50 protein-coding genes (1 of these 50 running past the window's edge) are annotated in these 57,671 nt (G+C 38.7%); 26 read left to right on the forward strand and 24 right to left on the reverse strand.

The genetic code is table 11. From position 1 onward, the window contains the following. Positions 1–244 (forward strand): zinc ribbon domain-containing protein (locus IJE64_RS09500; RefSeq protein WP_292785204.1); only part of this gene is annotated, 244 nt, incomplete at its 5' end. Between the two features lie 404 nt (positions 245–648). Then, entirely contained in the window at positions 649–3,834 is a 3,186-nt protein-coding gene (locus IJE64_RS09505) for a C1 family peptidase (RefSeq protein WP_292785206.1), read from the forward strand. Between the two features lie 211 nt (positions 3,835–4,045). On the opposite strand, the gene IJE64_RS09510 is transcribed toward IJE64_RS09505, so the two are convergent. Next, on the reverse strand, positions 4,046–4,330 hold the full coding sequence (locus tag IJE64_RS09510) for a 2TM domain-containing protein (protein ID WP_292785208.1): 285 nt from the start codon (positions 4,328–4,330) through the stop codon (positions 4,046–4,048). A 248-nt stretch (positions 4,331–4,578) separates the two neighbouring features. Between IJE64_RS09510 and IJE64_RS09515 the strand changes: the two genes are divergently transcribed. The 3 genes from IJE64_RS09515 (at position 4,579) to IJE64_RS09525 (ending at position 7,986) form a co-directional block, all read left to right on the forward strand. Further along, positions 4,579–6,462, forward strand: a complete 1,884-nt coding sequence (locus IJE64_RS09515) for a zinc ribbon domain-containing protein (RefSeq protein ID WP_292785210.1) — start codon at positions 4,579–4,581, stop codon at positions 6,460–6,462. A 218-nt stretch (positions 6,463–6,680) separates the two neighbouring features. Further along, the gene (locus IJE64_RS09520; protein WP_292785212.1) at positions 6,681–7,241 is read left to right on the forward strand and encodes a hypothetical protein; all 561 of its coding nucleotides are present in this window, start codon (positions 6,681–6,683) and stop codon (positions 7,239–7,241) included. A gap of 232 nt (positions 7,242–7,473) precedes the next feature. After that, a complete protein-coding gene (locus IJE64_RS09525) occupies positions 7,474–7,986 on the forward strand; it encodes a hypothetical protein (protein ID WP_292785214.1) in 513 nt (170 codons plus the stop codon). Positions 7,987–8,045: 59 nt separating this feature from the next. Here the strand turns inward: IJE64_RS09525 and IJE64_RS09530 are convergent, their stop codons facing one another. Both IJE64_RS09530 and IJE64_RS09535 read right to left on the reverse strand, forming a co-directional pair. After that, complete coding sequence (locus IJE64_RS09530) at positions 8,046–8,987, reverse strand: CPBP family intramembrane glutamic endopeptidase (RefSeq protein WP_292785216.1); 942 nt, start codon at positions 8,985–8,987, stop codon at positions 8,046–8,048. Positions 8,988–9,147: 160 nt separating this feature from the next. Beyond that, positions 9,148–10,044, reverse strand: a complete 897-nt coding sequence (locus tag IJE64_RS09535; protein WP_292785218.1) for a zinc-ribbon domain-containing protein — start codon at positions 10,042–10,044, stop codon at positions 9,148–9,150. Positions 10,045–10,287: 243 nt separating this feature from the next. Between IJE64_RS09535 and IJE64_RS09540 the strand changes: the two genes are divergently transcribed. The 7 genes from IJE64_RS09540 (at position 10,288) to IJE64_RS09570 (ending at position 21,113) form a co-directional block, all read left to right on the forward strand. Continuing rightward, the gene (locus tag IJE64_RS09540; RefSeq protein WP_292785221.1) at positions 10,288–10,851 is read left to right on the forward strand and encodes a hypothetical protein; all 564 of its coding nucleotides are present in this window, start codon (positions 10,288–10,290) and stop codon (positions 10,849–10,851) included. 263 nt (positions 10,852–11,114) lie between these two features. Further along, the gene (locus IJE64_RS09545; RefSeq protein WP_292785223.1) at positions 11,115–12,914 is read left to right on the forward strand and encodes an McrB family protein; all 1,800 of its coding nucleotides are present in this window, start codon (positions 11,115–11,117) and stop codon (positions 12,912–12,914) included. An 8-nt stretch (positions 12,915–12,922) separates the two neighbouring features. After that, positions 12,923–14,800 carry a DUF2357 domain-containing protein gene (locus IJE64_RS09550; protein ID WP_292785225.1) on the forward strand — a complete coding sequence of 626 codons (1,878 nt, stop codon included), beginning with the start codon at positions 12,923–12,925 and terminating at the stop codon, positions 14,798–14,800. A 46-nt stretch (positions 14,801–14,846) separates the two neighbouring features. Continuing rightward, the gene (locus IJE64_RS09555) at positions 14,847–15,239 is read left to right on the forward strand and encodes a (deoxy)nucleoside triphosphate pyrophosphohydrolase (protein ID WP_292785227.1); all 393 of its coding nucleotides are present in this window, start codon (positions 14,847–14,849) and stop codon (positions 15,237–15,239) included. Between the two features lie 2 nt (positions 15,240–15,241). Next, on the forward strand, positions 15,242–15,391 hold the full coding sequence (locus IJE64_RS09560) for a hypothetical protein (RefSeq protein ID WP_292785229.1): 150 nt from the start codon (positions 15,242–15,244) through the stop codon (positions 15,389–15,391). Positions 15,392–15,396: 5 nt separating this feature from the next. Further along, the gene (locus IJE64_RS09565) at positions 15,397–18,351 is read left to right on the forward strand and encodes a DEAD/DEAH box helicase (RefSeq protein WP_292785231.1); all 2,955 of its coding nucleotides are present in this window, start codon (positions 15,397–15,399) and stop codon (positions 18,349–18,351) included. A gap of 158 nt (positions 18,352–18,509) precedes the next feature. After that, entirely contained in the window at positions 18,510–21,113 is a 2,604-nt protein-coding gene (locus IJE64_RS09570; protein WP_292785233.1) for a hypothetical protein, read from the forward strand. 169 nt (positions 21,114–21,282) lie between these two features. On the opposite strand, the gene IJE64_RS09575 is transcribed toward IJE64_RS09570, so the two are convergent. The 3 genes from IJE64_RS09575 to IJE64_RS09585 are packed head-to-tail and all read right to left on the reverse strand — an operon-like array spanning position 21,283 to position 23,558. Next, positions 21,283–21,714: a peptidylprolyl isomerase gene (locus tag IJE64_RS09575; protein WP_292785237.1), complete on the reverse strand. Its 432-nt coding sequence runs from the start codon at positions 21,712–21,714 to the stop codon at positions 21,283–21,285. Positions 21,715–21,770: 56 nt separating this feature from the next. Then, complete coding sequence (locus IJE64_RS09580; RefSeq protein WP_292785239.1) at positions 21,771–22,442, reverse strand: ABC transporter ATP-binding protein; 672 nt, start codon at positions 22,440–22,442, stop codon at positions 21,771–21,773. 9 nt (positions 22,443–22,451) lie between these two features. Continuing rightward, a complete protein-coding gene (locus IJE64_RS09585) occupies positions 22,452–23,558 on the reverse strand; it encodes an ABC transporter permease (RefSeq protein ID WP_292785241.1) in 1,107 nt (368 codons plus the stop codon). Between the two features lie 423 nt (positions 23,559–23,981). Between IJE64_RS09585 and IJE64_RS09590 the strand changes: the two genes are divergently transcribed. The 4 genes from IJE64_RS09590 to IJE64_RS09605 all read left to right on the forward strand — a co-directional run bounded on the left by IJE64_RS09590 (position 23,982) and on the right by IJE64_RS09605 (position 27,382). Next, positions 23,982–24,482: a hypothetical protein gene (locus IJE64_RS09590; protein ID WP_292785243.1), complete on the forward strand. Its 501-nt coding sequence runs from the start codon at positions 23,982–23,984 to the stop codon at positions 24,480–24,482. A 98-nt stretch (positions 24,483–24,580) separates the two neighbouring features. After that, the gene (locus IJE64_RS09595; protein ID WP_292785246.1) at positions 24,581–25,126 is read left to right on the forward strand and encodes a hypothetical protein; all 546 of its coding nucleotides are present in this window, start codon (positions 24,581–24,583) and stop codon (positions 25,124–25,126) included. Between the two features lie 383 nt (positions 25,127–25,509). After that, positions 25,510–26,670, forward strand: coding sequence for an acetylornithine transaminase (locus tag IJE64_RS09600; protein WP_292785248.1), 1,161 nt, complete (start codon positions 25,510–25,512; stop codon positions 26,668–26,670). Positions 26,671–26,680: 10 nt separating this feature from the next. After that, positions 26,681–27,382: a hypothetical protein gene (locus IJE64_RS09605; protein ID WP_292785251.1), complete on the forward strand. Its 702-nt coding sequence runs from the start codon at positions 26,681–26,683 to the stop codon at positions 27,380–27,382. Here IJE64_RS09605 and IJE64_RS09610 read toward each other — a convergent pair. Further along, positions 27,379–27,783 carry an NUDIX domain-containing protein gene (locus tag IJE64_RS09610; RefSeq protein ID WP_292785253.1) on the reverse strand — a complete coding sequence of 135 codons (405 nt, stop codon included), beginning with the start codon at positions 27,781–27,783 and terminating at the stop codon, positions 27,379–27,381. The two genes, IJE64_RS09605 and IJE64_RS09610, sit on opposite strands and share 4 nt — an antisense overlap. Before the next feature lie 132 nt (positions 27,784–27,915). Between IJE64_RS09610 and lysA the strand changes: the two genes are divergently transcribed. Both lysA and dapF read left to right on the forward strand, forming a co-directional pair. Continuing rightward, positions 27,916–29,199 (forward strand): diaminopimelate decarboxylase, encoded by a 1,284-nt coding sequence (gene lysA / locus IJE64_RS09615; protein ID WP_292785255.1) that lies wholly within the window; start codon positions 27,916–27,918, stop codon positions 29,197–29,199. Positions 29,200–29,210: 11 nt separating this feature from the next. Further along, a complete protein-coding gene (dapF, locus tag IJE64_RS09620) occupies positions 29,211–30,071 on the forward strand; it encodes a diaminopimelate epimerase (protein ID WP_292785410.1) in 861 nt (286 codons plus the stop codon). Positions 30,072–30,086: 15 nt separating this feature from the next. Here the strand turns inward: dapF and IJE64_RS09625 are convergent, their stop codons facing one another. The 7 genes from IJE64_RS09625 to IJE64_RS09655 form a co-directional block, all read right to left on the reverse strand. Continuing rightward, positions 30,087–30,245 (reverse strand): hypothetical protein, encoded by a 159-nt coding sequence (locus tag IJE64_RS09625; protein ID WP_292785257.1) that lies wholly within the window; start codon positions 30,243–30,245, stop codon positions 30,087–30,089. Positions 30,246–30,281: 36 nt separating this feature from the next. Further along, on the reverse strand, positions 30,282–30,866 hold the full coding sequence (locus tag IJE64_RS09630; RefSeq protein ID WP_292785259.1) for a HemK2/MTQ2 family protein methyltransferase: 585 nt from the start codon (positions 30,864–30,866) through the stop codon (positions 30,282–30,284). 4 nt (positions 30,867–30,870) lie between these two features. Continuing rightward, entirely contained in the window at positions 30,871–31,743 is an 873-nt protein-coding gene (rsmA, locus tag IJE64_RS09635) for a 16S rRNA (adenine(1518)-N(6)/adenine(1519)-N(6))-dimethyltransferase RsmA (RefSeq protein ID WP_292785261.1), read from the reverse strand. A 9-nt stretch (positions 31,744–31,752) separates the two neighbouring features. Continuing rightward, complete coding sequence (locus tag IJE64_RS09640; protein WP_292785263.1) at positions 31,753–32,373, reverse strand: DUF655 domain-containing protein; 621 nt, start codon at positions 32,371–32,373, stop codon at positions 31,753–31,755. 169 nt (positions 32,374–32,542) lie between these two features. Next, positions 32,543–32,887: an RNA polymerase Rpb4 family protein gene (locus IJE64_RS09645; protein ID WP_292785265.1), complete on the reverse strand. Its 345-nt coding sequence runs from the start codon at positions 32,885–32,887 to the stop codon at positions 32,543–32,545. A 5-nt stretch (positions 32,888–32,892) separates the two neighbouring features. Continuing rightward, positions 32,893–33,183: a 50S ribosomal protein L21e gene (locus IJE64_RS09650; RefSeq protein ID WP_292785267.1), complete on the reverse strand. Its 291-nt coding sequence runs from the start codon at positions 33,181–33,183 to the stop codon at positions 32,893–32,895. Positions 33,184–33,423: 240 nt separating this feature from the next. Continuing rightward, on the reverse strand, positions 33,424–34,644 hold the full coding sequence (locus IJE64_RS09655; RefSeq protein ID WP_292785269.1) for a hypothetical protein: 1,221 nt from the start codon (positions 34,642–34,644) through the stop codon (positions 33,424–33,426). A gap of 171 nt (positions 34,645–34,815) precedes the next feature. Here IJE64_RS09655 and IJE64_RS09660 point away from each other — a divergent pair, with 171 nt between their 5' ends. Further along, on the forward strand, positions 34,816–35,619 hold the full coding sequence (locus IJE64_RS09660; RefSeq protein WP_292785271.1) for a DUF4013 domain-containing protein: 804 nt from the start codon (positions 34,816–34,818) through the stop codon (positions 35,617–35,619). Positions 35,620–35,789: 170 nt separating this feature from the next. On the opposite strand, the gene nrdD is transcribed toward IJE64_RS09660, so the two are convergent. Next, positions 35,790–38,108, reverse strand: coding sequence for an anaerobic ribonucleoside-triphosphate reductase (gene nrdD / locus IJE64_RS09665; RefSeq protein WP_292785273.1), 2,319 nt, complete (start codon positions 38,106–38,108; stop codon positions 35,790–35,792). Between the two features lie 276 nt (positions 38,109–38,384). Then, positions 38,385–41,684: a DNA polymerase II large subunit gene (gene polC / locus IJE64_RS09670; RefSeq protein WP_394355596.1), complete on the reverse strand. Its 3,300-nt coding sequence runs from the start codon at positions 41,682–41,684 to the stop codon at positions 38,385–38,387. A gap of 182 nt (positions 41,685–41,866) precedes the next feature. On the opposite strand from polC, the gene IJE64_RS09675 reads away from it, so the two are divergent. The 3 genes from IJE64_RS09675 to IJE64_RS09685 are packed head-to-tail and all read left to right on the forward strand — an operon-like array spanning position 41,867 to position 43,771. Continuing rightward, complete coding sequence (locus IJE64_RS09675) at positions 41,867–42,886, forward strand: hypothetical protein (protein WP_292785277.1); 1,020 nt, start codon at positions 41,867–41,869, stop codon at positions 42,884–42,886. 38 nt (positions 42,887–42,924) lie between these two features. Beyond that, positions 42,925–43,413, forward strand: a complete 489-nt coding sequence (locus IJE64_RS09680; RefSeq protein WP_292785279.1) for a nucleoside deaminase — start codon at positions 42,925–42,927, stop codon at positions 43,411–43,413. After that, the gene (locus IJE64_RS09685; RefSeq protein WP_292785283.1) at positions 43,394–43,771 is read left to right on the forward strand and encodes a hypothetical protein; all 378 of its coding nucleotides are present in this window, start codon (positions 43,394–43,396) and stop codon (positions 43,769–43,771) included. The genes IJE64_RS09680 and IJE64_RS09685 overlap by 20 nt, the downstream gene beginning before the upstream one ends. A gap of 19 nt (positions 43,772–43,790) precedes the next feature. On the opposite strand, the gene lysS is transcribed toward IJE64_RS09685, so the two are convergent. The 7 genes from lysS to IJE64_RS09720 form a co-directional block, all read right to left on the reverse strand. Continuing rightward, positions 43,791–45,374 carry a lysine--tRNA ligase gene (lysS, locus tag IJE64_RS09690; RefSeq protein WP_292785285.1) on the reverse strand — a complete coding sequence of 528 codons (1,584 nt, stop codon included), beginning with the start codon at positions 45,372–45,374 and terminating at the stop codon, positions 43,791–43,793. A 98-nt stretch (positions 45,375–45,472) separates the two neighbouring features. Then, positions 45,473–46,645, reverse strand: coding sequence for a proteasome-activating nucleotidase (locus IJE64_RS09695; RefSeq protein ID WP_394355598.1), 1,173 nt, complete (start codon positions 46,643–46,645; stop codon positions 45,473–45,475). Positions 46,646–46,779: 134 nt separating this feature from the next. Next, on the reverse strand, positions 46,780–47,448 hold the full coding sequence (locus tag IJE64_RS09700) for a hypothetical protein (protein ID WP_292785289.1): 669 nt from the start codon (positions 47,446–47,448) through the stop codon (positions 46,780–46,782). Positions 47,449–47,452: 4 nt separating this feature from the next. Further along, on the reverse strand, positions 47,453–47,980 hold the full coding sequence (locus IJE64_RS09705; protein ID WP_292785291.1) for a hypothetical protein: 528 nt from the start codon (positions 47,978–47,980) through the stop codon (positions 47,453–47,455). Positions 47,981–48,340: 360 nt separating this feature from the next. Continuing rightward, positions 48,341–49,639 carry a phosphomethylpyrimidine synthase gene (gene thiC, locus IJE64_RS09710; protein ID WP_292785293.1) on the reverse strand — a complete coding sequence of 433 codons (1,299 nt, stop codon included), beginning with the start codon at positions 49,637–49,639 and terminating at the stop codon, positions 48,341–48,343. Between the two features lie 244 nt (positions 49,640–49,883). Beyond that, positions 49,884–50,798, reverse strand: a complete 915-nt coding sequence (locus tag IJE64_RS09715; protein ID WP_292785295.1) for a carbohydrate kinase family protein — start codon at positions 50,796–50,798, stop codon at positions 49,884–49,886. 161 nt (positions 50,799–50,959) lie between these two features. Beyond that, positions 50,960–51,826, reverse strand: coding sequence for a LysR family transcriptional regulator (locus IJE64_RS09720; protein ID WP_292785297.1), 867 nt, complete (start codon positions 51,824–51,826; stop codon positions 50,960–50,962). A 68-nt stretch (positions 51,827–51,894) separates the two neighbouring features. Between IJE64_RS09720 and hxlB the strand changes: the two genes are divergently transcribed. Further along, complete coding sequence (gene hxlB / locus IJE64_RS09725) at positions 51,895–52,485, forward strand: 6-phospho-3-hexuloisomerase (protein WP_292785299.1); 591 nt, start codon at positions 51,895–51,897, stop codon at positions 52,483–52,485. Between the two features lies 1 nt (position 52,486). Here the strand turns inward: hxlB and fdhD are convergent, their stop codons facing one another. Next, the gene (gene fdhD / locus IJE64_RS09730) at positions 52,487–53,236 is read right to left on the reverse strand and encodes a formate dehydrogenase accessory sulfurtransferase FdhD (protein ID WP_292785303.1); all 750 of its coding nucleotides are present in this window, start codon (positions 53,234–53,236) and stop codon (positions 52,487–52,489) included. Between the two features lie 711 nt (positions 53,237–53,947). Between fdhD and IJE64_RS09735 the strand changes: the two genes are divergently transcribed. From IJE64_RS09735 to IJE64_RS09745, 3 genes are all read left to right on the forward strand, one after another. Then, positions 53,948–54,727 (forward strand): formate/nitrite transporter family protein, encoded by a 780-nt coding sequence (locus IJE64_RS09735; RefSeq protein WP_292785306.1) that lies wholly within the window; start codon positions 53,948–53,950, stop codon positions 54,725–54,727. Positions 54,728–54,807: 80 nt separating this feature from the next. After that, complete coding sequence (gene fdhF, locus IJE64_RS09740; protein WP_394355597.1) at positions 54,808–56,973, forward strand: formate dehydrogenase subunit alpha; 2,166 nt, start codon at positions 54,808–54,810, stop codon at positions 56,971–56,973. Between the two features lie 17 nt (positions 56,974–56,990). After that, positions 56,991–57,671 carry the 5' portion of a Coenzyme F420 hydrogenase/dehydrogenase, beta subunit C-terminal domain gene (locus IJE64_RS09745; RefSeq protein WP_292785308.1) on the forward strand. It continues 525 nt past the right edge of the window, so the window shows 681 of its 1,206 coding nt (coding positions 1–681); the start codon lies at positions 56,991–56,993; the stop codon falls past the right edge of the window.

A 57,671-nucleotide genomic window follows, 5' to 3' on the forward strand; every position in this document is an offset into this window, starting at 1 on the left:
ATTCATACAACGACTAAAAGACAAATACAAACTCTACAAACCCCAAGCAGACGGTGTACAATTCGTAAAAACTCATAACACAAGCCGAACATGCCACCGCTGCGGAAACATAAACAAAGAATTAGAAGTCAAAACACGCAACTGGAAATGTCCAAAATGTGGCCAAATACTTGATAGAGATACAAATGCCGCAATTAACATACTAAACCGCTGGTTCAACGGGGCTAGCCTGGAAAATACTTAATTAACCCATTAAGTGAAAAAAATCCAGGAATCCCCGTCCTCTTTTAGGACGGGGAGGTTCAAATGGATAATTGAACTATAATTGAATCCCATTAGGGATTCATCCATAACAATCAGTTATGGAAATAATCCTATAAAATTTTACAGACTCTTTTTTTGGATATAATTATCTAAAATTTCACTTATTCGGTTAAAAATGAGTAGAAATCAGATTGAAAAATATATTCGTATTTAATCGAACAATAATTGCTTCTCTGGCATTAAATCGGCATGTATAAATATGTCTTGGGATAAACTTTTTCTTGACCTATTGTTTAAAAAATATTCAATATTCAATAGCAAAATAAAATGATATTCATATTTTTTTGATTTATGGGTTAAATTATTGATTAATGGAGATAATTAATGAAATTTGCAAAAATATGTATTTTATTGCTTTTTTTGATAGTTTCAATAGGTGCTGTATCGGCAACAGAAGAAATTAACAACGAAGCAATAAGTACAGATAATCCAATGGAAACCGGGGGTGTTGCTCTTGATGATGAGCCAACCATCCTGCAAAGTGCAGAACATAGCGAATATGGCGAAAGTGAAATTAGCAATACGTTTACGGACTTTAGCAAGGACATGAACGAATCTGTAAGCGTAATGGAAGTGAAACATAATTACAAATTCAATAATGAAACCGATAAGGGACATATTCTTATTAATAAAGATAATTTTATAATAGAAGGAAATAACCATGTTCTTGATGGTGCTAACCAGACAAATATATTGGGGATTAAAGGAACAAATATCACAATAAACAATCTGGTCTTTACTAATGGTAATTGCAGGTCAGGAGGTTTATTTGAATTTAATGGTGGAGGTGCAATAATAGCACTTGGGTCATTAACTTTAAATAATGTTACATTCATTAATAATGCCGCAAATTATGATGGTGGAGACATATTAACTATAGCTGAACTTAATTGCTTTGATTGTAACTTTGTAGATGGTTATTCAGTCAATGGAAATTCAATCTGTTCACAAATGGGCACTGTGAATATTGAACGTTGTACTTTCACATCAAAATATTCCAGTAAATGGTCTACAGTTTACGGCCAAGGCGGTGAAGTATTTGTAAATGATTGCCTTTTCGATAACATATCATCTGCATATGCCCCGGCAATATATGTCAGTGGGGGCATTGCAATAATAAACAATACTAAATTTAATAATTTAAAAGCTTATAAAACTGCAGGAGCAGTAGGAACAAAAGAATGTGAGCTAACAATAATTGAAAATTGTTTATTTACAAACACCAGCTCTTTTAAAGATGGGGGAGCGATATTTATTGATACCTTTGGCAATGGCGATTTAGGTGTTTATGACGGATGGGCATATGTCATAAATTCAACTTTTATCAATACATCTTCTTCTTTTGGAGGGGCTTATGTTCAATTGTCCGGTAACTTATCCCTTAAAGATTCAAGCTTCATCAACTGTTCTTCAAATTATGACGGAGGAGCAGTATACACTTCCGGTGCAGATGTAAATGTTGTAAATTGCAAATTCAATTCAAATAAGGTTGCATCACATGTCAATTATCCAACATATGGTGGTGCAATATACTTTGATTACTCTGAATCAGTAAACGTGACTGATTCAGAATTTAACAATAATGAAGCTCCAATCGGCAGCGGAATATGTATCTATGATTGCGAATATCATCTAGATAATATTACATTCAACAACAACGGAAATGCAGTTTACACTTATTTTGATGGTGACTCATCAACAATAGGCGAAATATACGGAAACGATAAAATTTCTCAAGATGATTTAAATAACACCATTTATCCTTCTTTGGTTGTGGGGCAAGGAATCACATTAAACTTGACTACAAACAACATTGACCTTACAATCCTTCCAACCAAATTTGATTTAAGGGATATTGGATGGATTACACCCGTTAGAGATCAAGGAAGTATGGGTTCTTGTTGGACTTTTGGAGCATTGGATGCATTGGAGTCAGCCTTAGTGAAAAACACTGGAGTAAGCTATTATCTTTCAGAAAATAATGTGCAGGATGTCATGCTCATATATAGCCGATATGGTGTTTATATTTCTGAAGGGGGCTTTCAAACAAATTCTGCAGCTTATATGGTAAATTGGTTTGGAGTATTTCCACAGGAATACGATACCTATGACGAGCTTGGTAAAATATCTCCGTTAATCCATGCAAATCAAACATTACATGTCCAAGATTATGTTTTAATTGAAAGAAACATATCAAATCCAGGAGACCCTCTTCTTAAAGAAGCCATTCTCAAATATGGAGTGTTGCACGTTACTTATGATGCTACACAACTTAATCCAACCGATTATAATTTTTATTCTAACAGTACCTCTTCAGACCATGCTGTAGGTCTTGTCGGATGGGATGACAATTATCCTAAAGAAAACTTTGTAAACCAGCCTCCAGGCGATGGGGCATGGATTATTAAAAACAGCTGGGGAACTGAATGGGGAGAAGAAGGATATGGATATATTTCATATTATGACACATCATTATGTTCAACCAATGATGTCATCGACCAGGCTGTTGGATATATAATTGAAAATACCTTGCCATATAATAAGAATTATCAGTATGACTTCAGCGGCATCGATGATTTCATGACATATAATGAAACCGATGAATTGTACGGCAGTCCAATAACTAATGTAAATGTCTTTATGAGTGAGGATGATGATTTGTTGGCTGCTGTAGGAACCTATTTCAATCAAAGCGGTCTTGATTATACAGTTGAAATTGCAGTAAATGACGTCGTGGTCTATACCCAAAAAGGCATTTCTCCATACAGGGGATATCATACAATTAAGTTGGACAAGTACGTTCCAATTAAAAAAGGAGATAAATTCAGTGTTTATGTAACATCAACCGCATTAGGCGTAAGTGCTCCAGCAAGAGTATACTGTGCAGATGGCGTTTCATTTACTAATTATGGTGGCATTTGGACAGATATCTATGAAACTTATGGAAATGTTGCCTGCATTAAAGCATATACCTTGAAAGATGACACTGCCATTGCCGGCAACAAAAACATTGCAGTTGACTATGCGGGAGGATCTTACTTCTCAGTTAAGGTTGTCACCGCTGATGGACATGCAGTCGTAGGCGCTAGCGTTAAGTTCACCATCGACGGCAAAACAACCACTGTCAAAACAGACGGCAACGGAATTGCCAAAATCAAGATAACACAGGCTCCAGGCAAGTACACCATCAAGACAGCATATAATGGAGAAACAGTCAAAAACACTGTCACTGTAAAGGATGTGCTGACTGCATATAAAGTCACTGTCAAAAAGACAGCCAAGAAGTTTACCTTAAAAGCCAAACTTAAAATCAACGGCAAATTGGTTAAGGGCAAAACAGTAACATTCAAGTTCAACGGCAAAACCTATAACGTAAAAACCAATGCAAACGGCATCGCGCAAAAGACATTGGATAAGAATGTTATCAAAAAGCTCAAAAAAGGCAAAACCTACACTGTCAAAGTGACTTACCTTAAAGACACCATTAAAACAACAGTTAAAGTCTTGTAGATGATATTTTCTCATCTACTCTTTTTTTATTTTATTTTATTTTTATTGATTAAAAAATTACTATCTGAATTTTAAAAATAATCAATATTATTAAAAATTTCCCAATGGAGCAAAAACCAAAATGGGGGGGGGGGGCGTTAAAGCAAAAGCCCCTTATTAAATTGAAGATGCATGCCAAGCATCAAAAAAGTGGTTGATGGTTAATGTAGGCTTATTTTTTCATCTTTTCCATTTCCTTTTCAATCATCTGCTCACGGTTGTCCTCCAGTTTGTTGGAGAAAACAAATGTCTTCAGGAAATGGAACACCAAACCGATTCCCCAGAAGATGGTCACCCAATAGAACCACCATTCGCCTTTACCGCTCATCATTTTTGTAACAAAATTGATGATAAACAGCATTATGTTGACGCCGATAAAGCTGTAGAGGTGCTTGTAGAAGCCTATTTTTTCATCCGCTCTCTTTTCCGCTCTTCTATACAAATCATTATCAGACATTCAATCACCTATAATTCTTTAAAGGATTTGACGAAATCCTCTTGTTGTATAATAATTACTTTATTGGCCATATTATTTAATCCTAATTTTTCATTGTGCATCTGATGGTAATTGCAGGTTGGGTACTTGATGTTGCCCGATGGAAAAAAAGTTTAATAGGGGAATCTAAAAACTATATATATAATCATGATTTAACTAAAAGTCAAATTTTCTTTATAATCATTGTTCTTAACACTGAGGCGAAAACTATGAAAACATGTAGCAAATGCGGATTTCAAAATGCTGATAACACCAAATTCTGTGTCAACTGTGGAAACGGACTGGATGTTGCGGTCCAACCGATGAATGCCTGTCCTAATTGCGGATTTCAAAACATTAGAGATGCCAAATTCTGTGTAGGCTGTGGATTTAAACTGGATGGAGCGTCAATGAAGACATGCCCTAATTGCGGATTTCAAAACAAGAGCGACGCCAAGTTTTGCGTCAGCTGTGCAACCAGTCTGGATCTTGATTCATTGAAGGAGTGCCCTAATTGCGGGTATCACAACAAGGAGGATGCCAAGTTTTGCGTCAGCTGTGCAACCAGTCTGGATCTTGATTCATTGAAGGAGTGCCCTAATTGCGGGTATCACAACAAGGAGGATGCCAAGTTCTGTGTCGGCTGCGGCAATGATTTGAGTGTTGAAATGAAGGTCTGCCCTGAGTGCGGCCATCAAAACAAGGAAGGCATGAAGTTCTGCGTTAACTGCGGAAACAAGCTTGAAGGTGAAGCTTCCAATAAAGAGATTGCAGAGGATGAAAGTCCGCAGGCAACCGCTGTAAAAGAAAATGTTGATGATGCAGCGGGCAGTGATGAAGAAATCGCAGAAGAGAGTGAAGAGGAAGTCTTCCAAGATGAAATGGATGAAGCCGCCGAGGAAGAAACAGAAGAAGAAACTATTGATTCAACACCAAAAAAAGGCAATACATGTCCAAAATGCGGACGCGATAATCTTGAGGGCATCAAATTCTGCATCGGTTGCGGAACCCCATTGGAAAAAATAGATATGGATGAGGATAAAGCAGATGTTGAAGAAACTGAAACCCAATCTGTTGATGAGGAAGATGAATCCGTTGAAGAAGATTCACAAATTGAAATTGATGAGGATAAAGCTGATTTACCTGTAAAAGATGAAGACAATGCCTGTCCTGAATGTGGGCATGTGAATGCTGAGGGCATTAACTTCTGCATTAAATGCGGAACCAAATTGGAAAAAGCAGAGATTGGTGAAGATAAAGCGGAAATTGAAGAAACTGAAACCCAATCTGTTGATGATGAAGATGATTCTAATGAGGATAAATCCAGTGGAGAGGATTCACCAGTTAAAGATGAAGGTGATGCTTGTCCTGAGTGTGGGCATGTGAATGCTGAAGGGACTAACTTCTGCATCAGTTGCGGAACCGAATTGATTAATCAAAAGCAAGCAGAACCGCAAACAAATGATAATGCCTGCCCTAAATGCGGACATGTAAACGCTGAAGGGACTAACTTCTGCATCAACTGCGGAAATAAGTTGGACAGTGTCCAATCAGACGTTTCACAGGCAAACGGCAATGACAAGAAAGTTTGTCCAAAATGCGGTCATGAAAATGACTACAATTATAAATACTGCAAAAACTGCAATCTTCCACTCAATGAAAATGGGGAGACTCTCGACGACAAGATTGAGGAGCTGCGCAGTGAAGTTTGCAGTTTTCATAAGGATGTGGGTAGCGACAAAATCGAGCTGCAGGTAGTGCAATTTTACAAGAGGGGTCCTAAGAATTTTTTAGTCCATTCCAAAATTCCCTATTCGATAGACGATACAGTTTCCGCTCTCAAGAGGGTACGCAATGTAAATCCTGTAGCCATTGGCGATAGGAATAAATTTAAAATCCTACAGTACGGATCCTTTAAAAACATTCACCTGTTTCTGGATGAAGACACGGAAAACGAAACTATAGTCCAGTATTTTATGGAGGACATAAGGGATTCCAACTCACCCCCTGCTTCCATTTTGCTTGACACATCAGTACATCTGGCAACAAAAAGGGAAGCAAAAGTGCTAATGAAGAAGTTAGTGAAAGAACTGGAAAAATCAAATTTCCAATGAATCCTTGAGGCGAAAAAATGAAGATTGGTCTTATATAATATCTTTTGATGTTAATGGCCAATTACTGACTTAGCAGTTCAATTTTGGATTTGGATTTGTCAAAATTTGTTTTTGCAAATTTCCTTATCCAAGGTTATTTTTCTATTTTTTGCGATAATCGGCATGTTTATAATCCTATCTTGATAAACATTCTATTACATAATATTAAGGTGTTTAAAATGAATGTTAAAAGGATATTTTTAATTGCGTTAATCGCATTGGTGGTATTTGCTTCTGTTAGTGCAGTCAGCGCCGGATGGTTTGACTTTTTAGGCGGCGGTGACAGTGATACGGTGGATAATGTCACTGTAGACATAATAAGCTCTTCTGTGAAGTACAGTTGTGCCGCTACAGGAAACGATCTTTCAATTCAAAGCAATGGAAATAATTTCAGCGTCAATTCTGATAGCTCCGAAGTCGATAAGGAAATCACATACAGGGGAACAGCAAAAATCAATGTTTCCACCATGAACCATGAGCAATTGAAAGACAATCTATCAAGTAATAATTGGACTATTTCTGTCGAATTCGGAAATATTGCAGGTTCTTTAAGCTTTTATGTCTATGAATACACAATTGAAGATGGGGTAATGACATTATTCTTCAACGGCACCGATCATATAAATTCTTATGACCCCGTAAAACCTGGTGATTCCGGTGTTACAAATGTAACCGGAGGGGATGTACGAATTTATAAGGAAGGTTCCGGTAACGAGTCAGCATTCATCATCTATTTCTGATGATGGAGCAATTTTCAAGAAAGCAGAATCCTATTCATTAGGGTTGTCTTTCTTTACTTTTTTTTTTAAACCATTCCTTTTTAGTGCCGACATAATGCATGGGGATAGTTTCTATGTTTTTGCAAATTCATCCTTATCCAAGGTTATTTTTCTATTTTTTTGTGCGATAATCGGCATGTTTATAATCTTATCTTGATAAAGATTTTATTACATAATATTAAGGTGTTTTAAAATGAATGTTAAAAGGATATTTTTAATTGCGTTAATCGCATTGGCGGTATTCGCTTCTGTTAGTGCTGTCAGCGCAGGATGGTTTGGCTTTTTCGATGGAGGTGGTGGTGATGCCACTGTAGACATAATAGACTCTTCTGTGAGTTACAGATGTTACAATTATGTAAACCAGTCTAATCACTCACAAGTCATTAAAAACCTCACATACAATGGAACAGCAAAAATTGATGTTTCAGGCGTGGACCAAGACAGGCTGAAAGAAGATTTACAGCACGGCACAAGGTCTGTTTATGTCAAATTCGGTGATATTGCAAATCATTCAAGTTTCTATGTCAATAGATACACTGTTGAAGATGGGATATTGACATTATATATCAACGGAACTAAGGAGATAAAATCCTCTGATTCAGTAGAACCTGGAGATTCCGGAGTTACAGAGGTAACCGGAGGTCATGTAACAATCTATAAGCAAGCAAGTGGTCTTGAAGAGGCATACACCCTCACTTTCAGATGATGGAGCAATTTTCAAGAAAGCGGAATCCTAGTAATTAGGATTGTCTTTCTTTACTTTTTTTAAAACCATTCCTTTCTAGTGCCTATATAATACAGGGCCAATGTGTTGACAGCTAAAAGGGCTATTGTTTCTATGAAGTTGGACATGGTGATTGTCGATGTTGATGCGCCAAATCCTAAACCGATCATGATTGTCATGGAAAGATTGTTAGCTATGTGCATGGATGAGCTCGCTTCAAGGCCCTTTGTCTTAAGGGCTAAAAATCCATAGGCAAGGCCGCACATGACTGTTCCTATCACTCCTAAAATGGTATATATGTGCAATACGCCAAATATCACTGCCTGAATGATCAATGCCAGAATGGGAATCTTGGACCATGAGCCGACGGTCTGCATGACGAATCCTCTCATTAGGTATTCCTCGCCGACGCACTGAAGGGGCACGATTACCAGGCAGATTAAGAAATACGGCAATGAAAATGTTGTGGGACTTACTTTTCCATGCACCATGGCGTACATGACACAGTAAATCACATATATTGCCAGAGGGATAGTCTGGCATTTGAGGTAAAGCTTCCAGTCCCATCCTCCGCGGGATGAGGAATATGAGGAAAACGGCCTGTCACGAACAACCCTTGAGGCGACATATAGTGAGGGGAGTATGATTGCCACCGAGAGAAAGCTCATGTAGGCTCCGGCTTCGGAGTTCAGCGATTCATATGACCCGCCCATCAATGCGTTTGTCGCATCAGTGCCATAGATTGCACCGAAAAGGATTACCATTACAAAAATCAATATGAAATACACGATTACGCCGACTGCAAGCACGAGCAGGGGCTTGTACCATCTGTATTTTTCAAAGGTTCTCGGGAATGTTGCATACTCGGGGATTTCGTTTTTTCCGTTCATGGTTATAGTTTGTCTTGAAGGTATAAAAAAATTGCTTTTCCGTTTGACGATTCGACATGATGGCTGATTTTGATTAATTATCCTTAACCGCAACTGTCATTAACGGCTAGGTTTTTTAAAATCAGGTCCGTTTTTTGAGATGGATGTATATGCTCCGCCGGTTTTTGGTTTATTGTTCATAAAAAAGAATTTGCAAAAATCTGGAAACGATTTCTGCAAAGATTAATATTATTGTCTAAAAGACATTTTAAGGTCATCTGCCCCACAGCAGCATGCAGACGAATCCGATTGTTCCGAGCACTAAAAATCCGATAATCAGGCTTATTGTGGTCTGGATGCCCAGAAATATTATGGATGCTGCCAACAGTAAAACTATCGGGAACACGTGGGTGGTCGATTTCAGCTTGAACTTGGAATCCCTCGAGCTTCTCAGGGCGGAGATGAACTCACCTATGTTGAGGATGACAAGCACGAATATTGCTCCGCATGTAAGCATCTCGAATATGAATATCGCAGTTCCGATGAGGCCGTATCCGATGGTCGCTCTCAGGAACATGAGGAAAATCAGAAACAGGACTGCACCTCCGGCAATGGCCCAGTATGTCAGGGCCTCAGTCATGAGAACGTTCGGGTCATTCTTGTCGGTGACGACACCCTTGTTGTTTATATCAACCAGCTTCGGGTCATAGATTTCATTTTTCATGTTCGGATTCTTTTCGATGCTTTTGAAATATTCCAGCCTGAGCTTTTCCTTTTCTTCGGCTGTGAGTTCAGTTTCAGACTTGTTTTTTTCGTTGAACGCTTTGGTCATGTGCTTTGTGACTTCCTGGTTGGAATTTGGGAGGTTCTGGATTTCTTCAGGACTTAAAGCTTCTGCTTTTTGGGGTTGGGTTTCAGCCTCACTTTCCTTTTGGGTGTCTGTGTCTTCTGTTGGAGTTGCTGTCTTTTGGCTTTCTGAAGGAGAGCCGCAGTTAACGCAGAACTTTGCTTCCTCAGATAACGGTGAGCCGCAGCTTTCACAAACTTTTGTTTCGGCTATTAATTGCGAGCCGCACTTTCCGCAGAACTTTGCCCCGTCCTCGTTTTCAAAACCGCATTTTTCACAGTTCATAAAATCACCTGTTGTTTTCTTAAAGTGAAGACGGTTCACTGGAATCCGTCTCTAGCGATAAGTTTTTTTTGAAAAATCTTAATTTTTCTGATTCAAAAAAAACCTTTTATAATATTAATTTGATAAATTGTCATTTATATTTTTTTCAGGGCTAGTTTTGCTATAGTTTTTAATGAGAATTTTGGTAAATTATGGCTCAAGAATGTAAGAAGTGGATGAATAGTAGCTTTCTATTTGATTTAAATAGTAAAAATTTATACTATCTTAAACATAACTTATACTATGAATAAAAACAGGTTGATAATTATTGGATTGGTAATTGTTATTATTGCTCTTTTAGTTGGTATAGCTATATCAGTGCTTGCACCAGCTAAAGAAGATGTGAAATTAACAATCATAAATAACGACACTATTTTCGAAGGGGACAGTATAAAAGTCAAATTAACAGATGTTAATGACACTCGAATAGCTAACGAAACAGTGAATATTACAATCACAGATGAAAACAGCACTACTAATAATTACTCTGTTGTTACCAATGAAAATGGAACTGGGGTGCTTAAATTAAATAAAAGTGCTGGAAATTACACTATTAATTGTACATTTAGTGGAAATGAGAATTATACTGGGAATAGTACTTTTCAAATGTTAAAAATAATTAAACAGATTAATCAACATTCGGGTAGTTCTTCTAGTCAAGGAGATAATCGTCCTGCTGTGGATTCTGAGGGGATTACTCAAGAAGAAGCTGACTATTATGGATGGTATTATACTCCTGACCATGGAGGCCATTATATAGGGCCTAATGATGCTTGGGATGATGAAGCTGGCGTGTATCATGATTGAAGTGAAAGAAATTTTTCAATATAATTGATTTATTTTAAAATCATGGTCTTATGGTATTAGTAAGAAGAATATCATCGTTTTATCACAGTCTATTTTCACATTTTTTTTGCATTTATGGTGATATTCTTAAGTTTTAATTTGGTTCCTTTTTAATTCAATTTTTATTTTATGATCATCAGTTTTTAATATAACTTTATATATAAATTGTATTAATCATGGAAAATTGTTTTCATTTTATAAAATTGTATTGAGCAGGTTTTAATATGTCAGAAAATAACTTACAAGTAGATTCATTTTATAAATACTTAATTTCTAATGGTTATTATTTTGATAAAGAATTAATTGAAAATTATTTGTTATCTTTGAAAGTTAAACCATTTGAGATTTTAACAGGAAATTCTGGGACCGGAAAAACAAAACTATCACAGTTATTCGCAAAGTTCATCAATCCTGAATTAATTACTATTGAGCCTCCTGAAGATTATGTGAAGGTTAAAGGAAACTTAAATTTTTCTTCATGGAGCAATATGGGATGGACTCTTGAAAAGAATTATTTTCGCGATTTTTTACCAATCAAAGAATTCGAATCAAAATGTGATTTAGTAGTTGATAATATTCCTGCTAAGGGAGGTATTAGCTTAACTATACAGTTAGAATATACAAGTTCAGTTTTGAAAGATCATTTGAAGAAACGATGTGATGAATTTGGCATTGAAAAATATTCTAAATTAGAGTTTCCTATAGATATTCTCATTAATGCGAAGGGCATTGAAAAAATCATGGATGATGAAATCCCAATTGAGGATTCAATCACAATAACACAAAATTCTAATAAATCTGCATATGAAGACTGCCAATGGAATATGGATCATGATTTTTTCCAACATTCTCCATTCAAAAAGGGTAAGGTCGATTGTAAAATTATTGTGGATGGAATTTGTTCTGATGCCAAACTTAGGGTTTTATCTAAATTATCTTTTTCTAGAAATGAAAAATTGCAGGATTATCTTAAAAAACATGATGGGGAAAAAGTTAAAATAGAACTAAAATTACATGACTTTAATTTTAAAGGTTTTAAACCAAAATGGAATTTTGTTGATTCTATTGATGTTAGATTGAATTTAGATGAAAATTATATTAAAAAATACATTATTGTCCCAGTTGGGGCTAATTGGACAGATAACACTAACATTCTAGGTTATTATAATGTAATCACCGAAGATTATAAATCAACTCCCGCTTATGAATTAATTAAAAAAGCGCAAAATGATCCTAGAAATCCGTATTTCCTAATTTTAGATGAAATGAACCTTTCACATGTGGAAAGGTATTTTGCAGACTTTTTATCATCTATTGAAAGCGGCGAAGAGATACCGTTATACGGCAATGATGAATCTTTAAAACTCCCGGATAATCTTTTTACAATTGGGACTGTCAATGTTGATGAGACAACATATATGTTCTCACCTAAGGTTCTTGACAGGGCAAATACAATAGAATTTGACACATTAACTGCTTGGGATTATATGGTGTCTGATTTAGATGATGATGATTTTAAAGGTGATATTGATTATCTGCAATCTCCATTAATCGATTCAAACATATCCAACTTAAACATCGAGGATTTAAAAGAAATATTGTCTGAAATCTCATATGGGGATGGCAATCTATGGAAGGAATTAGCTAATGAGCTTACTGCATTACAGGAAGAGCTTAAAGGGTCTAGTTTTGACTTTGGATTTAGGGTAATCAATGAAATATTAAGGTTCATGATTGTTGCTTGGAGATATGAAGAATCCCCTAGTGAATGGAACAATTGGCAACGTTACTTCGATGCTCAAATTAAGCAGAAAATCCTTCCTAAATTGCATGGGTCTGAAAAAGCCATAGGCAATGTCTTGACTAGCTTATTCAACCTTTGTTTGGAAGAGAGGAACAATAACGAAAACCCTAAAATCTTTGAAGTCAACAAAGAAAATTCCAGATATTATTCTTCAGCCTTAAAGCTTCAAAGCATGTCAAATGTGTTGTCAGACCAAAGGTATGTATCATTTATAAATTAAAGATTTAAATGATTGAGCAGAAAGTTATTATTCACCTGTCGGATGAGGATTCCAATGAAATTGGTCTTTTAAGCATCAGTTCAATCGATCCTAGGTCAGATGATGAGTCAGAGGAGAGGTTATCCTCATCAATGACTTTAGAAAACATTCCGATCGTTGATGAACCGGATAATATGACTCCAATTCAATACTGTCCAAATATTGGAGCTAATTTTGCCAAATTAATGTTTTTAGAAGAAACGGAATATCAGATATTATTTGAATCTGGGGATGTCAATGCAAGTTATGATGTTTTGCATTCGCTCATGAAAATGAATGAAAGCCATTTTAAACCATTCAGGTTTGATTTAGGTGATGACGATAAATTTAAAATTGCTGGAACTCTAAACTTCAGGAGTTACGTCGGCAAATCCTTTTTGGATGTAATGAAAGACAATATTAATTCAACCAAAATTCCAATTGAAGTCAGGTCTAAAAAGATAGATTATTTTACTCAATATTCTTCAATGATCGCTGATTTGTCACAGCATGCATTAAGCTTAATTTTTGAGCTTAATTCTCCATTATATCAGGAATTTGAAATAGATTACCGTGAAAAGGAGACATATTATGAAGATTTTATGTTTTTAGAGTATCTATTTAGGGACGATAACTTACCATCAATTTTTGAATATCTATCTGTAAACTTGCATTCGCAACTTAAAACCCATGTTGAAACGGTTCCGTTGTCATTAGCATCAAGCATCAATCAGAACACTTTAAAAAACATCATAACAAAGCCGGCGAACCTGTTTGAATCTGATGCGGATTTTGAAATTGTTGATAAATTGAAAGGGTATATTCCAAACGAAATTGACCAGATTAAACATGAGGATGTTATTGACATTCCGGAAAACAGGTTTTTCAAATACTTTTTAGGGTTAATAAGGGATTTGGTTGAAAAGTTACTTGAAAGCTCTAAAGAAGGCTACATTAAAGATAAGCTATTGTATTTCAGAGATGAAATTGACTACTATCTGTCAAGCAAATTCTTTAATCATATTTCAGCGATGGATTATGTTCCATTCAATTCACAGATTTTACAGAAAAAAGAAGGGTATAGGGAAATTTTCCACTACTTCTTAATGCTTGAATTTTCATTTAGATTGAGTTGGGATGAGATTAACAACCAATTCAAGGGTTTTGAGAAAAAATTATCTGAGCTATATGAATATTGGTGTTATTTCAAGCTATTGAAAGTATTAAATGACTTAAGTATTAAAAAAATCAGCTTTGAAGATGTTTTTAAAGTCAATAAAGATAACTGGTCAATAACCATTAAAAAAGGAGTTAATTCCGCTAAAAAGTTCAATATAAATATGGACGGTCATGATATCAACATTAAATTATTTTACAATTTGAAATTTTCAGATAATCCTCAATATAAGTCTTATTCACTTGCTTTTAGACCGGATTATACATTGTTGGTTACAATTGGGGAATATAAACATTATATTCATTTTGACGCTAAATATAGGTCTGAACTTGAAATCATTGATTTTTACGGTAAAATCGAATCAGACGCTGACGTGGATAGGGAAATTGACAAAAGAGACGAACTTGAAGAAAAAGAATATGTCTTTAAAGATGGCGATATATATAAAATGCATACTTATAAAGACTCTATTTTAAAGACTGAAGGAGCTTATGTCTTATATCCTGGAAGCAAAACAAAGAGATTCAGGGAATCTGATTTAGTCATTCCGTCAGTGGGTGCATTTTCTCTAACTCCTGGAAATGATGATGTTGAAGAGGATAATTTAGCCATTTTTATTAAAGAAGTCCTTAAGACTCTTCTTTATAATCATGGTTTGATAAATTATGAATGGATTAGTGTAAATTATTAAAATATATAACGTAAGCTGCCAAATAGTTAACCAAAGGAGCCAACTTATGAAAACTTTAAATGTCGTTGCAGCCATTATTAAAAAAGACAATAAAATCCTAGCAACTAAGCGTGGCTATGGCGAGTTCATCAACATGTGGGAGTTTCCGGGCGGAAAAATAGAAGGATCCGAAACCAAAGAGCAAGCCCTAATAAGAGAAATCAAAGAAGAGCTCGACTGCACAATCAAACCCACAAAGTTCGCTTTAAATTTAGAATATCAGTATCCAACTTTTTATCTTAAGATGAGCTGCTTTGAAGCAGAAATAACCCAAGGGACCCCAAAGATTATTGAGCACAACGACGCCAGATGGCTTACAAAAGACGAACTGGACGAGGTCAACTGGATTCCAGCTGACATTGAAATCGTCGATTACCTTAAAGAAACCATGGAGGATTAAGAATGCCCGACAACAGATTGCAACTAGCTAAAGACAAACTTGAAGAACTCCAAGCCAAACTGGAAAAGGTCAAAGGCACTCCTAGAGAGGAGGAGTTCCAAATCCAGATAGACAAACTCCAGGAATTAATCAAACACCTTGAAAACGAGTAGATTGCATGAACATTGATGAAATCATTAACGGAGCTAAAACAGCATTCATTAATCAGAATGCCGACTCCAGCATCGATTTCAGACCTAAATTATTGTACAACGATTCCTCAACCAAGGTTGTCAATTCCATTTTGGACGAGCTTCACGGATGCGACGAGTTCATCATCTCATCGGCATTCATCACGATGAGCGGACTGATGCACCTCTTAGAAGAGTTCAAGCTTTTGGAAGCAAACAACATTAAGGGAAAGATTCTCACAACCGATTACCTATACTTTACACAACCCAAGGCATTAAGAAAGCTTCAGGAGTTTTCAAACATCGAGGTCAAACTCTACAGCCAGGAAAAGGAAGGATTCCACACCAAGGGATACATTTTCAGAAAGGACGACACATACAAGGCAATCGTCGGAAGTTCCAATCTGACATCCTATGCATTGACTGTCAACAAGGAATGGAACGTGGAGTTCTCATCACTTGAGGAGGGGGAGATGCTTAAAAGCATCAAGCATGAATTTTACAGTCTATGGAATCAGGCAGATCCTTTGGAGGATGTGCTTCCTGCATATGAAAAGATTTATGAGGACAACAAGAACTTCAGAGACCTCAGGAACATCACTGAGGAGCTGAAGGAGAAAAACATCAAGGATTTGACTCCAAACATCATGCAGGAGGATTTCCTAAACAACCTGAGAAACCTCATCAAGCAGGGCGAGTCAAGAGCCATTCTGGTATCTGCTACAGGAACAGGAAAGACCTATGCTTCCGCTTTCGCTGTAAAAGATTTCAGGCCTAAAAGATTCCTGTTTCTGGTTCACCGAGAACAGATTGCAAAGCAATCGATAGAAGCCTACAAGAACGTTTTCAAGGACCATGAAAACTTTGGCCTGGTTTCAGGCAATTCCAAGGATTTCAAGAAAAACTACATCTTTGCAACGATTCAGACCATGTCCAAGGATGACGTCTACACAAGATATTCAAAGGACCATTTTGACTATATCGTCATCGATGAGGTCCACAAGGCAGGGGCATTGAGCTATCAAAAGATTTTCCAGTACTTCGAGCCGAAGTTCTATTTGGGAATGACCGCTTCACCGGAGCGTACCGACGGCTTTAACATCTATGACCTGTTCGACAACAACATTGCCCATGAAATCCGGCTGCAGGAAGCCTTGGAAGAGGATTTGCTCTGTCCGTTCCATTACTTTGGAATCACGGACGTTGAGTTTGAGGACAACACGATAGATGACGATTTCACAGATTTCAACCTTCTGGCCTCAGATAAGAGAGTTGACTATCTGATTGAAAAATCGGAATTCTACAGCTATTCGGGAGAGAGAAGAAAGGCATTGGTGTTCTGTTCAAGAAAAAGGGAAGCCGAATTGCTATCAAAAGAATTCAATAGGCGTGGCTATGCATCAGTTGTGCTTACAGGTGAGGACTCACAGGAAAAGAGACTTGATGCAATCGACAGGCTCACAAACGATGATAATCCAAATAAGATAGAGTTCATTTTCACTGTCGACATCTTCAACGAGGGTGTTGACATTCCCGAAATCAATCAGGTGTTGCTCGTCAGACCAACCGAATCCCCAATCATTTTCATCCAGCAGCTGGGAAGGGGATTGAGGAAATTCAAGAACAAGGAGTATGTTGTGATTTTGGATTTCATTGGAAACTACAGGAACAACTTCATGATTCCGATTGCCCTTTCAGGCGACAGGTCATATGACAAGGACAGAATCAGAAAGTATCTGATGCAGGGAAACAAGATCATCCCCGGAGCATCTTCAATCAATTTCGATGAGATTTCCAAAAGGCGCATATATGAGTCAATCAACAATTCATCATTTTCGAAGGTTGCCCTCTTTAAGGAAAAGTACAATCAATTAAAATACAAGCTAGGACGCATCCCTTATCTTCATGACTTTGCAACCAACGCAGAGTTCAACCCTGAAATCATACTGAATCACAATAATTTCACGACATACCATGACTTTCTCGATTATGTAGACGATGACTATAAATCCGCATTAAGTGAAGAGGAACTTTCAACGTTGAGATTCATTTCCAAAAAACTGGTCAAGGGAATAAGGCCTCATGAGCTGGTGATATTGAGTTGCCTTAAATACAACAAGTGTTTCACTGTCAATCAGGTTGAAGATTACCTGTCCAAAAGATACGGCCTTGAAAATCAGTTTGATGCAGTCAAAAGCGCGATAAATGTTTTGAGCATGAACTTCTACAGAAAGGAAACAAGTGATGACTATCAGGCAAACACGATACAGTTCATAACCGATGAGGACTTAGACATTGAGAACCTCTTTTTCGATTTCGATAAGGATGTTTATAAAAACCTTAAAGACAACAAGGATTATAGGTTTGAAGCTTCTGATTTATTCAGGCAGTGCATGGCAAATCCCACTTATCTAAATCACTTCGAGGACGCCGTAAAATATGGATTTTTCAAATACGAAAATGTCTATATGGATGAAAAGCCGTTCAGATTGTATGAAAAGTACTCAAGGGAGGACGTTTTAAGGCTCATGAATTGGGAAAGGTTCATGAATGGCCAAAACATCGGCGGATACAAAATCAAGTACGGCACATGCCCTATTTTTGTAACCTACAACAAGGCGGAGGACATATCCGAAACAATCAATTACGAGGATCATTTCATCTCAAAGGACACTTTCAACTGGATGAGCAGGAACAACAGAAAAACCTCCTCGCCCGAACTGGAGCCCTTGATTAATTACAATGGTGTTGATACTGAACTATTCATCCAGAAAAGCAACGATGAGGGAATTGAGTTTTACTACATTGGAAAATTGACACCAATTTCATACAAGCAGGTGTACAGAAACATCAATGGCAAGGACCAGCCCATCGTCAATTTCAAATTCAAAATCCAAACCGAAGTCAAGGACGAGCTATACAGCTATTTCACCAACGATTGAGTTGACCTCACAAAATCACCTAATCCAAGTTGAACAGTTGCCATATTATGCCTTTTAATCTAAACAAACCCCTAATTTTTTAAATACACTAAAATATATAACCTATGCACGAAATATATTACAATAACGTACAGATTAAACTTTTTAGGTGTTTTAAAATGAATTTAAAAAGGATTTTTTTAATAGGCATTTTCATTTTGATTCTAACGGTAGGAGCCGTAAGCGCAAGTGATGAAAATGCCACTCATGAATTAACGATTGAGGACTCTCACGACCTTCAAACGACGGATGAGGGTCCGCAAGCAAACAGTGAAGGAAACGTTGAGGTTGTAGCTCCCAAGGAATTGTATTATAACAGCAGCAACCAATTCGATTTCAAGATAAAAAGCGGCTCAGGAGATTTCTGGCTCTACATTTATGTGGACAATGTCTCAAAAACATGGACTAATGTAGACAACCGTTCTGAAGACTTTGTGGCCTCATTATATCTTCCGATTGAAGAGCCTGGAGAATATAAGGTCGATGTAATATTGTCAAATGATGTGGGCACCCAAACCCTGAAGTCATTGAATTACACGGTCAAGTATTTTGACATAATGGTCACTCCCCTCTTCACAATCGGCCAGAGCGACTACAGGGAACTTGATGTCCTCACACCCGAAGGCGCAAGCGGAACCCTTGAATTTACAATGAACGGCAAGACACAAAAGCGTACAGTGGATCCGGATTACAACTACCTTTCTTTTCATGCCAATAACCCAGTTTGCGGATTGAACAATGCCACATTGAAGTTCACAGCAGACTCAAAAAGCATATACAAAAGCCAGACATTCGTTAAGGAGTTCATAGTGTTGCCTACAATCACCTGCGACTGGAGGGCGAAATATTCATCTGAAATCGGCGCTTTTCACATATACGCTCCTGGAGTGACAGGAATATTCAACATCACAGTCGACGGCAGCCATTTCAAGACAGTTGAAGTGAAAGACCAAGCGACAGTCTCCGCATCAGGATTGTCATTGGGCACTCACTCCTATGTCGCCGAGTTCATAAACGATGAGTTTTCCACAAGCGAAAGAGGAGAAATCGAAATTGTCCCGAATGTCAATGTTTCAAGCTTTTTAAGGCAGGGCGAGGACAACTACATGACAGTGACCCTTCCGGATGATGCAAACGGAAATCTTTTAGTGATACTTAACAGAAAGGAGATTTACAGAAGCGCTAATGCAAAGGGATTCATCAAGATTCCTTTAGCTGACCTCATAAAGTCAAACAGAATCGATGTAAACTACACCGACGGCTCAATTGCATATGATGACTTTTTCCGTGCCACATGCACCAAGAATTCCCCGGACTGGAACATGGAACTCAAGATAGAAAGCCTGATTACCACCGACAAATCTTTAAGTTTATATGCCGATAGCAATCAATTCATCGTGAACAGGCCCGATGACTATGACGGGGTGATAACAGTATTTGTCGATGGTAAGGAAGTCTTCTCATATCTCAATGATGATTTCATCGGATATGACTGCTATGACGGCAGGAATTATGGGAATGTGGCATACTATTACTATAAATTTGACATTAGCGAGCTTAAGATAGGCAAGCATACGCTGACCGCTGTGGCCGACGGAAGCGAATACTACAAGCCGACCAACGCAACGGTCACATTCACCCTAACCAACCTGTTTCCTATTTTCCCTAAATCCGATAGGATAGTGTATGAGGGTGCAGTGTGGGACATTTACATGCCTGACGATAGTACAGGCACAATTAAGTTCTACCTTGACGGCAAGTACGTATCCACTAAAAAGAAGGGCGATTCAGATTTCTTCACCTTGCCTAAAGACACAAAATTCGGTGAGCACACTTTGAAATTCGTCTACTCAGGCGACAAGAAGTATCCGAAAGAGACAATCACCAAGAAGGTCAACTACACATATGAGATATATCCAAGATACAGGAACTGGGTTTTCTTCAATGGCGAGGAATTGATTGAGGGAAACAAGAACATATTGGCATTTAATTGTCCTTCAGACTTCAAGGGAACAGTAACTCTGACAATAGCCAATCAGAAATTCTCCAAAAAGGCCAATAAAGGGGAGGTCTCATTTGACCTGTCCAAGTTCAAGGCAGGAAACTACACCCTCAAGGTGGAAACTCAAGGAAGCGGAAAATTCACCAAGCAGTCATTCTACATGTACGACTTTGAGATAATGTCCAAAATCGTCAACATCAAGGCCGACGCTTCAAGCGTATACTATGACGGATACTATACCGTTAAGGTTACATATGTCAACGGAAGCGTTGCAAAAAACGTTCCGGTTGAGGCTTTCTTTGATGGAACTGACTATGGATACGACTACTCTGATGAAACAGACAGCAACGGCGTTGTCAAATTCAAGATGACCGAAAAGCCTGATAAGTATGAGGTGACCATCACCTGCAAATACTCAAAGGTCATAAAGACGGTTACAGTAAAGAATATCGTAACTCTTCCTGTAGTCAAGGTCAAACGCTCAGCCAAAAGCCTGGCATTGACCGCCACCATAAAGCAAGGCAATACCCCTCTTTCAAACAGGCAAGTGACCTTCAAGTTCAACGGAAAGACATACAAGGCAAAGACCAACTCAAAAGGCGTTGCCAAAGTCACAATTCCAAAATCCGTGCTAAGCAAACTCAAGGCAGGCAAGAAGGTAACCTATCAGGCAACCTACAAGAAAGACACGGTTAAAAGGACTGTAAGCGTTTTGAAATAGGATTCTAATTCCTATTTTTTTTCTTTTTTTTTTAAATAGATTTGACCTTGCAAATTTGTTTTTTAGTTTAAAAATAAGGTTTGATTAGCTTTAAGTTTAATCTGACTAAATAAAAAATAGCTTCAATACAATATTCGTTAAAAAGAAATAAAAAAAGTGAAAGATATGATTATCTTTCTTCAATGGTCACCTTGTTCATGACGTCGCCTTGCTGGATGGCATCAACAACGTCCTGGCCCTTTATGACCTGACCGAATACGGTGTGGACTCCGTCCAAGTGTGGCTGTGGGCAGTGTGTGATGAAAAATTGGCTTCCGCCGGTGTCTTTTCCTGCGTGTGCCATTGATAATGCGCCTGTGCCGTGCTTGTGTGGGTTTCCTTCGGTTTCACATTTGATTGTGTAGCCAGGTCCGCCGGTACCGTTTCCGTAAGGGCATCCCCCTTGAATCACGAAGTTAGGGATAACCCTGTGGAAGGTCAATCCGTCATAGAATCCTTCGTTGATTAGCTTTTCAAAGTTGGCTACGGTTCCTGGAGCCTCATTTGGGAACAGTTCAAGTTCGATGTTCCCCTTGTCAGTTTCGATTGTTGCGACTTTCATTTTATCACCTTATCTTAGATTTGTCATCAATTGTTAAATAGTTTTTTGAATTATCATTAATTCTGTTTGTCTTCAATTATCTGCCCGTCCTTTATCATGATTGTCCTTTCGGCAAGTTTTGCAACATCGTTGTCGTGTGTGACGATTATCAAGGTCACGTTGTACTCTTCGTGCATGTTCTTGAGGATGTCAAGGACCATCTGGCCTGTCTGTGAGTCAAGTGAACCTGTCGGTTCGTCGGCAAGGATGATTGACGGGTTGTTCACAAGCGCCCTTGCGATGGCCACCCTTTGGCGCTGGCCTCCGGACAGCTTGTTCGGCTTGGTGTCCTTTTTGTCCAAAAGCCCAACAGCCTCTATATATTTCAGGGCCCTTTCTTTCTTTTCCTTTTCAGGCAGCTTGGTTGCAATGAGAGGTATCTCCACGTTCTCCTCAACTGTCAGGTTCGGAAGCAGGTTGTGGAGCTGGAAGATGAATCCGATCTTGTCACGCCTGAAATCGCTCAGGTCCTTTTCCTGTGCGAGGTTGATGCCGTCAATGACGATTTCACCGGCATCGGGACTGTCAAGCGCCCCCAGCATGTTCAGAAGTGTTGACTTTCCGGATCCTGAAGGCCCGATTATGGAGATGAAACTTCCTTTCTCGATTGTCAGATTAAGACGGTTAAGTGCAGTCACCTGGCCGTCATCGTATTGTTTTATAACGTTTTTTAAGCTAATGAATTCCATAATCAACACCTATTCATATCTCAATGCCTCTGTTGGGGCAAGCTTTGATGCCTTGTAGGCAGGGTATATTCCTCCGATGAGTCCGACGATGATTGTGATTCCGAATGCCAGGATGAATGTGCTAGGATGGAATCCCAGTGAGAAGGTTTCGCTTCCGAGTATGAGCACTCCCACTTCACAAATCAGTATTCCAAACAGCGAACCGAGAATTCCGGCCAGTGTTGTCAATACAAGGGTCTCTCCCATAATCATCAGAAGAATCCTTCTAGGTTTCCAGCCGATTGACTTCAAAACTCCAATCTCTTTTGTTCTCTCAAATACTGTCATCACCATTGTATTCACGATTCCGATGGCTCCGACAAGTATTGCCAGTCCGGACACTGCAAGGGAGGCTGTATCGAGAATGCCGACTATCTGATCTGTCATTTCGGACATGTCTTCGCTTGTCAATGTGGAAATGTCATTGAATTTGTCCTTGATGTTCTCGGCGATTACGCTGTCGTTTTCCCCTTCTCCGGTTTTCACAAGAACGGTGGAAACTCCGTCGGTTCCGGTGAATTCCTGCATTGTATCGAGAGGGATGTAGACCCCATCGTCAGTGAACAGGTTTCCAGTTTCATAGATTCCGGTAATCTTGAATTCAGTGTTGTGGATGGTAATTGTATCCCCGATGCTCACGTTGTTCAGTGTCACATATTGGGCACCTACAATCGCTTCGTTGGCACCGTTTTCAAATGCAGATCCGTTGATTTTGGTTATTCCTACAAGAGCCAGCTTGTCACTGTCGATACCTGTAACGGAATTCATTGAACTGAATCCTCCGTCACCGTCCGACGGGCTGCTCATTTCTGAATATGTCAGCTCTCCTGCAACGTCAATGACGCCGCTCATGTTTTTCAGCTCATCCATCGTTGCGGCCTTAATCATTCCTCCGCTTCCTCCAACGGTTGTTGAATTGGTCACGGTTATTTCCGCTTCACCTTCATTAAGCGTGGTTTGAACTGAATCCTGCATTCCTGCAGTGATGAGACCCAATGCAACGATTGTTGCAATGCCTATTCCTATTCCAATAATGGACAGGGCGCTACGGGTCTTGTTCCTAAATGGATTTTTCAAAATTAATGTAATGAATTTAATCTTAACAACTCCGTTAAAAAAATAATTGATTTCTATATCAATAGATATGCTTGAATTTAAATTAAATATCTTTCCATTAAAAAAAGGCTTTTAATGCCTATATTGTGAGTTTCACCTCACAATACTTATCACTTAGACATTAGATTAAATCCCTGATTGAGCAAATATGGTCCATAATGATGACCTATTGAATTAATAATGGATATAAGAAGAAATACACAAGTTTTAACCCATTGTTGAGCTATTATTCGAAACTAAACAATTATATACTTATAAATTTATATATAGTAAATGTAATTTAATTACTCTGCCGTTCATTATAAAATATAGTCATAATATTGAGGATACATACAATCTCATTGAATAACGGCTTTTTCAGCATGAAAAGAGAGGTAATTTAAAATGAAAAAAACTATAGTGATTTCTTCTTTGATAATTTTAGGAGTATTGTTTATCGGCAGCTCTATGGCTGTTGAACTAAACGGAAACAGTGTAGGTGTTGGGGGAGTTGATTTCAACATTCCCGACGGTTTTGAAGCAAATGGCAGTTCAATAGTGAACTATGAACAGGAGTCCGAACAGATTGGTGCTGGACAGTATGTAACTGCTGAAAGCAGTTATGTTTCATTTTATGAAAAAGGTTTTTTCGGTCCCGGTGAAGGTGAAATCAACCTCCATGTCATTGCATTTGACAGTGAAAAGGATGCCAAAGCCCGTTTAAACTATTATAATGAAAATGGGAGGATTGGTGAGCCAAAAAACATGACTGTTAATGGAATAGAAGGATTTGAAGGCGGCGGGGCTGGCATGTATTCATTTTACTATCAGGATGGAAATCGCCTGATATTCGTCCAGGTAAATGAGGATAATTCGGATTTGATTCCTGATATTGTTATTAACTGATTTCGACAAATTTCATTAAATATTAACCAATAAAAACGGAGAAATTTATATATGCACATTTAAGCATAACTATAATTAACAAAAAAGAGGTAGTTTAAATGAATAGTAAAAAAGTCCTATTGGTTTGCGTTATATTGATTATTGCGATTTCTTCATTGAGCATGGCAAGTGCAGGATTGTTTGAAAACAATGACAATCAAGGTATCACAAGTATTCCGGTTGAAATAATTGATTCTCAACTCAATTATGAACTAATAGAAGCAAAAATAATGGAACCTGGAGATAATAGCTTTGAGCAAACAGGCAATTATTCACAGGTGAAGTATAATGGATATCTTACCATCAACCTTACAAATTCCAATGGAGATAATTTGACTAGTGATGAAATAAAAACCATAAAGGATACCTTGGACAACAAAAGCAACATATTGCGGTTTACTACAAGTCGATTTACATTTAATATGGAATGTGATGATTGGAATTATACATTAGATAACAATATTCTAAACATAACATTTGATGCAACATATGAAAATCCGGCCCATGATGATTTAGGCAGCTTATCTTCAGGTACAGTTAAAATCACCGAATTTGAGTTGAGAAATCGATCCACATCATTTAACATTTATGGAGAATACAGATAAACATCCATTAAAAATTTAATCAATGCAATACCCAAATTGCTATTGAAGAGGTTATACATGAATAAATCATATCTATTCAAAATCAAGCTACTGCAAATGCGTGCAGTGTGAAGATTTCATGTTTTAACTGAATATTAGTTGAGCTATTATTCGAAATTTTCATATCAGTTCTAAATTATTCAACCGATTAAACTCTTTCAAATTCTCCAATAACATTTTTTCCTCACTAGTAGACAACTCAGACCCCCTGATTAATACTGGTGATTATTTTCATATGCAATGTAGTTTTTCTCAGCATATTAAATTGATTGAATTGTGCAAGTATATTTATTATTGATAAAATCCAAAAATATTTAGTGATTAAATAGTTTAGGTAGATTGCCATGAATACAGAGGAACTTATAAAAATTGAGGATGATTATTTCATAAATACTTTTACACGACAGCCAATCGTATTGGACCATGGTGAAGGCGTAAAAGTGTTTGACATTGATGGAAACGAATATTTGGACATGTTTGCAGGAATTGCAGTGAATTGCTTGGGCCACAATCACCCTGCACTGGTCAAGGCCATTCAAGACCAGGCAGAAAAGCTAATTCATGTCTCAAGCATATACTACAACGAGCCTGCACTTGTCTATGCAAAAAGGCTGGTCGACTCAACAGGCTTTGACAGGATATTCTATGCAAACAGCGGAGCTGAAGCAAACGAGGGCGCAATCAAGTTGGCAGTAAAATACACTGGCAAAAGCGAGGTCATCTCAACAGTCGATTCATTCCACGGAAGGACAATAATGACACTTGCCGCAACAGGCCATGAGGAATACCATGAGCCGTTCAAGGCCGTCATTCCAGAAGGTTTCATCAACGTCCCATACAACGACATCGATGCAATCAAGGAAGCAATCACTGAAAACACTGCCGCAATCATTGTAGAGCCTATCCAGGGTGAAGGCGGCATAAACGTCCCGGATGCAGATTATCTAAAGCAGGTTGAGGAAATCTGCCATGAGAATGACATAGTCTTCATAGTCGATGAGGTCCAAACAGGTTTCGGAAGATGCGGAACACTCTTTGCCCATGAGCTTTTCGGCGTGAAGCCGGACATCATGACAATGGCCAAGGGAATCGGCGGAGGAGTCCCTATGGGAGGAATCCTTGCAACCGAAAAGGTGGCCGGCGCATTCGTGCCTGGAGACCATGGAACAACCTTCGGAGGAGGGCCTCTTGTATGCGCTGCGGCAAATGCAGTCCTGGACACATTTGAAAATGACAATATCCTTGACAACGTCAATGAGGTCGGAGATTACTTCATCGAAGAGCTCAAAAAGCTTGACAAGGACATAATAGCCGATGTCAGAGGAAAAGGACTCATGGTCGGTTTGGAGCTCACCAAGCCTGGAGCCGTATACGTCGACAAGCTAAGAGAAGCAGGGTTCCTCATAAACTGCACAGCGGATAAGGTTTTAAGGTTCGTTCCACCATTGATCATTACAAAAGATGAAATCGATGAATTCGTAAAGGCTCTCGATGAGATATTGTAGGAGAGTAAAAATGGCCATTCATACTGAATACTCCTGCAGCGAATGCGGATTCAAGTTTGAGGATTCATCCGACATCTTCTGGATTGACGAGAAGGGCTTTGTCCATGTCGGCATGCTGGATGTCAGCTCATCCGATGAGGCGTCAAAGGCCTTGGCTTCAGGGGGAATCTTCAAGTTCTACTGCTACAACTGCAGAAAGTTCATCTACAATTTCCACGTAACAGAAAAGTCCGATGAGCTTTCCAGGGAAAAGATTATTCAGCTAATTGAAAACTACAATGACAGTTCAAAAATCATAGATTTCGACAACAAGTTCCAGAACTGCATCCATTGCGGTGAGGAATTGCCTTTAAGGCTCAAGAAGGCATTCGCCCTTGACTGTGATGGCAAGTTCCACATCGGTGATGTCGAGCTCAACGATTTCGAGGACATTCCCTTTGACTTTTCCGGGCGATACTACGGATATTTCTGCAAGAAATGCTCAAAGCAAATAAACAAGTTTGTAGTCCTTGAAAACCCGGCAAACCTTGAGGATGCGTTGATAAGAGAGATTTTAAAGGACCATACAAATGACCTGACCGTGTTCATCGACGGCAGCTATGAGTTCTGTCCTGAGTGCGGGGACATACTTCAGGTGCTGGGCGATTCGTCGCTATGCCCTAAATGCAGGCTCGGCGTTTTGGGCATTGAAAACAGGGAATTTGTAGATTAAATCTCCCAATTTCTTTTTTTAAGCATCTTTTCAAGTGATGTTGATATTTCCAATGTTTTAATCTTATCTAGACTGGCCCACATCCAGTCTGTGTGCTCTTCGCTTATTTTCACTTCGCCTTCAACATCCTCCAGATGCATCATTAGCTGCACGGTTCTCTTTTGCATGTAGTCATTCTGGACGGCTTCCGCAAAGTCCCCGACTTTCACGTCAAGGTTTGTCTCCTCCTTTATCTCACGAACCAGGGCGTCAACAAAGAATTCGCCTTTCTCAACCTTGCCTCCGGGAAGCTCCCACATTTCAGGGTCAGTCCTGGATTTCGGATGCCTTTTGACAATCAGGATTTCACCGCTTTCGTTTTTAATTATTCCTCTAACAGTTAGGCCGTAGGGCTTTTCCATACTCTCACCTTGTTATTATTTTTGTTTCCAATCCTTTTAATCCAATCGGCAAAACCTTTTCCTTCAGTAATTATAAATAGATTGAAGGCAATATGTAAAAACATAATGTAACTTTTTTAAAGGAGTTTTACTATGGATTTGAATATCAAAACTAATGAAAAAAACCACTTGGACATCGGTGGAGCGGATGCATTGGACATCGCCGAAGAATTCGGAACTCCAACCTTTGTAATCGACGAAAACAGAATAAGGGACAATTACAACAGATTTTACTCAGCATTCACTAAATATTACTCTGACTTCAAAGTCTTTTATGCATGCAAGGCCAATACCAACCTTGCAGTGATGAAAATTCTGGAATCTGAAGGCTGCTGCATTGATGCGGTATCTCCTGGAGAAGTTCACATATCCAAAATGGTCGGATTTTCCGGAGACAGGATACTGTTTACAGGAAACAACATCACAAACGACGAGCTGAAATTCGTCCACGATGAAGGTGCAGTCCTCAACATCGATTCCGTATCAGCGCTCAAGAGGCTTTCACAGGTTGTCGACCCGGAAGGGCTTAAAATATCATTCAGGGTGAACCCTATGGTCGGTGCAGGACACCATGACCACTGTATCACCGGTGGAGTGATGAGTAAATTCGGTATTATGGACAATGAGGCCGTAGAAGTCTATGAGATGGCAAAGGAACTTGGATTCGAGCCTATCGGTATGCACTCACACATCGGATCCGGAATCCTTGACCCTGAACCGTTCAAGCTAGCCATCGAATCAACAATGGACATTGCAGGAAAGGTCCATCAGGAAGCAGGAATCGATTTTGAGTTCGTCGATTTCGGGGGAGGCGTAGGTGTTCCGTACACTCCTGAGGAAAACATCGTGGATTTGGACAAGTTTGCTGAAGTCAACATTGGGCTTTTTAAAGAAAAGCTTGAGCAGTATGACATGGGCTCCCCTTCAATGTATCTGGAGCCTGGAAGATTCATTGTGGCCGATGCCAGCGTGCTTTTAGTGACTGTCAACAGCCTAAAGCAAAGCTACAGAAAATTCATAGGCGTGGATGCAGGATTCCACACACTCCTAAGACCTGCAATGTATGACTCATACCACCACATAGTCGATGCAAGCAGAATGGATGCGGAAAACACCCAGGAAGTCGACATTGCAGGAAACGTGTGTGAATCAGGAGACCTCTTTGCACGTGACAGGCCGATGCCTGACGTTGAGGAAGGAGACGTCCTTGGAATATTGAATGCAGGAGCATACGGATTTACAATGTCATCCAACTACAACTCAAGGCCTCTTGCTTCTGAAGTGCTGGTAACCGACGGCGAATGCAATCTAGTGCGTGAAAGACAAACATTCGAAGACTTGTATGCAAAGCAAAGCATACCACCACATTTGAAATAAAGTTGATTGATATGGTTGATTTAAAAGGATTAAAATTTTCAAAAATGCATGGAATAGGAAATGACTTTCCAATAATCGATGAAAGCAAAGGGGAAGTAATTCCAGAAGCAGACAAGCCTGAAGCATGCAGGATGCTGTGCCATAGAAATTTCGGAGTAGGCGGAGACGGAGTTCTCTTTGTGGAACCGTCTGAAGTTGCAGACATAGGATACAGGATGTTCAATCCCGATGGAAGCGAAGCTGAAATGTGCGGCAACGGTATAAGGTGCTTTGGAGACTTTGTCTACAGGAAAGGCATCCTAAAACAAGAGAAGATGACTGTCGAGACAAGGGCAGGAATAAAGACAATCGAGATTACAGTAGAAAACGACGAGCCGGTGCTCTTCAAGGTTGACATGGGGCTTTCAACATTCAAGACCCCTGAAATCCCGATGACCTCAGATGAGGAAGAGTTCCTCAACGGCGAGCTCGAAGTCCTTGACACCACATTTAACCTGACTGCAATCAGCGTCGGAAACCCTCATGCAATCATTTTCGTTGAAAATGTTGACGACGTCGACATAAACAAGTACGGTCCGGCCATCGAGGCCCATGAGGTATTCCCTGAAAAAATCAACGTGCACTTCGTGGAGGTGATCTCCAAAAACGAGGGCAAGATGATTACCTGGGAGAGAGGTGCCGGCGTGACCCTTGCATGCGGTACCGGTGCGACTTCAACAGCAATTTCCGGTTTCAAGCTAGGCCTTTTCGATGAAGACATACTGCTTCACTTGCCTGGCGGTGACTTGAAGTTCAATGTATATAAAAAAGAAGATGCTCTTGGAGCTTTCATGGAAGGCCCTGCAGAGCTAGTTTTCGATGGAGAATTGTAATTCTCCCTATTTTTTCTATTTTTTAAGTCTTACATATCCTGTTATGACATCCAGAATTGAAAGGACAATCAAAAGTCCTGTCCATATGCTGATGCCCTTTTGGATATATATGAAAAACACAGCAACGATAAAAAAGACGATTCCCAAAATGATTGATCCCATTCCATCTCTCATAATATCACCTGAACTTAGTTTTGTAGATTTGATTATTTAAATTTTATAGCCGTTGATTAATGTTATGTCCTCAAAGAAGTAGTGCTCGCTGGCGGCAATTTCTGCGATGAAACCCAACTCATCCAGCATGTCCAATGTTTTCCCGTTGTCCGAAAGTGAGGACTGTATGAGCTGCACAATTCCACCATCATTTAAATGATTTGGCACTTCATTTAAAAAAAGATCAATAACTTTCCTACCATTTAATCCACCATCGAATGCATAATTTAAATTGTCTTCAATAACTTCATCATTTTCGGTCGGTAGATATGGAGTATTAAATAAAATTACATCAAACTTCCTGCTTTTCACAGGTTCGAATAAATTTCCAAAAAGGATTTCAATGTTTTCGATGCCGTTGGCCTTGAAGTTCTTTTGGGCAAGCTCGCATGCATCGAAATTGATGTCGGTTACTGTGATATTGTCTGTCAGCCTTGAGGCATACATTGCAACGATTCCAGAGCCGGTTCCAATCTCCAAAACGCTCTGGCCAGCTTCAATTTCCAGATTCTCGGCAAGAAGATAGCTGTCCTCAGCGGGAATGTAGACATTCTCGTCAGTGGTTATGATAAATTCGCTCATGATATCACTCGCTTAAGATTGAATTCAGCTCTTTTGATAAAAACAGTATTTCCTCAGGCTTGATGGCTATCACCCTCAGCTTCAAGTATTCCTTGAGCTCATCGGATTTGATATTGTTGATTTTTTCCTTCATCTCCTTCTTGTCAAGGCTGCAGATTACGTGCCTGGAATCGATGAGCGCATTTCTGATTTTCTTGTTTCTGTGCTGGAAGAGTGCCTTTGTGTAATTGGAGTAGACCCTGAAATCATCATCGGATATCCTGTTCTCCTTAGGGGTCAGCCTGACCACTGTCGAGTCGATTTTCGGCTTTGGTATGAAGCTTTCAGAGCTGACGTCGGTCAACGTGCTGACATCGCATTTGAAATACAGCATGGCCGAAAGCCTTGAATAGTCCTTGGAGCCGACAGTGCCGTTCATGCGCCTTGCAAACTCCTTTTGATACATCAAAATGGCCAGGTCAAAATCATAGTCTAGAAACTTGAATGTTATGGGTGATGAAATCTGGTATGGCAGGTTGGAGACAATCTTGTTGAAGCTTGGAAAATCGACATTCAGCGCATCGTCATTGATAAGCTCAACGTTATCGATTTTCTCTTTTTCAAGCCTTTCTTTCAATATGTTGGCGATGTTGGTGTCCTGCTCTATTGCTATTACCTTTCCTGCTTTCCTGGCAAGTTCAAGAGTAAGCGTACCTATCCCAGTTCCTATCTCCAGAACGACATCGTCCTTGTTTAGGTCTCCAAATTCAATTATCTGGTCCCTTTTGTTTTTGTCGATGAGATAGTTCTGACCAAGATTCCTATTCAGCTTTATCCCATGTCGGTTCAGGATGTCTTTGGTTGTCCTGGATAGGGATTGGGAAGATTCGCCATTCAATTTATCACTTTATCTTGGTCTTCTTGGAGCTTGGGTGAATATGTAATATTTACGTTTGCCTCTTCTGATTGTGGTTGTATCCAGTTCCTGCTTGACTCTGTTAACAATCATTCCTGCGGGATCGGTCAGGGTTGGCAGCCTTTCGGTAATGTCTGCGAAGCTTTCAAAAGGCTTTTCCTCTCTTGCGTTGATTATGTCCCACATGTATTTTTTACCAATACCTGGAATTAGCTCTAGACTGTGGAGTCTTGTGCTTAGGGCTTCAGCAGTATTGAAGAATTCAACAAACCTTTCTTCATTATCCTCTACGATGTCACGGATTGCATAGTCCATTTCTATTCTGCTTGTTGCGGTTAGATTTTCGAAATTTAATTTACCGAGAACTCTATAAATCTTGTCTCTTTTTCCTTTTCCAATGTACACGGTGTCTTGTATTTCTAAATCTACTCCATTTTTAGGAGCTAATTCTAGTAAAGTGAATTGTTCTGTACCAATAGCTTGAGCAATAGCTTTTCCACCAAATTTAGACATGTCTGATTTGACATATCCCCTGCTTAAATAATCAAGAATAACAGCATTTTCTTCCTTTTTCACTGCTGGTGCTCTTTCTTTTCTGTTATCATTCCTCATGTTATCACTTCACTATTGTTTTTAATTAGTCACAATATCGACTATAGTTTAAACTTATAAATAGTTTTATCTTTTAAATGTAATAAACATATCTAAAAAAATGCGCTGAAATTGTTATTTCAAAACTAAAAATTAAATTAAATAATAAAAAAAGTGGAATAGTGTGAAACTATTCTTCAACATCATATTGCTCTAGAAGTTCAAGAATCTTTTCCATCTCTTCCTTGTCGATTTGCATTGGCTCTTTTGCGAAAATCAATCTCAAGTCAGCCAAATCCTTTGGAATCAAATCAACGATGTGAACAGCAACCTTTGGCCTTAGGTTAAACTCGCTTTGAAGTTTTTCAAGTATTTCCTCTGTGTCTTCAGGGGAATATCTCTTGAATCTTGCAAGGTGGTTCAATGTGATGTTCTGTTCATAGTTCAATTCATTGTCATTGGAAAATTCATCAAGAACTTTTTTAACTTCCGCACCTGAAACAGGTTCTGTTTTTATAACGTTTTTTCCAATCATGAAAATCAGTTCTGTAGTTTTAAGTGGTCAGGTCTGACAATCAACTCTTTTGATTTGTTCCCGTCTTTTAAGGATACGATGTATGCTTTTCCTTTTTTACCGGTAATTTCTCCGGTTTTTCCGTGGAACCTAGGAGCTGGTTGTCCTTTTTGAATACTTGGGTTGATAGTAATGTGAACTAAGTCTCCTTCTTCGAATTTTTGGAGCCTGTTGGTAATTGGGTTAGTTCTACCCGGTCTTTGTACTTTAGTCATCTTTTTTCTTGATCTGCTTTTTAATCCTCTTGATCTTTGCATTGTATAACCTCTTAATCAGTTCTAGTCTGGGTATATAATTGAATCTATGTTATCAGCGACCTAGTATTAAAAAAGCCCATAAATACTAGTAACATAGAAATATGAAAATAATCGATTATCATCAGTGATATGATAATATTATAATTTTAGTTTGATGGTATTAATATACTTTTAGTTTTTCACCGACATCATCAATTCAAGAACTGATTCACTAAAAAAAAGAAATGAATAAGATGAAGTTCAGCTTACTCTGTTGTATCTTGATCTGTTGTAGACAAATGCTCCAATTGTAATGACCACGAATGCAGCTATTATGATTGCCGCATTTTCGATGACTTTAATCAGGGCACTGCCGACTGATTGCAGGAAGGATAAGAGTGCTTGAATCAGTCCCAGGATTTGACTGAGTATGTTTATGATGAAGCCTATTATGGCAAACACCAATCCTAGAATTTGCTGCACGAGTGAGATGATTGCGGAGATAAGTCCCACGATGAAATTCAATATCGATCCAATCAGGTTCAAGATCTGTCCAATTACAGACATTATAACGCCCAGTAATTTTATAAGCCCGTCAAGCCCGCTCCATATCGACTCAAGCATTTTCGAAAACTCTTCAAGGGCGCTCATCAGGGATTGAATTTCCGCCATGAAGGTTTCAAACATGTTGACGATGTCCTCGAGAGCATTGGCTAACATTAGAATGCCGCTTACCAATGTGTCGATAAGAGGTTTCCAGGCCCCGTAGAGAGAATCGATAAGGGAAGCCAAATAATCGTATAGGTCATCGAGGAATGATGTGGCATTTGTGTCATTGTCGACCGTGAGGGTCATGTTTGTAATGTTGGTTGTATTTGTTACATTGGTCAGATTGTTGGTTTGGTTTACCTCTTCATTGATGGTTCTGAATGACACCTTGTATGCAAAATAGTCTGATTCATTGCCTGACACGGATTGCAAAACTTCAAAATCAAAAACTGCTTCAGTGTGGTTGTCTATTTTAACGACTGCATGGTCGCCTACTGTTTCGTGTGAATTTGCAACCGCTTCACCGACCTTGGTATTGGATGAGCCGGTTTTTATGAAATCGGCCATTATTTTTGACATCTGGCCTTCTGAATTCTGCCTGTAGCATTCGATCACGGCCAGCTTCAGTGTATTTGAATTGCTGGCTTTTGATGTGGAGGCATGTTTGAATTCATCTCCTGAGTTTGCAGGGTGTTTTGAATAATCGAGACGGAATCCTTTATATCCGTCGCTAAATTTAACGTTATTTCCACTTCCTTTAGCCAAAATGTAGTTCTTTTTGGTTTTATTGTCCTTGCTGTCTTTATCGATTTTTTTGTTGTCATGACCGGTTGTATTCTTGTCATGATGCGTACCATTGTCCGCTACGACAACGCTTAGGAAACTAAAGGAAATCAGTATAACAAGAATTAATGTAACTATCTTTTTATTCATATTATGCCCCTATCGTATATAATTTTTATTTATTCACATATATAATATTAATGACAATTTCAGTTGATGGGAGTAACTTATTTCACTAAATTGGTTGGTCACATACTTTAAATTTTAAATAGTATTATCTAAAGATATATATTTGTCAAACAGTTAGGTTATGTGATAAATATGAATTTACGTGAAATTATAATGGACGCTATTAAATATCCTATTAGCGATACTCGAAAATTTTTAATATTCTGTGTTTTAATTATTCTGATGAATTTGTCAACAATTCTTCCGTCATATGGTGTTAATAATGGAACTTTAAGCATCATTTTAAGCCTTGTGACTTTAATAGTTTTATTTATTGTTTTAGGCTACTCAGTCGAGGTCGTTAAAGGCGGAACTGAGCATTCAGACACACTCCCAGATTTTGATTATGTAAAGCAGTTTGTAATGGGTATTAAAGCATTCATTTTAGAGCTAATATATTTCATCATACCTCTAATCATTGTCATAATTGTCGCTTCCGCAACCGGACTGTTCTCATCATTCACTGAAATCGTATATTCCAGCATTGACGCCATGGCTAACGGCGCAAGCAATTTCACTGCGATAATGGCTGCAGTTCCCCAACCGGCAATTAACACATTCAGCAATGCCCTAGCCGTTACTTTAGTTGTTGGAATTATCCTGTTTGTCATATTCTCATTGATGTCCTTTACAGGACTGGTCAGATTCGCAAAAACAGGAAGCGGAACCGAAGGTCTTAGATTCAGGCAAATAATAAGGGACATGGCAAGCGTAGGATTTGTAAAGATTATAGTCACATTGGTTGTGATTTATTTAATTGCATTGCTCATGGCAATTGTCATCGCGCTGATCGGCTTGATTCCATATGTCGGTGTTTTCATAGGCATTTTCGTTGGAGTGCCATTCATGCTGCTGTTCTTATACAGGGCTATCGGTTTATTGTATGCGGATGCATAACATTAAACTCTTTTTCTTCTTTTTAACATCTTTTTTCAGAAAATCATTCTCTTAAAGCGATTGTTAATTTTTAGAAACCTTTTTAAAACAAGGAGAAAACAAGTTAATTTTTAAATAAATGTTTGGATGGTTAAGCGTTTAAAAAAATGGTGTGAAAGAAGATAACTGTTTTAGTTATCTTCAAATCTTCTTCTGTCAACTAATTCTTGACGTTTACCTGGGTTCCATCCTCCGGATGCAGATTTTGCACGTCCAACTTGTTGAACGTATCCGGTAATCCTATCATACCATTCTACATCTTCGCTTTCACCGCAGGTAGGGCAAGTATTGTTTAGCCCTTTCATTAAAGTTTTACATTTAAGACAGAAACTTAAAGCTGAGCTGTAAGCCCAAAATCCGATGTCGGATTTCTTAGCTATCTTATGGGTTAAGCTCATAAGTGAATCTGGATCTGAGTAAGATTCTCCCATGAATGCATGGAAGATGTGTCCACCAGGAGTTAAGCTGTGATATTGCTCTTCGATTTTGATTTTTTCAATCAAGGAAGCGCTGGTATCTACAGGCACATGGGAAGAGTTTGTGTAGTAGTTTGCATTTCCTTCACCTTGCACGATAGCTTGGTCTCCGAATTGCTTTTTGTCAAGAGTTGCAAATCTGTATGCAGTGGATTCTGCAGGGGTTTGTAAAACAGACCATCTGAGTCCTGTTTCGTCTTTCAATTTTTCAGCTCTGTCATTGACATATTCGAGACATTTTACACCGAACTTGTTGGCGTCCGGGTTTTCGATACCTTCGCCGAATAAGGATAACAGCATCTCGTTAAGTCCAACGAAACCGAAGGATAAGGTTGAATTCTGGATTCTGTAGTATGACTCTTCAGCCACTTGCTGTTTGAGGAAAGGTAAAATGTGGAAATCGTTCAAGCATTTTAATCCTTGTTCCCTTCTCATCATCAAGGTTTCAACTGCCAAGTCCATGTATTCGTCCAGGTATTCGAACACTTGGGATTCATCTTTGGATTGGTATCCGATTCTTGGGAAGTTTAGGGTAACGTATGCGAGGTTACCGGTTCTTAAACAGTCTTGGTCCCAGTCACCGGTCCAGGTATCTTGCAGACATGTTCTGCAGCCCATGTAGTTGGCCATTTTGCCTCTGTATTTAGGGAACATGTTTACAAAGTAGGATGAACCGTATTTTGCGGATAATTCGTGCACTAAACGAATGTCATCTTCGTATTCACTGGTCATGGTTTCCTTACGTAAGGTGTAGATTGTATTTGGGAACAAGTGAGGTTTTCCTTCGTTGTCTCCATCAAGTAAGGTTTCAGTGAATGCTCTTTGGATTAATCTGGTTTCTTCTTCGAAGTCAGCATAGGTTCCGACAACTTTGCCTTTAGGTCCGTATGCGGTTTCGTCTTTTAGGAAATCAGGAACGCCGAATTCCAATGCCATGCTTGTAAACGGTACTTGGGATCCACGAGCTGCGTAAGCCATGTTCAAGTTGTAGATGAGCATTTGGACGGATTGCTTGATTTCATCATAGGTTCTTCCTCTTGCAAACGGTGCAACGAACACGTTCCATAGGGACATTCCTTGTCCTCCGGACATGTTCTGTTGTGCTGCAAGCATGATTTCACCGGTGTGGTTCATTAAAGTTTCCATGTGGTTAGGTGCACCTGCAATGGAGGTGTGGTCACCTGTACCGTCCACTTTAAGACCGTATTTGATGAAAGTCCTGATATCATGTTGCATACAGTTTAAAGGTCTTCCTGCGAAGAATTCCAAATCGTGAATGTGAATGTCACCGGACATGTGCGCATCGGCCAAGTGTGCTGGCAACATTTTTAAGAGTGCGTATTGTTTTAACGCTTCGTCTGCTACATGCTTGTGGATACTTTCAGGGTTGTGGATCATGTTTGCGTTGTCCCTGTTACCGTTTTCAATAAGGGAGGTAATGTTGTATACAGGGATACCTAAACGGGTGTAGCGGCTTCTTAAGTCTTCGAGGCCGTATTCAATAAGTTTTGTGTTGACCATTTCCCTGATCATTGGAGCGGTCAAGTATTCCACGTTCAATTTTTTGAGCTCTTTCCAGGTTTCAGTAGCAATCTCAAAAGCGGTTTCTTGGCTAGCACCGGTTTCTTCAATCAAGGTGTTAGCGATTTTTGATAAGTCGAATGCTTCGATGGTATCCCTTGAGGTACGTACTTTCAATTGTGTACTTGCCAAGTATTTGTTTGCGATTTCAGGGTCAATGTCCTCTAGGCATTCGTAAACGATTTTTTTGATTTCTTTGGTTTTGATTCCATCGTATAATTGTGATACTACTGTAGCTACGATTTTATCTGATTCAAAGAATGGAGTTTCTACCATTACTAATGATTTCAATAGTTTTTCGTAACTGAATCTTTCTCTAATTCCGTTATTTTTCTCTACATTTATTTTAACGGAATCATTTAAATTATTTCCTAGTTCTGAGATTTTTTCCATTTTTTTCACACCATTTTTCCTACGTTTTAAAAAAATATGAGATTGATGAGAGGGTACCCTCTCAGTTGTAATTACTATATGTCGGCACTTGTATATATATTGTTCGTGTTGATACGAACAAACAAGTTCTATAGTTTACGAACATTTAATCTATATATTCAACTTCATGTATAAATAATGTTCGTATAATTACGAACAATATTATCTCACTCTGAAATTTACTATATTAATAATAATATAAATCAAAAGTCCGAGAGCATTTGAAAAGTAATGCCGCTAGAAGAAAACATCCAGTGAGCTTTGTTTGGATTTGTCACTTTCAAACAGCGATTTGATACCAAACTCCTGAATTTCCAGACGTTGTCTCAGGTATGGGGAAATCGGGTACTTGTCTATCAGTTCCTGAGAAATTTCAAGATATTTTGTAACTGATCCCTTTGAAACGGAAAGAATCAGATTTCCTCCACATTTTTGGCATTTTCCGGTGAGCGGAATCCTTCTGTATTTCGAACCGCATTTGGTGCACCTAACCTTCTGCTTGGAAAACGCTCTGGAATTGCCCATGATGTCCGGCAAGAAATGGGAAGATAGAACCTTTTCAACAACTCCGCGCTGGTCAACAGCCCTTATGCTTTCTGCAAGAGCAATTTGGGCTTCAACCTTTTCTCTCATTGACGGCAATGTTTTGTAAAGGCATATGTTCGGTCCTGCATGGATATTTGATGTGTGATGGGAAAACATCAGGCCCTCATATTGCTGTGGTGTTCCCAAATGCATCTCCACATTGTCGATGTATTCCAAGACCTCTGCCGGCTTGTGAGGGGTGTAGGTCTCTTCGTAAAACTCAACAGGGAACCTTTCGAATATGTCCAGGTTGTGGGATTCGTCATCTATCTCTTCAGGGTCTATTCTTGAAGACAAAACTAAAGGAGCGTCCATACTTCCACCTCTGGTGTTCGGCAGGTATGATTTTGAAAAGTTAATCAGGGCATCCAAAAGAAGCATCACGGCATCCTCGTCACTGTCACAGTTTCTACGTTTTGCAGAGTGGAAATAAGGATGTGCGTAACAGCCCAAAGCCTTTGTGAATCCGACAATCCTTCCAAGCACTCCTGCAGATGTGTGCGGTGCAAGTCCGGCCACCAGATGTCCAATCAGGTCGCTTTTCTCCTTGACATTGTAAAACGGTTCCATATCATAAAATCTTGTAAGCTCATCATCAATGAATTGAGCGGTTCTAAGTAGATATTCGCCGCAGTTGTCTGAAATCACAATGTCCTGAACCTTGAGCTCAATGATTTGGTCTTCGCTTTCAATCGGGTTTCCATAGCAGTCCTTCTCATAGCCCATTTCAAGGAGCTTTTCAACGCTGACTCCAATTTCCTTTGGAACGAAATGGGTTAAAGGCAAATCAGTGGAATCGTGACGTATTGTTCCATCCTTGAAGGTAAACACTTCATTTTTGGACCGGAGTATCCCCTTTTCAAGAGGCTCAGCCAGCTTTGACTCGGAAATCATACCGATGACACCCTTCACCTCATCAACCCTTCTGACCTTGACGTTGTCTGAAGCCTTCTTCAGCATTGATGCAAGCGGGATTGTCTTTTCGCCTGCCTTCATGATTTCGGTAGGGCTTCCGCATTTCGGACAAAGGGAATTGTTTGAAGTGATTCCGCATTTCGGATTTGTACATTTTCTCCTTGCCATCTGAACTTTGATGCTGCCTTTTTTGGCGGCTGTTGCAATGAGTCTTCTTGAACCGCCATAGTTTCCAATCGGGAACAGTCCATGCGGTGCAGGTCTCATCAATCTTTCCTTGGATTTTTCAGGTCGGCCTACACGGGTGCCGATGTATGCAGGGGCCTTGTTTTTGATTTCAACAGGCGAGACCTCATTTACGGCTTCGATTGTGGTTTCCATTTCAGGCAACCTGTCGGAGAGTGTAACGAGCAATGCATAGGAGTGGTCCTTGTCTATCACGACTTTGCCGTCACGAACGGTATGTGGAACGCCCATTATTTCAAGGACTCTCTTTTGATAGGACAGATCCAGTTTAATTCCTTCATTCGGTTTGTAGGTTGATTTGCATTTGATAATCAAATCAATTAATGAATTCAAATCGGCAATGGTAACGTCGTTATAGCAATAAGTGTATTTTGGATGGAGAGGTATTCCATATTCCTTGGATAATCTGAACGCTTCGATTGAAGGCAAATACTCAAATTCAAGCTTGTGCAAATCCAAATCGTTGTTGTCAGCGTCGAATTTTTCGCTTCGGGTTAATAGCTGAATCCACCATTCCTCACACCATCCTGATGGGTATAAAGGCTGGTTGTTTCTTAAAAATTCTCCAAATGCGACAAGCATGTCTCCTAAAAATAAAATTTCGGCAACGTCCTTTTTAAGCTCACGGGCTTGTTTCACGCTATCAATTACCACCACATCGCCGTTTTTAAGTTTGACGATAGGTCCTTCGATTGAGTCAACAGGAACGACACAGTTTCCCTTTCCGGGATATTCAATCTTGAGCTGTGTTCCGACGGCCAAAAATTCAAGCAGGGCCATTGTTGCAGGATGGACTCCCATTGTGGCGAGGCCGGTGTTTCTTGATCTGCCGTACCTTAACCTGAATCCTCCCTTTTCGGAAGGGTATCCCAAAATCGGCCTTCCGCCGATGATATCCTGGATGTATTTTGGTTCGCTTACAATCTCGGAGTCTCCTCCGTCATCGCTTCCTGAATCCTCTTTGGGCTTGGAATATTCGCTGAGCCATTCCCAGTCAAGGCCTAACTTTTTGGAAATCTTATGAATCTTTTTGGATTTCTGGATTACTCCCTCAACCATCGCAAGCAGTGCTCCACCACGAATGTTGTTTGTTTCCACGCGCTCCAGGTCCCTGTGTGAAACTTCAACCTGGTCGGTCTGTTCTCCTGAAACCTCAACGGGAATGTTGTTTGCAGCATATCTCACTTCTTCAGGTGTTGGTGAGTACTGCAGGTTTGTAACTTCGGATTCGTAAAGCTCCACCTCTTCAACATACCTTTCGATTTCCTCATCGATTGGCTTGAATCTATCGATACCAATGGCCTGTCTGATTTTATCTCCCAGAAGAACGGACAATGCGGCGGCAGTACCTCCCGCACTTCTGATAGGTCCTGCAAAATAAACTCCAATATATTTTGTTCCATCAAAGTTTTCCTTGATTTTAACATCAGAGATTCCTTCAAGAGGAGCTGCAACCACTCCTTCTGTAAGGATGGCCAGTGCAGTCCTGAGGCCTTGGTCGCATCTCTGCTCCTCATCGTAGTCCGCCTTGTCTCCGGTCAGTTCAAACTCACCTGATGCAATCTCTGCGGCAATTTCAAAAGCGACAGATTCCCTGTCCATATCCTGTTCCAATTTCTTAATACGTTGTGCAACACCCACAGGACCAACTAATCCTTCTACTCTTTCAGCTAAATCCTTTGCAAGTGGCACTTCTGTTTTCGTTTCAACATCCAACCCCTTTGATCTAGCCTCATTAGCTATTTCGTATAGGTGATGGGTATCTGCTTCCAATCTATCAAAATAATCCATGGTATCGCCCAAGTTACAAAAGTTATATTAGTATATAATGTATTGATTTTCATGATATTAATAATGTTTGCAAGTGTGAAAAATCACCATTAACAATAGTTAAATATGTTGTCAACTATATGTTATTATACAGTATTTGGCCGTTGAATTTTTAGATTATTATTGCTATTATGGTGATTTTAATGTCAGATGATAAACATACTAATGCCGTTTACGGGCAAAAGGTAAAATTAGATTTGGATAAAATTAAAAACAGAAATAACGAAGCTGAAGCGACAGTTGAGGAGACTGTTGAGGAAGTTTCAAGTGAACCTATTGTTGAAGAAGTTGTCGAAGAAGTTCCTGTTGAGGAAGAGCCTGTAGAAGAGGAACCGGTTGAGGAAGCTCCTGTTGAGGAGACTGTTGAAGAAGCAGTTGAGGAAGAGCCTGCAGATGAGGAACCGGTTGAGGAGGCTCCAGCTGAAAGTAAAGCGAAAAAACAGAATTCAAAACAGCTGGATGATTTGAAAAGGAAACTTAAAGAAAAAGATGTGAAATTGTCCAACCAATCCAGCGAATTGAATTACTTAACCAACAAGATTATACCAAAACTCAAAAAGGAAAATGCAGAGTTGAACCGCCTTAAAAGAGAGCTGACAGATGCGCTGGAAAAATCAACAAGAAAATATTTCGACCAATTGGACATCAATGCAGATTTAAGCAATAAAATAGGAAAGCTTGGCGCAGAAAGCGCTGTCAATAAGGTAAGGGCAGACAAACTGGAAAATGAAGTCAGCACTGTTAAAGAAGAGCTTGAATCTGAAATATCCCATTATAAGGATAAGTTGGCCGCAGTCAATGTTGACGAGGTCAAAGAGGAAAACAAGCAGTTAAATGATGAACTTTCCGATGCTAAAGAAAAATTGGCAGAGGCCAGAAAAGAAAACATAGAGCTTTCTGAAGAAATCGATAAGCTAAGGGCTGAAATCATCGAGTTGGGCAACTATAAAGAGGAAGTCGATACCCAAAACAAAAAAGAAATCGAAGGATACAAGGAAGAGATTTCATCACTCACCTCACAGCTTAAAATCAAGGAAAGCAGTTATGACAAATTATCCAATGAATCAAGCAAGACAATTTCCGATTTAAGAAAGCAGGTTGCAAGGCTTGAAGAGGCATTGGAAAAAGAATCCAACAAAGGATTGTTCAACAGATTCAAATAGATGGCTAACGTCATCTATCAATTATTTTTTTTTTTAAAATGACTCAAGATAACTATTTCATGGGCGAAGCTATTAGGGAAGCGGAAAAGTCCTTGGCCGAAGGAGGAATTCCCATCGGGGCTGTCCTGGTCAAGGATGGGGAAATCATTTCAAGAGGTCACAACAGGCTGATTCAAAACGATTCCGTCGTCTTGCATGCCGAGATGGATGCAATCGAAAATGCAGGACGCCTGAATTACGAGGATTATATCAGATGCACATTGTACACGACACTGTCCCCATGCCCGATGTGTTCTGGTGCTGTAATATTATATAATATCCCTAGAGTCGTCATAGGCGAGAACACCACCTTGATGGGGGCTGAAAACTTGCTCGAATGCAATGGCGTTGAGGTCGTGGTTTTAAATGACATGAGATGCAGGGACCTGTTTTTGAAGTTCAGCTGCAATAACTGCGAGGTCTGGGACGAGGAACTTGCAAAGGTGGGCAATACTACGGAGGTCAAGAATGGAAATAATAGTAACTGATGAGAGGGATGAAAGATTCATTGAATTTTGCGACTCATTCGGATGTTTCATAGGTGAGCCTCAGGTGGTCTTGCTTTTGATGAACTTTAAAAAGACTGTAGGATGCACAAGCTTCAAGGTGTATGATTCCGATTCCGCCGAAATCACAACTCTTTTTTTAAACTCATATGACGAGCGTGAAAGGATAGCATACAAGTTAATCAGACAGCTTGAAAAGATAGCCGTAGACTACGGATTCAAAAGCGTTCTTGTCAGTTTCGACAGTAGGGAAGACATATTGGTGGACATCTTCGAGAAACTGGATTATGAGTTCATAGATGATGTCTGGATGAAAAAAGAGTTCAAAAGTTTGGTTTAAAAAAAGAGAAATTGAAAGATTAAGCTTCCTGTCTTAATCTTTTCACAACAAAGTCTTTATCTAAGCTTAACAAGAATGAAGCTGCTCTAGGGCCTTGCTTTTGGCCTAGAATCATTTTATAGATAGCTTGGAAACCTTTTTGCGGTTTCAATCCTTGAGCTTCCAATATTTCATACATTGAGTCATGCAGCTCTTTTGCATCGTCAAAGTCGGTTTTTTCAATTAGGTCAGCCAAAGTAGATAGGAATTCGGTCTGCTCATCGGTCAATGGAAGGTTTGGAACTTTTTTGGTTTGCACCTGGAATTTAACGAATTTAGGTGCGTAGGTGTCCAGCCAGTAGATTACATTGTCAACCCTTTCCCTGTATTGTGCCATTTCCAATTCGGTCAAGTCTCCAAATTCCTTGTCCTTGAAGCTTTTGGTCAATTGGGAATTCTTCTTGAGGATTGCAAAGATCTTTTCCAAATCATCGCCTGCAATCTGATATGCATTGACCAGGAATCTGAACGGTGGCCTGAATGGGAGAGGGCTTCCGGCATGTATTTGAGCTATCTCATAGATTTCCCTGAATTTTCTGCCTTCCTTTTCAGATGGAGCTTCCACTTCATCGTAGAATACCTTTTCAACAGTATCGAACTGGTCGATAAAGTCCAGGAAAGGCATTCTTGGTGAGAAATCTTTCGCTTTCATAGGCTTTGACCTGAATAAGTAGTAGTGGAGACTTTCTGCAGGTCCGATTTTCAGCCATTCTTCAGGAGCGAAGAAAACTCCGTGGGATTTGCTCATCGCTTCACCGTCAAGGGTAATCCATTCGTATGGAACAGGATAAGGTGCAGGATAGTCGAAGATCTTTTCTGATATTACGCTACTTACGTCGTATGACCCTCCGCTTGCTGCGTGGTCTTTTCCGAACGGTTCGCATGTAGTTCCGAATATTTTCCATCTTGCAGCCCATTCAACTCTCCATGTGAGCTTACCGTTTCCGGATTTGATGTCCATTTCACCTTCATGGCCGCATTCGCATCTGTACTTGATGATGTCTCCATCATAATCGTAAGCATAAGTTGTGTTCACTCTGCCACATTCGTCACAAATCGGATTGTAAGGCAGCCAATCGTCAGCCAAAGGCTCCCTTCTGTATTGGTTGAAGATTTCCTTGATTTCATCCACCTTTTCTAAAGATGTTCTGATGTAGTCGTTGTAATCTCCGTTTTTATACATTTCAAAACCGGACTTGGTTTCCATTTCTATTCCATAGTCATCCATCACGGAAAGCAAAGGCTTTTCAAAGTGCTCCACAAAGTTGGCGCAGCAGCCGTCAGGACATGGAATCATTGAATAAGGCATTCCCAAGTATTTGTCATAATCGTCAGGCAATGGATATGGAACTTTTCTTAGAGGGTCGTGGTCATCTGCAATCCATATTGTTTTAGCTTTTTTTCCTTTTTCTCTCAGTTTCTTTCCAATTCCGTTAGCTACAAATATGTCGCATGAGTTTCCAATGTGTATTGAACCTGAAATGGAGGTTCCGCTTGCAATGACATGCTCTTCTACATCCATTTTACTTAATTCGTTAGCTATGTTTTCAATCCAATGTGTCATCTATTTCACCATAAGTTAATAAAAATTAATAATTAAAATAAGTTATTATAATATTATTTCTTGCTATTAATATAAAAAGATTAGTTTAATTAGCTAATCTAAATATTTTCCATAATTTTATCAATAGCATCCAGGAAATCTTTGGAAATAACTTTTTTTCTCTCAGACCTTATTGCAAACATTCCCGCTTCAGTGCAAACGGCCTTCAGGTCAGCTCCGGACAATCCTTCAGTTAGCTCACTAATCGTGTCAAAGTCAATGTCTTCGTCTACTTTCATTTTAGAGGTATGTATTTCAAGGATTTTCTGTCTGCTTTCTTTTACAGGATTGGGCACTTCAATTGTTCTGTCAAATCGCCCTGGTCTCAGGAGGGCCTCATCTAGGATGTCCGGACGGTTTGTAGCGCCGATTATTCCAACGTCTCCCCTTGATTCAAATCCGTCAAGCTCTGCTAAGAGTTGCATTAAAGTCCTTTGAACTTCCCTGTCTGCCCCTTCGCTATTTCCCACTCTTTTTGTTCCGATAGCATCGATTTCATCAATGAATATTATTGCAGGGCTCTTTTCCTTTGCAAGTTCAAAGACATCTCTAACAATCCTTGAACCTTCACCCAGGTATTTGTTCACGAATTCCGAAGCCACAATTTTGATGAATGTCGCATGAGTTTCATTTGCCACTGCCTTTGCAAGCAATGTCTTTCCGGTTCCAGGAGGTCCGTAAAGCAGTATTCCCTTTGGCGGGTCAATTCCTATCTCTTTGAATATTTCCGGATTTTTAATTGGAAGCTCCACTGTCTCTTTAACTTCAACAATTTGGGAATCCAGTCCTCCGATATCTGCATATGTGGTTTCTGGCTTTTCATCAATTTCCATGGCAGCTACATTTTTATCTTTTTTAGCAGGAAATACGCTGACAACGCCTAAATTCTTTTGATTAAGTGCTACCCTTACGCCAGGTGTGAGCAATTCTTTTTTAATCGAGCCGGGATATGTAACCAAGAATTCATGGCCGACTGCACCTTGAATCCCCACTTGTTTATCGTCAAACACTTCTGTTACTGTTGCAAGAATTAATGGTGTCTTTTTAAATGAGTTGATTTCACCTTTGAGCTCTCTGATTTTGCCTTCCATCTGGCGGTTGGAAATGTTTGTCTTGAGCTGTTCACCTTCAATGCTTCTTAATTTTTCCATTAAATCGTCAACAGTCTTTTCGTTTTCCTCTTTTAATGATTCAATTGTTTCAATCAATTCGTCTTTTGAAGCGTTTTCAATAGATTCCATAAAATCCCTCTCTTGAATTAACATTTGTTATAATTTGTATTTAACATTAACATCAAGAATCTGGTGAAATTGTTGTGGGTTGGAAATATTGCTTTGAAATAGTAATTCTGAAGCACTTCACATGGTCAATTGCATGATTTGAACTCGGCAATGTTTAAAAAGCTGGTGTCATGGGCTAGAAGTATTTCTATCATTTTTCGGTCTGTTGAGACAAATGTCAAATCATTGTGGATTGTTCCGCAATCGTGGGCGTCAACGACTATTCTGCAATCGGGGGAGTGAACTCCCCATTCATATATTTTCGTTGCATAATCCAGATATCTCAGATAGCTATCCTGCCCGCAATCATGTAGGATTAAAAGGTTATTCAATTCTTTATCTCTCATAAAATACAATTTTTTAAAGTTTTCATTGTAATTTTTGAATTTTAAATAAATGATATTGGATATGCCTTCATTAAAGGAGTATTTTTTCCAATAGTGTTCTAATATTTTTTGTTTTTTATTTTTATCCAATCTGCATCTTTTTGTTCTTTCAAAGATATGCTTTTCAAAATCATAATAATTTAAAAAATCGTTTTCGTTGTTTCTTAAAATTTCTTTACTTGATTTCAAAAAGACATCGATATCATCCAGGATATTATTCAGTTTTCTATTGTATTCGTCTTTAACTAGATTTGACCAAAAAATTTTATCATCATAGTTTTCAGCAATTAACTTATTGGCATTTTTATGCCATTTGTCGTGAATGCAGGTGTATTCCAATGCAATATTTGTATCTACAAAAAAAGGCATGTAATCACTCCTTTAAACTTTTTGCAAATTCATACATTTCTTTTTCATCAAAATCATCACTGTATTCATAGATATTCCAATAGAATTCACGTCTATATATATGATATCTTTTTTTAAAGTCCAATTTTAGTTTTTCATGCTTTTTTATGTTTTCTTCAGAAAAATTTTTGACTAATCTGATTTTTTCATTCCAAATTTCAATAAAAAAGTCAAAAAGTTCTAATGCTAAATCGCAATGTCCAAATGTTGAATCAATAGAGTTTTGGTGAACAATGTATAGAATATAGTCGGATATTGAAAGAAAATAATTGTATTCGTCACATAATCGCAATTCTTTTAATTTGAATGTGATTTCATCAAATTTTTGATCTAGTTCATTGTAAAATTCAAAATTTGGAATTTTTGTAGTCAGTTCATTAGATTTTATATTTACAAATGATTTAAGTTTTTCAAATCCTTCTTTTATCATTTCTTTGATTTTGGTTAGGATTTCTGGATTATAAACAATGGGATTGTCTTTATTAATGTTCATATTCTTCACCTTGGTTTCGGTTAGATATTACTTATATTTTGATTATATTTAAATATTTTCATTAATAACTTCGTTCTAAGGCATTATTTGAGTTATTAAATATTTTTAAAGTTTATTTTCAAGATTGAAGTCATTTGGTAAAATTGTTGGGGGTTGGAAATATTGCTTTGGGATGGTAATTGATGAAACGCTTTCACATTGGCGGCAGCTATCATGCATTTGCAGGTTAATCAAAACACGCGGTATATCACTATCTAAAAATAAGTTGAAAAATTCTGGATGTTAAGGTTAATGTAAAAAAGAGACGATTAAATTAAAAGTAGCTATTAAAAAAATAAGATGAAATAGATAGAAAACTATCTATTTGATAAGGTCGGAATCGGATTGGTCCAACCATTCGTTAACGATTTTCACTGCACAGTAGTTACCGCACATTGTACATGTGTCCTCTTCTTCAGGAGGTCTTTGGTCTCTTTTTGCACGTGCAGCTTCCGGAAACATTGCGCAAGCATATTGAGCTTCCCAGTCGAGGTTTTTCCTTGCTTCAGCCATGGCCAAGTCTTGTGAACCGTCAATTTGGCCGGTCGCTAGGTCTCCAGCGTAAGCTCCGATTTTGGTTGCAATGACTCCTTCCCTTACATCATCAGGGTTTGGAAGAGCCAGGTGTTCTGCAGGAGTCACATAACAGATGAAGTCTGCTCCGGCTTTTGCGGAAGATGCTGCTCCGATTGCAGATACGATGTGGTCGTAACCCGGTGCCACATCACACACGATAGGTCCTAACATGTAGAAAGGAGCGTTGGAACACATTTTCTTTTGAATCATTACGTTTGTTGGAATTTCATTGATTGGGATGTGTCCTGGTCCTTCAATCATACATTGCACTCCGGCTTCACGGGACCTGTCGATTAGTTCTCCTAAAATGATCAATTCTTGGATTTGCGCCCTGTCGGTTGAATCGGCAATGGACCCTGCCCTCATACCGTTAGCAAGTGAAAGAACAACATCGTGCTCTTTAGCAATTTCTAAAACATAATCGAAGTTAGCGTATAATGGATTTTCCTTTTCGTTTTCGACAATCCATCCGGACATGAATGAACCTCCTCTTGAGACGAGTCCTGTTACACGGCCTTGCCTTTTGAGTCTGGTTAAGGTTTCAATGTTGATACTTGAGTGGACTGCCATAAAGTCGATACCGTCTTTTGCCTGCTTCTCGATGGTGTTGAAGAGGTCATCTTCAGTCATGTAGATTACGGAGCCGTCCCTTCTGATGCTTTCGATAGCTGCCTGATATACAGGCACGGAACCCACTGGCAATGGGGACATGTCCAATACCCTGTTTCTTATTACATCCAAGTCTCCACCAATACTCAATTCCATCAAGCAGTCTGCACCATTGTCAATTGCAATCTGTGCCTTTTCGACTTCTTCATCAAAGTTAACAATATCGGTTGAGGTACCAACTGTTGCGTTTACTTTTGTTCTTAATCCTGCACCTATACCTGATGCTTCAATATCTCTGTTCACGTTACTAGGTATTACAATAGTACCTTCAGCCACTGATCTTAAAATGAAATCCTCTGAAACATTTTCTATTTCTGCCACATGCTTCATTTCATCAGTTAAAATGCCTTTCTTTGCATCACTAATCTGTGTCATTATTATCCTCCTTAATTATAGATTAAACAGTCAAATTAATTTTACGATATTTTCATCATTGGTTGATATTGTGTTATATTTATTTAATAGTATTTAAATTAATTGGATTAAAGTTAATTCAAACTTTATTGATATATGTAAATTCTTTTTTAAAAAATAGTAATTTTTAATTCAGTATAAGTGAATTAAAGCCACATTGATAAAAATAAACTTTACTTTAAAAAAAATTAAAATGGAATAGATTTCAGTAAAATCCATTCATTCTTTCAAATGCCTCATCAAAGGTAGGCATGTTTGTCTGACAGCCTTGATGCTCAATGATAAATGATGAGACTGTTGACGCGAATTTTGCAGATTCCTCTAGGGTTTCCCCATTCAGGAATCTTGACAGGAATCCTGCCCTGTATGAATCCCCGGCACCTGTAGGGTCAACAACATCAGTCTTGATTGCATCAATCTTTATTTTGTCCTCATTGGAATATATCTCACTGCCATTGGAGCCGCAGGTTTTAACGATTATCTTAGGCCCTAGCTCTCTAAGCCCATCCAAATCAACTTCCAAGGCTGTTAGAATCCTTTCAATTTCATGATGGTTTCCAAAAAGGATGGTTGTATTTTCGATGACATCCTTCAACTTTTTGGTCTCATATATTCCGAGGTCTTGGCCCGGATCAAATGAAACGAGCAAATCCAAATCCTTTGCCTCTTCGGAACATTTCCAATTGAAATTAGGGTCACCAGTTGCCAAGTGGATGGCTTCAACGTTTTTGATTGCACTGCTTGGAACTTTGCTTTCAGCAAATTCACGTGCTGCGCCCCAGTAGAAATAGCTTATCTGGTCATCATTATCATCAGTCAGCACAAAAGCGGTCGGGGTGGCTTCACCTGGAACGATAATCAGTGAATCGGTGTCGATGTCTAGATTCTGCATATGTTCGTAGTATTCTGTTTTTTTGAAATCACCGCCAACGGCTGAAACCAATGAGGTTTTTAATCCTAATTTGGCTCCAACACAAGCAACGTTAGCTGCTGCACCACCATTGAATGTTTTCATTTTTGTAATTGGTGCTGAAAAATTTGCTTTTGGAAATTCCGGCACTCTAATAATGTAATCATGAGCAGAGTGGCCAATTGCTAGTAAATCTCTGTTTTTAACCATAATATCGCCTTTTTGTTTTTCAATTTAATATTGTTTTTCATAGTTATTTAATGTTTTGAAAATGCACATTGACAGCAATGTGAAGTTTCACACAGGTGTAAGAACATTATGTAATTTATAATAATATTCACTTTTGCCGAGAGCATTTGAAAAGTAATATCCTAGATGGGTTCGAAGCCCTGATTTTTTATTTCTTCCTGGCCTTCAGCTAAAAGGTAGTCAATGAACTCATCCACTTCCGGCTTGTCTTCGCTGACTTTAATCAAGCTGATTACATGGCGGGTATCAAATTTCAAGACCTCATTTCCCTTGAAATAGCTGGCATTTAAAAAGCAGTTCAGGTTTTCGGAGTTTCTAACCAGTTTGAAGGCATCAAACTGGGAACTTACCTTATATTTTATGTTGTAATCAATGCCGTATTGCTTTAGGGTGCTCCATGCAAGCCTCTGAGCGGTTCCGGTAACATTCACAAAGTCCAGATTATTCAGGTCATTGATGTTCCGTATCTCTTTTGAGTTGGGTGATGAAATCAAAACCAGATAATCATAGGCAATAGGGGTAAAGTCGATGTCACGCTCATAGGCTATCAGCGGATCATCCAGGGTCAGGATATCCACTGCACCTCTTTTGGCCAGTTCGAATGCGTCCCTGTCGCTGCTGCTGTAGACATTAGTATTGAATGGGTGTTTGATGGTCTCCAAAAGTCCGGAACTTATATGCCCTCCGGCAATGTTGATGTTGGAGGTTCTTTCGATTTTTATCAGATATTTTTGAAATTCCTCAAGCAGCTGCAGACCTTCACGTGTAAGTATTGTTCCATTGCCTGCCTTTTGTGTAATTTTAAAACCCAATTTGTCTTCAGCCCTAAGCAGTCTCCTATTAAAAACAGTATGTGAGATATTCAGCTCTTTAGCTGATTTTCTTTGTGATTTTGTTCTTGACAGCGAATCTAGACTTTGGTATAATTTGTAATCATAAATGTTACCATTTATGTCCAGGCTGATGAGTCCTTTGCTTTGCAATTTCATTAATTATATATAAAGATTTAATCATAATATAAATCATATTGTTTTAAATATTTTGGGAATAAGATAAAATGGAAATAATGAAAACCTCTATTGAAGCCATATTGGAGAATATTGTAAGTGCTGAAGAATTTTTGGATGAAGAAGCTATTGATGAATTTGAAAATATAATAATGGATGCCAATAATGTTTTTGTTACCGGTGCGGGGAGATCCGGTCTTGCTGCAAAGGCATTTGCCATGAGATTAATGCATTTGGGATTGAGCGCTTATGTTGTGGGAGAGACAATATCTCCGGCAATTTATGAAGATGATTGCATAATCGCCATTTCAGGTTCTGGAGAAACCAACACCATAGTTTCTGCTGCAAAAATAGCTAAGGCTAGAGGTTCTAAAGTATTGGCTGTTACTTCTTACCCAGAATCAACCCTTGGACAATTGGCGGATAACTATCTTCTTGTAAAAGGTAGGACCAATCAGGAAGTTGATGATGAAAACTATATGAAACGTCAAATTCACGGTAACTACACTTCATTAACCCCTCTTGGAACAGCTTTTGAGCTGACCACATTGGTGTTCTTGGATGCTATCGTATCTGAGTTAATGGAGAAAATGGAACAGACTGAAAGCGATTTGAAATCCAGGCACACAGTCCTGGAGTAATCTAGTCAAAAATCACTCTATTTTGGTTATTGTATACATTGCAGCGTTGGCCTCTTAGGAATCCAACCAATGTAATGTTTCCTTTTTTTGCAATATTGTATCCTGAATTAGCGGGAGCTGCGTTTGATGCTAAAATCGGCACGCCTGCTCTTGTCATCTTTATCACCATATCTGCAGGCATCCTGCCGCTGTATATTACATAGGAGTTTGACAAATCAAAATCATGCAGCAACCCGTATCCGATCACTTTATCGACAGCGACATGGCGGCTGACATCTTCTTTTACTATGAACTGATTATTGTAAACGATTCCGGCCACATGTGTTCCTCCGGTGGCCTGCCAAATTTCTGCATTGTCCTTTAGCTCTTCAATTCGATTGATCAGTTCACTGACATGAACCTGAAAATCACTTTCAACAGGATTGACTTGTTTTATCTTGCTTCTCCATCCTCCCGCAGAATCGGAGCATAAGACGGTTTCGTTTGTTTTTAAAAGAGTGTCATCAATTTCAGCGCTTATTTGGGTTCCTTCAATTTCGATTTCTTTTATGTCATCCATTGATTTCACCATGTTCTCGTTGAAGAGGTATCCCACAGCAAATTCTTTGAGTGAATCTTCAATTGCAGACAGGCTGCGGCTAATTTCATTGTTGATTGTCAATGTGATAGTTTCATCAAGGACGACTTTTTCCTTGACGTTTTCTGCCCTGTTATTTTTGAAGTTTATTGCATCAATTTCTTCGACTTTCATGTCTCTCACTTATTAATAATATATAACATTTATTATTATATTAATATTATTAAACGTAAAATTGTTTTGTCTTTCGCTACGGAAATGATAACAGAATGATTGTATACTCAGTAGGTTTGCATTCCATTTGGTAGCGGTTATTTGTTTTTATGAAGTCTAATTGTTTCATGTTAATCTAACAATTTCCAAATCAATGTTGATGGGGGATGTGTTAGCGTTTTCATTCGATGTTAATTTTAGTGTAATATCGAATCATCGCAGTGATTTTTTTTGGTTTATTCTTTTATTATTTATATTGTTTTTATTAATAAAAACGAAGTTCTGGTATATAAATATATGATATGTAATATACTTTAATTCGTATTTTTTAAAATTTATTAAATAGATAATATATCATATAATTGGCCGTTATATTTATTTATTAACTATAAAATTGCAAATAATAGGGAATTTCATTAAAAAATGTGTTTTTAATTCTTTATTTTAAAAAATAGTTGGGTTTTTCGATATGAGCAATAATTTATAATGATTAATCGTTACAGTATTATATAACTCCATTCTCCTATTTAAATATTTCTTTTAGACTTTGATAATAAATCCTTTTTATATATAAAAGATATATATAAAAATCATAATACTCATTGCTGTTTATACAGTCAATTTCACAGTATTATAAAAATTAATTAAAAATGGAAATGAGAGGTTGATAAAATGAGTTCATCATTTAAAAGTCCAGTAGATACTGCAAAAGCAATTGCAAATACTGCTGGAGCAAAAAATTCAGCTAAAATGACCAATGTAATCTTGCTTTCCTTTTTAGCAGGTGCATACATTGCATTTGGTGGTTTATTAGCTATTGTTGCAAGTGCAGGATTTAACGAACCTGTTGGATTATCAAAATTCATTTTTGGTGCAGTGTTCCCTGTAGGTTTGATTATTGTAGTGCTTGCCGGATCTGAATTATTCACCGGAAATGTCATGTTCATGACTCTAGGTGTATTAGATGGCAAAGCATCTGTTGGTGGCCTTGCTAAAAATTGGGTAGTAAGTTGGATATTCAACTTTGTAGGTGCATTATTCGTTGCTTACGTACTCGCTTACATGGGTGGAATTGTAGCTAAAGATCCTTTCACCACAAAAGCTGTTGCCGTTGCGACCGGTAAGGTTGTAGGTATGACTTGGACCACTGCCATTATTAAAGGTATTGGTTGTAACTGGCTTGTATGTTTAGCTGTATGGTTAGCTAATGCATCTGACGATATCGCTGGTAAAATCCTGGGTATTTGGTTCCCAATCATGGCGTTTGTATGTATTGGATTTGAGCACAGTGTAGCAAACATGTTCTTTATACCATTAGGTTTATTCTGCGGTGCTAAAATAAGCTGGTATTATATCATTACTGCAAACTTAATTCCTGTTACTATTGGTAACATTATTGGTGGAGCGGTCTTTGTGGCTTGTATCTATTGGTACACTTACCTCAAAGAATAAGCTAGTAGACAAAAATTTAAAGAAGCTTTCAAAAGCTTCTTTTTTAATATTTTATATATAATAATTTTGGAGATTATAAAATGGTTGAGATAAAATATGTACCAACTATTTGTCCATACTGTGGTACAGGTTGTGGACTCAACTTCGTTGTCAAAGACGGAAAAATTGTTGGTGTAGAACCTTTAAAAAGACACCCTGTAAACGAGGGTAAAGTATGTCCAAAAGGTAACTTTGGATATCAATTTATTAATAGGGAAGACAGATTAACTACTCCTTTAATAAAAGAAAACGGTGAATTTAGAGAAGCTTCTTGGGATGAAGCATTAGACCTTGTTGCTAACAAGCTCAAAGAAGTATCAGATGAAGACCCAAACAAAGTCGGATTCTATGCATGTGCTCGTTCACCTAACGAAAATATTTACATTACTCAAAAATTAGCTAGAGTAGCTTGTGGTACTCAAAACGTAGACCACTGTGCACGTATCTGTCACGGTCCTACCGTAGCAGGTTTAGCTAACACTTTCGGATCAGGTGCTATGACCAACGGATTCGACAGTATCAAAGAAGCTGACTACATATTCTGTATTGGATCAAACAACATGGAAGCACACCCATTGTTTGGACGTAAAATGATTCAAGCTAAACAAAACGGTGCTAAATTAGTTGTATTAGACCCAAGATTCACTCCTACTGCAAAAATCGCAGACGAATATGTACAATTCGAAACCGGTACTGACGTAGCTTTAATGAACGCAATGATTAAAGTCATCATCGACAACGACTTACAAGATGATGAATTCATCGCAAACAGAACCAAAGGTTACGAAGAAATGAAAGAAACCGTTCAAAAATACACATTAGACATGGCTTCTGAAATTACCGGAATCAAACCTGAAGTAATCGAACACTTAGCTATTGAATACGCATCTGCTGACAAAGCAGCTATCGTATACTCCTTAGGTATTACAGAACACTCCCACGGTGCTGACAACGTAATGTCCACTGCAAACCTCGCAATGTTAACAGGTAACATTGGTAAACAAGGTACTGGTGTAAACCCATTAAGAGGACAAAACAACGTACAAGGTGCTTGTGATATGGGTGCATTGCCTTCCGATTACGTAGGTTACAGAAAAGTTAAAGACCCAGAAACCACAGCATGGTTCAACGACTACTACAGTGGCGAAGGTTACGAAGTAAACTTACCAACCACTCCTGGTTTAACCTTAGTTGAAATGATGAACGCTGCTCACGCTGGTGACTTAAAAGTATTATACATCCACGGGGAAGACCCAGTTCTCTCTGACGCAGATGTACAACACACAAAAGAAGCTCTTGAAAACTTAGAAATGTTAGTCGTACAAGAATGTTTCTTAACCGATACTGCACAATGTGCTGATGTTGTTTTACCTGCAGCAGGTTGGGGTGAACAAGAAGGTACCTTCACCAGTGGTGAAAGAAGAGTACAATGCTTACACAAAGCTCAAGAACCTCCTGAAGGCGCATGGTTAGACTGGAAGATCATGGAAGAAATCGCAGTCAGAATGGGCGTACCAAGACCATTATTCCACTACGAATCCGCTGAAGACATCTTTGAAGAAATCAGAGAATGTGCACCTATCATGGCAGGTATGGACCGTAAAAGATTAGACACTCCAGAAGCACTTCACTGGCCTTGTCCTTCCGAAGACGACCCATGTCAACCATTGATGCACAAAGAAAAATTCGCACACCCTGATGGTTTAGGAATCTTCCAAGCATTAGAACACAAAGGACCTGTTGAAACCGTAGATGATGAATACCCATTATTATTAACAACTACTAGGATATTGTTCCACTACCACGCAGCAATGACTAGAAGATGTGAAACCTTAAACAATGAGGTAAAAACAGGATTCATCGAAATCAACACCAAAGATGCTGAAGCAAGAGGAATTATTAACGGTGAAGTAGTAAGAGCATTCTCTAGAAGAGGAGAAATCGCAATTCCTGCACGTGTAACTGATGACATCAGAGAAGGTATTGTTAACATTCCAATGCACTTTGTAGAATGTGCAGCTAACGTATTAACTAACTCCGATTCTTTCGACCCTAAATCCAAAATGGTTGAATTGAAAGCTTGTGCTATTGAAGTAGAAAAACTCCCAGAAGTATTAGAAATGAAAGGAGAAGTCTACAAAGATGGTACTGACACTGAAATTAAAGCTGAAAACATGTCAACTACTACCGTACAAGTAGGAAAATAATTGAGGAGTAGATTTAAATGAGCGCAAAAATTAACGATATGTACTACGCATACTCTGCTATCGAAGATATCAAACAAAAAGGAGAGTACGGTGGAGTAGTAACTACTATCATGAAATACTTATTAGAAGAAGGTATCGTTGACGGTGTTGTCGGTGTAACCGAAGGTCACGATATTTATGATGGTGTACCAACTCTCGTAACTGACCCTGCTGATGTTATTAAAACAGCCGGTTCCATTCACTGCGGTACTTTAAACATTGCTAAATTTGTATCTAAATACTTAGATGGTGCAAGATACATGAAACTCGCTGTTGCATGTAAACCTTGTGATGCAATGACCATTCGTGAATTAATGAAAAAAGGTAAAATCATCGAAGATAACGTAATTATGATTGGGGTAAACTGTGGAGGAACTATGTCACCTGTTCCTACCATGAACATGATTAGAGATGTATACGAATTAGATCCTAAGGACGTTATCAAAGAAGAAATCTCAAAAGGAAAACTCATCATGGAAACAGCTGATGGTGAAAAAGGTTTCAAAATCGATGAATTAGAAGAACAAGGCATGGGTAGAAGAGAAAACTGTCAAAGATGTAACCTTAAAATCCCTTCCAATGCTGACTTAGCATTAGGTAACTGGGGAGTAATTGGTCCTTTAGCTGGAAAAGCTACTTTTGTTGAAGTGTTCTCCGAT

This window comes from Methanobrevibacter sp., assembly GCF_017409525.1.
Lineage (GTDB): Archaea > Methanobacteriota > Methanobacteria > Methanobacteriales > Methanobacteriaceae > Methanocatella.

What these genes read in the sequence shown, in the direction of transcription:
- IJE64_RS09505 (WP_292785206.1), top strand. Translation starts at nt 649, where the DNA reads ATGAAATTTGCAAAAATATGTATTTTATTGCTTTTTTTGATAGTTTCA.
- IJE64_RS09510 (WP_292785208.1), bottom strand. Translation starts at nt 4,330, where the DNA reads ATGTCTGATAATGATTTGTATAGAAGAGCGGAAAAGAGAGCGGATGAA.
- IJE64_RS09515 (WP_292785210.1), top strand. Translation starts at nt 4,579, where the DNA reads ATGAAAACATGTAGCAAATGCGGATTTCAAAATGCTGATAACACCAAA.
- IJE64_RS09520 (WP_292785212.1), top strand. Translation starts at nt 6,681, where the DNA reads ATGAATGTTAAAAGGATATTTTTAATTGCGTTAATCGCATTGGTGGTA.
- IJE64_RS09525 (WP_292785214.1), top strand. Translation starts at nt 7,474, where the DNA reads ATGAATGTTAAAAGGATATTTTTAATTGCGTTAATCGCATTGGCGGTA.
- IJE64_RS09540 (WP_292785221.1), top strand. Translation starts at nt 10,288, where the DNA reads ATGAATAAAAACAGGTTGATAATTATTGGATTGGTAATTGTTATTATT.
- IJE64_RS09545 (WP_292785223.1), top strand. Translation starts at nt 11,115, where the DNA reads ATGTCAGAAAATAACTTACAAGTAGATTCATTTTATAAATACTTAATT.
- IJE64_RS09550 (WP_292785225.1), top strand. Translation starts at nt 12,923, where the DNA reads ATGATTGAGCAGAAAGTTATTATTCACCTGTCGGATGAGGATTCCAAT.
- IJE64_RS09555 (WP_292785227.1), top strand. Translation starts at nt 14,847, where the DNA reads ATGAAAACTTTAAATGTCGTTGCAGCCATTATTAAAAAAGACAATAAA.
- IJE64_RS09560 (WP_292785229.1), top strand. Translation starts at nt 15,242, where the DNA reads ATGCCCGACAACAGATTGCAACTAGCTAAAGACAAACTTGAAGAACTC.
- IJE64_RS09565 (WP_292785231.1), top strand. Translation starts at nt 15,397, where the DNA reads ATGAACATTGATGAAATCATTAACGGAGCTAAAACAGCATTCATTAAT.
- IJE64_RS09570 (WP_292785233.1), top strand. Translation starts at nt 18,510, where the DNA reads ATGAATTTAAAAAGGATTTTTTTAATAGGCATTTTCATTTTGATTCTA.
- IJE64_RS09575 (WP_292785237.1), bottom strand. Translation starts at nt 21,714, where the DNA reads ATGAAAGTCGCAACAATCGAAACTGACAAGGGGAACATCGAACTTGAA.
- IJE64_RS09580 (WP_292785239.1), bottom strand. Translation starts at nt 22,442, where the DNA reads ATGGAATTCATTAGCTTAAAAAACGTTATAAAACAATACGATGACGGC.
- IJE64_RS09590 (WP_292785243.1), top strand. Translation starts at nt 23,982, where the DNA reads ATGAAAAAAACTATAGTGATTTCTTCTTTGATAATTTTAGGAGTATTG.
- IJE64_RS09595 (WP_292785246.1), top strand. Translation starts at nt 24,581, where the DNA reads ATGAATAGTAAAAAAGTCCTATTGGTTTGCGTTATATTGATTATTGCG.
- IJE64_RS09600 (WP_292785248.1), top strand. Translation starts at nt 25,510, where the DNA reads ATGAATACAGAGGAACTTATAAAAATTGAGGATGATTATTTCATAAAT.
- IJE64_RS09605 (WP_292785251.1), top strand. Translation starts at nt 26,681, where the DNA reads ATGGCCATTCATACTGAATACTCCTGCAGCGAATGCGGATTCAAGTTT.
- IJE64_RS09610 (WP_292785253.1), bottom strand. Translation starts at nt 27,783, where the DNA reads ATGGAAAAGCCCTACGGCCTAACTGTTAGAGGAATAATTAAAAACGAA.
- lysA (WP_292785255.1), top strand. Translation starts at nt 27,916, where the DNA reads ATGGATTTGAATATCAAAACTAATGAAAAAAACCACTTGGACATCGGT.
- dapF (WP_292785410.1), top strand. Translation starts at nt 29,211, where the DNA reads ATGGTTGATTTAAAAGGATTAAAATTTTCAAAAATGCATGGAATAGGA.
- IJE64_RS09625 (WP_292785257.1), bottom strand. Translation starts at nt 30,245, where the DNA reads ATGAGAGATGGAATGGGATCAATCATTTTGGGAATCGTCTTTTTTATC.
- IJE64_RS09630 (WP_292785259.1), bottom strand. Translation starts at nt 30,866, where the DNA reads ATGAGCGAATTTATCATAACCACTGACGAGAATGTCTACATTCCCGCT.
- IJE64_RS09640 (WP_292785263.1), bottom strand. Translation starts at nt 32,373, where the DNA reads ATGAGGAATGATAACAGAAAAGAAAGAGCACCAGCAGTGAAAAAGGAA.
- IJE64_RS09645 (WP_292785265.1), bottom strand. Translation starts at nt 32,887, where the DNA reads ATGATTGGAAAAAACGTTATAAAAACAGAACCTGTTTCAGGTGCGGAA.
- IJE64_RS09650 (WP_292785267.1), bottom strand. Translation starts at nt 33,183, where the DNA reads ATGCAAAGATCAAGAGGATTAAAAAGCAGATCAAGAAAAAAGATGACT.
- IJE64_RS09655 (WP_292785269.1), bottom strand. Translation starts at nt 34,644, where the DNA reads ATGAATAAAAAGATAGTTACATTAATTCTTGTTATACTGATTTCCTTT.
- IJE64_RS09660 (WP_292785271.1), top strand. Translation starts at nt 34,816, where the DNA reads ATGAATTTACGTGAAATTATAATGGACGCTATTAAATATCCTATTAGC.
- nrdD (WP_292785273.1), bottom strand. Translation starts at nt 38,108, where the DNA reads ATGGAAAAAATCTCAGAACTAGGAAATAATTTAAATGATTCCGTTAAA.
- polC (WP_394355596.1), bottom strand. Translation starts at nt 41,684, where the DNA reads ATGGATTATTTTGATAGATTGGAAGCAGATACCCATCACCTATACGAA.
- IJE64_RS09675 (WP_292785277.1), top strand. Translation starts at nt 41,867, where the DNA reads ATGTCAGATGATAAACATACTAATGCCGTTTACGGGCAAAAGGTAAAA.
- IJE64_RS09680 (WP_292785279.1), top strand. Translation starts at nt 42,925, where the DNA reads ATGACTCAAGATAACTATTTCATGGGCGAAGCTATTAGGGAAGCGGAA.
- IJE64_RS09685 (WP_292785283.1), top strand. Translation starts at nt 43,394, where the DNA reads ATGGAAATAATAGTAACTGATGAGAGGGATGAAAGATTCATTGAATTT.
- lysS (WP_292785285.1), bottom strand. Translation starts at nt 45,374, where the DNA reads ATGACACATTGGATTGAAAACATAGCTAACGAATTAAGTAAAATGGAT.
- IJE64_RS09700 (WP_292785289.1), bottom strand. Translation starts at nt 47,448, where the DNA reads ATGCCTTTTTTTGTAGATACAAATATTGCATTGGAATACACCTGCATT.
- IJE64_RS09705 (WP_292785291.1), bottom strand. Translation starts at nt 47,980, where the DNA reads ATGAACATTAATAAAGACAATCCCATTGTTTATAATCCAGAAATCCTA.
- thiC (WP_292785293.1), bottom strand. Translation starts at nt 49,639, where the DNA reads ATGACACAGATTAGTGATGCAAAGAAAGGCATTTTAACTGATGAAATG.
- IJE64_RS09715 (WP_292785295.1), bottom strand. Translation starts at nt 50,798, where the DNA reads ATGGTTAAAAACAGAGATTTACTAGCAATTGGCCACTCTGCTCATGAT.
- IJE64_RS09720 (WP_292785297.1), bottom strand. Translation starts at nt 51,826, where the DNA reads ATGAAATTGCAAAGCAAAGGACTCATCAGCCTGGACATAAATGGTAAC.
- hxlB (WP_292785299.1), top strand. Translation starts at nt 51,895, where the DNA reads ATGGAAATAATGAAAACCTCTATTGAAGCCATATTGGAGAATATTGTA.
- fdhD (WP_292785303.1), bottom strand. Translation starts at nt 53,236, where the DNA reads ATGAAAGTCGAAGAAATTGATGCAATAAACTTCAAAAATAACAGGGCA.
- IJE64_RS09735 (WP_292785306.1), top strand. Translation starts at nt 53,948, where the DNA reads ATGAGTTCATCATTTAAAAGTCCAGTAGATACTGCAAAAGCAATTGCA.
- fdhF (WP_394355597.1), top strand. Translation starts at nt 54,808, where the DNA reads ATGGTTGAGATAAAATATGTACCAACTATTTGTCCATACTGTGGTACA.